This window comes from Bacteroidia bacterium, assembly GCA_016218155.1.
Taxonomy (GTDB): domain Bacteria; phylum Bacteroidota; class Bacteroidia; order Bacteroidales; family GWA2-32-17; genus GWA2-32-17.
Genome location: JACREQ010000042.1, coordinates 1 through 57,671 on the forward strand (window position 1 = coordinate 1; position 57,671 = coordinate 57,671).

The 57,671-nt window shown below is 32.3% G+C and carries 33 protein-coding genes (1 of these 33 running past the window's edge); 18 read left to right on the forward strand and 15 right to left on the reverse strand.

Annotated features, from left to right (window positions below; translation table 11 throughout):
• The coding region (locus tag HY951_07505) for a cupredoxin domain-containing protein (GenBank protein ID MBI5539886.1) at positions 1-264 on the forward strand (264 nt) is incomplete at its 5' end.
• Positions 265-286: 22 nt separating this feature from the next.
• The gene (locus HY951_07510; GenBank protein ID MBI5539887.1) at positions 287-883 is read left to right on the forward strand and encodes a T9SS type A sorting domain-containing protein; all 597 of its coding nucleotides are present in this window, start codon (positions 287-289) and stop codon (positions 881-883) included.
• Positions 884-916: 33 nt separating this feature from the next.
• Here HY951_07510 and recG read toward each other — a convergent pair whose 3' ends face one another.
• The gene (gene recG / locus HY951_07515; protein MBI5539888.1) at positions 917-3,019 is read right to left on the reverse strand and encodes an ATP-dependent DNA helicase RecG; all 2,103 of its coding nucleotides are present in this window, start codon (positions 3,017-3,019) and stop codon (positions 917-919) included.
• Between the two features lie 277 nt (positions 3,020-3,296).
• Between recG and HY951_07520 the strand changes: the two genes are divergently transcribed.
• The 5 genes from HY951_07520 to HY951_07540 all read left to right on the forward strand — a co-directional run bounded on the left by HY951_07520 (position 3,297) and on the right by HY951_07540 (position 16,745).
• Positions 3,297-8,252 carry a PKD domain-containing protein gene (locus HY951_07520; protein ID MBI5539889.1) on the forward strand — a complete coding sequence of 1,652 codons (4,956 nt, stop codon included), beginning with the start codon at positions 3,297-3,299 and terminating at the stop codon, positions 8,250-8,252.
• A gap of 4 nt (positions 8,253-8,256) precedes the next feature.
• Positions 8,257-9,918 carry a PD40 domain-containing protein gene (locus HY951_07525; GenBank protein MBI5539890.1) on the forward strand — a complete coding sequence of 554 codons (1,662 nt, stop codon included), beginning with the start codon at positions 8,257-8,259 and terminating at the stop codon, positions 9,916-9,918.
• Positions 9,918-10,925, forward strand: a complete 1,008-nt coding sequence (locus tag HY951_07530; GenBank protein MBI5539891.1) for a type IX secretion system membrane protein PorP/SprF — start codon at positions 9,918-9,920, stop codon at positions 10,923-10,925. The genes HY951_07525 and HY951_07530 overlap by 1 nt, the downstream gene beginning before the upstream one ends.
• A 76-nt stretch (positions 10,926-11,001) precedes the next feature.
• On the forward strand, positions 11,002-15,945 hold the full coding sequence (locus tag HY951_07535) for a hypothetical protein (GenBank protein MBI5539892.1): 4,944 nt from the start codon (positions 11,002-11,004) through the stop codon (positions 15,943-15,945).
• Positions 15,946-16,028: 83 nt separating this feature from the next.
• Positions 16,029-16,745, forward strand: coding sequence for a methyltransferase (locus HY951_07540; protein MBI5539893.1), 717 nt, complete (start codon positions 16,029-16,031; stop codon positions 16,743-16,745).
• Between the two features lie 121 nt (positions 16,746-16,866).
• Here HY951_07540 and HY951_07545 read toward each other — a convergent pair whose 3' ends face one another.
• Positions 16,867-20,865, reverse strand: coding sequence for a lamin tail domain-containing protein (locus tag HY951_07545; GenBank protein MBI5539894.1), 3,999 nt, complete (start codon positions 20,863-20,865; stop codon positions 16,867-16,869).
• A gap of 164 nt (positions 20,866-21,029) precedes the next feature.
• Here HY951_07545 and HY951_07550 point away from each other — a divergent pair, with 164 nt between their 5' ends.
• Positions 21,030-21,392 carry a DUF3127 domain-containing protein gene (locus HY951_07550; protein MBI5539895.1) on the forward strand — a complete coding sequence of 121 codons (363 nt, stop codon included), beginning with the start codon at positions 21,030-21,032 and terminating at the stop codon, positions 21,390-21,392.
• Positions 21,393-21,436: 44 nt separating this feature from the next.
• On the opposite strand, the gene HY951_07555 is transcribed toward HY951_07550, so the two are convergent.
• Together HY951_07555 and HY951_07560 are read right to left on the reverse strand one after the other, a co-directional pair.
• On the reverse strand, positions 21,437-22,018 hold the full coding sequence (locus HY951_07555; GenBank protein ID MBI5539896.1) for an NAD(P)H-dependent oxidoreductase: 582 nt from the start codon (positions 22,016-22,018) through the stop codon (positions 21,437-21,439).
• 64 nt (positions 22,019-22,082) lie between these two features.
• Positions 22,083-23,963 (reverse strand): PD40 domain-containing protein, encoded by a 1,881-nt coding sequence (locus tag HY951_07560; protein MBI5539897.1) that lies wholly within the window; start codon positions 23,961-23,963, stop codon positions 22,083-22,085.
• A gap of 180 nt (positions 23,964-24,143) precedes the next feature.
• Here HY951_07560 and HY951_07565 point away from each other — a divergent pair, with 180 nt between their 5' ends.
• From HY951_07565 to HY951_07575, 3 genes are all read left to right on the forward strand, one after another.
• Positions 24,144-25,037 (forward strand): hypothetical protein, encoded by an 894-nt coding sequence (locus HY951_07565; GenBank protein MBI5539898.1) that lies wholly within the window; start codon positions 24,144-24,146, stop codon positions 25,035-25,037.
• Between the two features lie 11 nt (positions 25,038-25,048).
• A complete protein-coding gene (locus tag HY951_07570; GenBank protein ID MBI5539899.1) occupies positions 25,049-25,651 on the forward strand; it encodes a hypothetical protein in 603 nt (200 codons plus the stop codon).
• Between the two features lie 65 nt (positions 25,652-25,716).
• On the forward strand, positions 25,717-26,262 hold the full coding sequence (locus tag HY951_07575; GenBank protein MBI5539900.1) for a hypothetical protein: 546 nt from the start codon (positions 25,717-25,719) through the stop codon (positions 26,260-26,262).
• Here HY951_07575 and HY951_07580 read toward each other — a convergent pair.
• From HY951_07580 to HY951_07595, 4 genes are all read right to left on the reverse strand, one after another.
• Positions 26,259-27,005 (reverse strand): SPOR domain-containing protein, encoded by a 747-nt coding sequence (locus HY951_07580; protein ID MBI5539901.1) that lies wholly within the window; start codon positions 27,003-27,005, stop codon positions 26,259-26,261. The two genes, HY951_07575 and HY951_07580, sit on opposite strands and share 4 nt — an antisense overlap.
• A gap of 78 nt (positions 27,006-27,083) precedes the next feature.
• Complete coding sequence (locus HY951_07585) at positions 27,084-28,289, reverse strand: tetratricopeptide repeat protein (protein MBI5539902.1); 1,206 nt, start codon at positions 28,287-28,289, stop codon at positions 27,084-27,086.
• Positions 28,289-30,904 (reverse strand): gliding motility-associated C-terminal domain-containing protein, encoded by a 2,616-nt coding sequence (locus HY951_07590; protein MBI5539903.1) that lies wholly within the window; start codon positions 30,902-30,904, stop codon positions 28,289-28,291. Before HY951_07590 ends, HY951_07585 begins: the two co-directional genes overlap by 1 nt.
• Positions 30,905-30,906: 2 nt before the next feature.
• Complete coding sequence (locus HY951_07595) at positions 30,907-31,413, reverse strand: hypothetical protein (GenBank protein MBI5539904.1); 507 nt, start codon at positions 31,411-31,413, stop codon at positions 30,907-30,909.
• Positions 31,414-31,476: 63 nt separating this feature from the next.
• On the opposite strand from HY951_07595, the gene HY951_07600 reads away from it, so the two are divergent.
• Both HY951_07600 and HY951_07605 read left to right on the forward strand, forming a co-directional pair.
• Complete coding sequence (locus HY951_07600; protein ID MBI5539905.1) at positions 31,477-32,070, forward strand: HupE/UreJ family protein; 594 nt, start codon at positions 31,477-31,479, stop codon at positions 32,068-32,070.
• A gap of 64 nt (positions 32,071-32,134) precedes the next feature.
• Entirely contained in the window at positions 32,135-32,686 is a 552-nt protein-coding gene (locus HY951_07605) for a hypothetical protein (protein ID MBI5539906.1), read from the forward strand.
• Positions 32,687-32,705: 19 nt separating this feature from the next.
• Here HY951_07605 and HY951_07610 read toward each other — a convergent pair whose 3' ends face one another.
• Positions 32,706-33,119 (reverse strand): 3-dehydroquinate dehydratase, encoded by a 414-nt coding sequence (locus tag HY951_07610; protein ID MBI5539907.1) that lies wholly within the window; start codon positions 33,117-33,119, stop codon positions 32,706-32,708.
• Between the two features lie 74 nt (positions 33,120-33,193).
• On the opposite strand from HY951_07610, the gene xerD reads away from it, so the two are divergent.
• Together xerD and HY951_07620 are read left to right on the forward strand one after the other, a co-directional pair.
• Entirely contained in the window at positions 33,194-34,093 is a 900-nt protein-coding gene (gene xerD / locus HY951_07615) for a site-specific tyrosine recombinase XerD (GenBank protein MBI5539908.1), read from the forward strand.
• A gap of 143 nt (positions 34,094-34,236) precedes the next feature.
• The gene (locus tag HY951_07620) at positions 34,237-36,999 is read left to right on the forward strand and encodes a pyruvate, phosphate dikinase (protein ID MBI5539909.1); all 2,763 of its coding nucleotides are present in this window, start codon (positions 34,237-34,239) and stop codon (positions 36,997-36,999) included.
• Between the two features lie 205 nt (positions 37,000-37,204).
• On the opposite strand, the gene HY951_07625 is transcribed toward HY951_07620, so the two are convergent.
• From HY951_07625 to HY951_07645, 5 genes are all read right to left on the reverse strand, one after another.
• Positions 37,205-42,775: a gliding motility-associated C-terminal domain-containing protein gene (locus tag HY951_07625; GenBank protein ID MBI5539910.1), complete on the reverse strand. Its 5,571-nt coding sequence runs from the start codon at positions 42,773-42,775 to the stop codon at positions 37,205-37,207.
• A gap of 228 nt (positions 42,776-43,003) precedes the next feature.
• Positions 43,004-46,711: a CotH kinase family protein gene (locus HY951_07630; GenBank protein ID MBI5539911.1), complete on the reverse strand. Its 3,708-nt coding sequence runs from the start codon at positions 46,709-46,711 to the stop codon at positions 43,004-43,006.
• A 69-nt stretch (positions 46,712-46,780) separates the two neighbouring features.
• Positions 46,781-50,773: a gliding motility-associated C-terminal domain-containing protein gene (locus HY951_07635; GenBank protein ID MBI5539912.1), complete on the reverse strand. Its 3,993-nt coding sequence runs from the start codon at positions 50,771-50,773 to the stop codon at positions 46,781-46,783.
• 6 nt (positions 50,774-50,779) lie between these two features.
• The gene (locus tag HY951_07640; protein ID MBI5539913.1) at positions 50,780-51,418 is read right to left on the reverse strand and encodes a hypothetical protein; all 639 of its coding nucleotides are present in this window, start codon (positions 51,416-51,418) and stop codon (positions 50,780-50,782) included.
• Positions 51,419-52,209: 791 nt separating this feature from the next.
• The gene (locus tag HY951_07645) at positions 52,210-52,371 is read right to left on the reverse strand and encodes a hypothetical protein (protein MBI5539914.1); all 162 of its coding nucleotides are present in this window, start codon (positions 52,369-52,371) and stop codon (positions 52,210-52,212) included.
• 14 nt (positions 52,372-52,385) lie between these two features.
• Here HY951_07645 and HY951_07650 point away from each other — a divergent pair, with 14 nt between their 5' ends.
• Positions 52,386-53,537: a hypothetical protein gene (locus tag HY951_07650; GenBank protein MBI5539915.1), complete on the forward strand. Its 1,152-nt coding sequence runs from the start codon at positions 52,386-52,388 to the stop codon at positions 53,535-53,537.
• A 6-nt stretch (positions 53,538-53,543) separates the two neighbouring features.
• Here the strand turns inward: HY951_07650 and HY951_07655 are convergent, their stop codons facing one another.
• Entirely contained in the window at positions 53,544-54,869 is a 1,326-nt protein-coding gene (locus HY951_07655; protein ID MBI5539916.1) for a hypothetical protein, read from the reverse strand.
• 116 nt (positions 54,870-54,985) lie between these two features.
• Between HY951_07655 and dnaB the strand changes: the two genes are divergently transcribed.
• Together dnaB and HY951_07665 are read left to right on the forward strand one after the other, a co-directional pair.
• Positions 54,986-56,500: a replicative DNA helicase gene (dnaB, locus tag HY951_07660; protein ID MBI5539917.1), complete on the forward strand. Its 1,515-nt coding sequence runs from the start codon at positions 54,986-54,988 to the stop codon at positions 56,498-56,500.
• Positions 56,501-56,601: 101 nt separating this feature from the next.
• Positions 56,602-57,671, forward strand: partial view of an asparagine synthetase B gene (locus HY951_07665; GenBank protein ID MBI5539918.1) — the 5' portion only. 199 nt of this gene lie beyond the right edge of the window; only the first 1,070 of its 1,269 coding nucleotides appear in the window; it begins with the start codon at positions 56,602-56,604; its stop codon lies off the right edge, out of view.

Here is a 57,671-nt window from a genome sequence, read left to right on the forward strand (position 1 = left end):
AAGGATGCTCCTGCAACTTCAAATGAAGTTTACATGTCAAATTCAGTATTTACACCTTCCACAATAACTGTTGAGTTAGGAACAACAGTTAAATGGACAAATAAAGAGTCTGTTTTGCACACTGTTACTAGCGATAGCTTAATTTTTAATAGCGGAAATCTAGATAAAAATAAAACTTTTTCGTTCACCTTTAATTCAAAAGGGACTTATCCATATCGTTGTATTCTTCATAACAATATGACAGGTACAGTAATTGTTCAATAATTTAAAATCCAAAAAAATTGATATGAAAAAAATAATATTCGTAGCATTTACACTTTATTCAGTTGTTGCATATAGTAATAAAGTGACAATAACTAATTCAGGTTTTGCTTTCTCACCTGATAGTATAAGCATTAATTTAGGCGACACTATCGTATTTCAACTAGGTGGAACGCATAATGCTGTTGAAGTAAACCAAACTACATGGAACTCAAATGGAACAACTGCACTTAGTGGAGGATTTAACACTCCATTTACAGGCGGGCAAATAACAGGACTCACTCCAGGGTATCATTATTATGTTTGTACTAACCATGCATTTATGGGAATGAAAGGGAAAATCTTTGTAGTTTCAAATTCTAATATTAATAATCTTGTTTATAAAAATAAAACAATTGATGTTTTTCCTAATCCAACCAGTGGAATATTAAAGTTGCAAACAAACTTTGAATTATCTAATCCAAATAACAGATTTTCAATTTACAATATTTCTGGCGAAAAGATTAATTCAAGTAAAGTGTTAAGTAACGAAATTGACATGTCTGGTTTTCCAAAAGGAATTTATTTTATAGAAATAATTGCAGATAAAAGAACTTATGTTAAGAAAATTACATTAGAATAATTTATATAATTTAATAAAACATTTAAAAATAGACTAACTGATTTTACTCCAGTTAATATCAGTTTTAGTAAGTTTCTTCAATTGAAAAGTGATTAACTGGTTTTGTGGGGATTTTAAAAATACATCCTCTTTTAAAATAAGTTCAGCTTCATGTCTTGCAGTTTGTAAAATTCTTCCATCTGTACCCAAATCTGCAATCTTTAATTGAAATGGAAGTCCACTTTGCTGAGTTCCTTCAATATCACCTGGACCTCTAATTTCCATATCCTTATCCGCTATTTCAAAACCATTATTGGTTTCCACCATTATTTCCAATCTTTTTCTAGCATCTGCTGAAAGTTTATCACCAGACATTAAAATGCAATATGACTGATCAGCTCCTCTACCTACCCTGCCTCTTAGCTGATGTAATTGAGAAAGACCAAACCGTTCAGCACTTTCAATTACCATAACAGAAGCATTAGGAACATCAACACCTACCTCAATTACAGTAGTAGAAATAAGAATATTGGCTTTTCCTTTAATAAAAAGATTCATTGCTATTTCTTTTTCGGCAGGTTTCATTTTTCCATGAACTACTGAAATAAGGTATTCTGGTGGAGAAAAATCACGGCTATAACCTGCATAACCATCTTCAAGATCTTTATAGTCGAGCTTTTCAGATTCTTTAATTAATGGGAAAACCACATAAACTTGCCGTCCCATTGCTATTTCCTTTCTTAAAAATCCAAAAACTTTCAGGGTTGAGTTTTCAAAAAAATGCACTGTTTTAATTGGCTTTCTTCCAGGAGGAAGTTCATCTATTACAGAAATATCAAGATCACCATACAAAGTCATTGCAAGCGTTCTGGGTATTGGAGTTGCTGTCATTACTAAAATATGGGGCTCAATAATATTTTTTTGCCATAACCTTGCACGTTGTGCAACTCCAAATCGGTGCTGTTCATCAATAACAACTAACCCTAAATTAGCAAACTTAACTTCATCCTCAATCAGAGCATGAGTACCAATAAGTAAATTAACAGTATTATTTTGCAATTTTTCATGCAATTCTTTTCGTTCCGCTTTCTTGGTTGAACCTGTTAAAAGCCTTACCGAAACACCTATTTCTCCACAAAACTTTGAGATTGTTTTAAAATGCTGAATTGCCAAAATCTCTGTAGGCGCCATTATGCAAGCTTGATATCCATTATCTACCGCCATTAGCATAGCTAACAAAGCAACTAAAGTTTTACCACTGCCTACATCACCTTGTAACAATCTATTCATTTGTTTGCCAGAAATAAAATCATTTCTAATTTCTCCCAGTACACGAATTTGAGCTGAAGTAAGATTAAATGGCAGATTTTTATATAAATGCTTTATTAAATTATCATTTTCTTTTTTAAAAACAAAACAATTTGACTTCCCTTTTCTATAGGCCTTCTGACTTAATAAATTAATCTGAATGTAAAAAAGTTCTTCAAACTTTAACCTGAACTGAGCATCTCGTAATTTTTCGGGAGACTGTGGAAAATGAGCCTGAAAAAGGGCTTCTTTTAGCGAAGCAAGCTTTAACTTATTTAAAATATAATCAGGTAAACTTTCATGTATCGAATTAACAAATTGCTTAAATATATTTTCCTGTATTAATCTTATCGTTTTCGAGCTAATAAAATGTGTTTTTAATTTTTCGGGTACACTATATTGTGGTTGCAAAGAAGTAGTAAGGCTCTTTTCAAATCTGACAGCTTCCTCAATCTCGGGATGTGTAATATTTATACTATTACCAAATAAATTTGGCTTACCAAAAATAACATATTCTACATTTGTTTTATAATTTTTAGTAATCCATGCTAACCCTTTAAACCAGACTAATTCAATAGCTCCTGTTTGGTCATAGAATCTTGCAGTAAGTCGTTTACCTTTTCCAGCTCCTACATTTTTAAATTCTAAAATCTTACCACGTATTTGAATATATGGTAAATCTGCATTAATCTCAGAAATTTTATAAATTTTAGTACGATCAATATATTTATAAGGAAAATAATAAATCATTTCCTCAATTGTACTTATTCCTAATTCAGCAGTTATTAATTCTGCCCTCTTTGGCCCAACTCCCGGAATAAATTGTATATTATCATTTAATGAAGCCACGTGAATAAATTATGCCTTAAAGGTAACTTATTTTAATAAAATTAAATTTCAATTTTATTAAATCAAAGCCATCGCTTAAAAAAACTATATTTAATAAAATAAAAAATAATTTAATCATCTAACTAAACAAAATTAAAGCATTGTCATTAATTATCATAATATTACAAAATCATATTTAATTCTTTATACTATTTAATTTTTGATTATTAATTCGTAAAATAAACAACTAACTTTAGCAGTTCGAAGTCGTATAATTATAAAAAAAATAAAACTTGGCATGAACAAGGTTTACAAACCAGTTTTTATTAAAAGTAAATCCAAAGCTTTTATTTTATTTTATTTATTTTTTATTTTTTCTGCTAATTTATTTTCACAAGATTGCAATATAGTATCAAAAGCAAATGATATTTTACCGGACAAACTTTGTGCACCGGTAACTGTTGTTTGGGAAGTAACTTACAGAGGTGTTAATAATAATGGAACACCTGTAAATATTCAATTTAATTGGGATGATGGAAATCCTGTACAAATAATTCCTGCAATAAATACAAACCCAAACCCTTTAATAAGAGAATGGAAAGCTACAATTACACATGTTTATCCACAAAATGGACCTTTATGTAATTATTTACCCGAAGCAACTTTAATGGTAAATGGAGTTTTGTGCACAAGTTCAGTTCAGCAACAAAATGTAACTGTATGGGATACTGACGATCATAACGGAGGACATTTAGAAATTAATCCTGTAATTTTCCCTATTTGTGTTGGAAACGATGGAACAGTTACTTTTCAGGATGTAAGTTTATGGAATTGTGTTCCCCCTGTAGAACTTGATAATCCTAACGATCCTACAAGATGGACTCAATGGATTTACGGAACAAATTACACAATAAATAATGTATTAGTTGGTGGTATGCTACATGCATATCCATTCTGGGGAGCAGTAGTGCCTGCAATAGGTCCGGTATTGGGACCACAACCACCAAATAACGTAAGCTTACCTGTTTATTCCCCAAATACAGCTTTAGTAAATCAATTTTTTGAAGTAACTCTTAGAAACTGGAACTATTGTAACCCATACGATGATCCAAATATTCCCGGACCACCTGTAGATTTAGTAAATGGAGATTATCCTCCAATTATCACAACAGCAATGGTTTTAATAGTACCTTATCCCGATGCTACCATTCAACCAGTTGGTCCCTTTTGCTCAAATGCGCCACCAGTAACTCTTACAGCAGCAACACCGGGAGGAACATGGTCTGGAACAGGAATCACAAACACAACTACCGGTCAATTCAGTCCTTCTGTTGCAGGTCCAGGCACACATACAATAACTTATACTGTTGTAAATGCAAATGGGTGTGCAGGAGTTGGAACAATAAACATTACGGTTTGGGCAAGACCAACTATTAATATATTACCAGGAACAAATTTACAGGTATGCCCCGGCGACACTTTATTTCTAGACGGAAATCCCACACCCGGTGATGGCACAATCATAACACATTTATGGACAGGAAATACAGGTCCATTAAGTTCTGTAAATATTCAGACACCATATTTTACAACTAACACACCAGGAACTTATAATTTAACATACAGGGTTACTGATTCTAATGGATGTAATCGTCAACAAAGTGTAGTAATTAATGTTACACAGGTAACTGCAAACATTACCCCTGACCCAGCTCAGGCATGTGCAGGTATTAATTTTCAATTAAACGGAAACCCTTCAGGCGGAACAGGGACATACATATCCCATTTATGGAGTGGAAATATAACATATATAAATTTTACAAATATTGTTAATCCTGTATTTAATTGTTCTGTTGCTGGAAGTTACAATCTTACATATATAGTATCTGATAATAACGGCTGCATAGGAACTGATAATATTACCATCACAGTTTCTCCGGTGCCCATTGCCAATGCAGGCTCAGATGACAGCATATGCGGTTCAAGTTACACACTAAATGCTATACCAAGTTTCGGAACAGGATTGTGGACGATGTTAAATGGACCCGGAACTTTAAATTTTTTAAATTCTGGTTCTTCATTAAGTAATGTTATTGCATCACAATTTGGAACATATGATTTAATATGGCAAGAAACTTTTGGACCCGGATGTACAGATCAGGATACAGTAAAAATTACTTTTATTCAACAACCCATAACAAATGCAGGTGTTGACGATACACTTTGTGGAATGTCAACAACATTAAATGCATTAGCATCTGTCGGAAATGGTTACTGGTCTCAAGTTTCCGGTCCCGGTACAACAACTTTTGGAAATACAACAAATCCCATAACAAATATTAATGTAAATGCATTCGGAATGTATTCATACAGGTGGTTTGAAAATAACAGTTTTGGGTGCATTGATGCCGATACCGTAAACATTAGTTTTGATGTAGTTCCAAACCCTAATTTCTCTCCTGTAGACACAAGTGGTTGCCCTCCTTTCTCGGTAACACATATTAACTCAACAATAGGCGGAAACTCTTATCAATGGTATTACAGTGACGGAAATCAATCCACAGCCATAAATCCAACTCATATATTCTCAAATTCCGGAACTATAGATATCATTTATTATATTAAAATGATTGCGACTTCAACATATGGATGTAAAGATTCTGTAACACATCAATTAACAGTTCACCCGCTTCCTGTTTCAAACTTTTTACATAATGGAATACCTTCATGCAGCCCAGTAACAGTAGGATTTACGAATATTTCTTCAGGTGCTACAAATTACATCTGGGATTTTGGAGATGGCACACCAACATTAACGTCTAATAACCCAACACATACTTTCTATAACAACACAACATTAATTCAATATTATGAAGTAAAACTAATTGCATATAATTCTTTTGGCTGCCCGGACACTTCTGTAAAATATGTTACGGTATACCCTGACCCTAATTACACTATTGACGTAATTCCCGACACAGCTTGCCATCCTGCCAATATTCAATTTATCACACAACCTGGTGCAAGTTCATATTTATGGGCATTTGGTGACGGAACAACCCAGTCAACTGGATTTACAACCACTCACCCTTATTCAAATACAGGTAGTACTGATCAGGCCTTTTTAATCCAACTTATAGGCACCTCATTTTTTGGTTGTGTTGACACTTCTTATGTACCTGTTCTAATAAGACCAAAACCCGCTGCAATTTTTACTATACAAAATTCCAGTGGTTGCTCACCTGTAACATTTAACTTTAACAATAATTCAACAGGGGCTACAATTAATAAATGGTACTGGGGTGATGGAACAAATGAAATACAAAACAATGCAAACATTAGTCACAATTATGTAAATACAACCAGTTTACCAATAACTATTTTCGTTAGTTTAGTAGTATACAACACTCAGGGTTGTTCAGATTCTACATCATTGCCTATTGTTATTTATCCTAATGTTCAATCAATTTTTGTAGCAGACACCAGCGGATGCTCTCCAATTTCAGTTCATTTCCAAAACCAATCCTATGGTGCAACTACATTTTATTGGGATTTTAATGATGGTACAACTTCCACTCAAACCAATCCAGATCATATTTTTGTAAACACAACATTAACTGCTATTAATTACAATATATCTCTTATTGCAACTTCTGTTTATAACTGTACTGATACTACAAATAAACTATTAACAGTTTACCCAAAGCCAACAGTTGATATTAACATTTTGCAATCAACAGGCTGTACACCATTTTCTGCACAGTTTAATAATACATCAACAGGAGCAACCACATTTAACTGGAATTTTGGTGATAACACAACTAGCACATCACCTAACACTACAATTAATCATACTTATACAAATATAACAAATAATCCTATCACCTACACTACCTCATTAATAATTTCAAATTCATATAACTGCAGCGACAGTTCCAGTTTATCCATTATTGTAAATCCTGAAGTAAATGCAATATTTATTGCAGATACTGCAAGTTGTTCGCCTTTAAATTCTCAGTTTACAAATTTATCAATGGGTGCTATTAATTACCAATGGAACTTTGGTGACGGCACAAGTTCAACTCTCTTTCAACCAACCCATGAATATATCAATCCTTCATCTGTTGATCAAACTTTCTCTGCTGTACTAACTGCTATTTCTGCCTATGGCTGTACAGATACTTATTCTGTAAACATTAATGTATGGGCAAAACCTAATGCTTCTTATACAGTTTCACCTTATGTACAGATATTTCCTAATTCGATTATAACAATAGACAATACAAGTACTCCAGGTCCATGGTCATACGCATGGAATTTTGGAGACGGAAATACATCTAATGTTATTGAACCTTTAAATCATTCTTATAGCAGCTATGGGAAATATATTATTTCGCTTTTGGTATATTCTGCACATTGCTCAGATACATATATTGATTCTGTTTCAATAAATGCACCATCACCTGTAGCATCTTTTTCAGTTAATGAATTTGGTTGCGAACCACTAACTATTCAATTTTCAAATCAAAGTTTATATTCTAATATTTTTACATGGGATTTTGGCGATGGAGGAATTTCACATGATGAGAACCCAACTTATACATATTACCATGCCGGTGATTACAGCGTTAAACTTTTTGCTTCAGGACCAGGTGGACAAGACTCTATAGGGGGTGGTACAGTTAAGGTCTACCCAAAACCAATAGCTTTATTTACTGTAACACCAACAGTTGTATTTATTCCTGATCAATCTATCGAATGTAATAACAATTCAGTAAATGCAGACATTTACACATGGAACTTTGGAGATGGAAATACTTCTAATTTAGAAAATCCGACTCATAAATATATACAGGAAGGAGAATATACTATTACGTTAATTGTTTCAACAATACACCAATGTTCAGATACTCTTTCATTATTCCGTGCTGTTGTTGCAAAATCAGCAGGTCAGATTGATTTCCCTAGTGCATTTTCCCCAAATCCATCAGGTTCAAATGGTGGACATTATAACCCAAATGATTTTAATAACGACATTTTTCATCCAGTATTTGTTGGAGTTGATACATACGAATTAACAATATATAACCGCTGGGGCGAATTAATTTTTGAAACAAAAGAACCCAATATTGGCTGGGATGGGTATTACAGAGATAAACTTTGCAAACAAGATGTTTATGTCTGGAAAGCAAAAGGAAAATTTATTGATGGTCAAACATTTTTTAAAGCAGGTGACGTAACACTAATAAGATAAAATTATGAATCTATTATGTTTTTCTAACAAAGAAATCTTGTCAAATAATATACCGATTAAAACCGGCAGTAAAAAGACAAATAGCACAATCGTTAATAGGATTGTTTTTTTCTCATTCTCTTTTATGTTATTGTTAATATCATTGGAAAGCAGTTCTCAAATATTTGGAAAAAATAAGCTTTTCAATAAAAAGCTAGAAACTGCAAATCTTGAATTTTCATATAATAACTTTCACTTAGCATTACCAATTTATAATGAATTACATGCTATGGATTCAGCTAACACTGAAGTATGTTATAAGCTGGCAGCCTGCCTTTTTAAAGTAAGAAGGCAAACCTTGGAGTCACTTCCGTTATTTGAAAAATCTAAAAATGATTATTCAGAAGCTCATTATTATCTTGGTCAGATTTACCATAGAAAAATGATGTTTGATAAGGCACTTGAGGAGTATATGGAATTTAAAAACAATGGAGAAAAACCAGAAATCTCACTTGATGAAGTTGATTATTTAATGCAGAAATCTGTAGTTGCAAAAGAAATGATATTAACAAAAGCTAATGCTAGTGTAACAAATTTCAATAATGGAATTAACACACCATATGCTGAATATGTACCATTACTTAATCCCGATGAAACAAAATTATTTTTCACAAGTCGAAGAAAAGGAAGTACAGGTGATTTACTTGATCCATATTATGAATATTTCGAAGATATTTATGTTTCAGAAAAATCCGGAACAACTTGGGACACCCCTGTTAATATAAGTACACCATTAAATTCAGAAACACATGATGCATGTGTAACATTATCCAAAGACGGTCAACAATTATATATATACAGAACAAGTAAAGATCAGGCCACAGGTCATATATACGTATCACAGAATAATGAAGGAAAATGGTCAGAGCCAAAATTTTTTGATGCACATATTAATTCAGAAAACAGTGCAGAATCAAGCATTAGTATTTCGCCTGATTTAGCAACAATTTACTTCTCAAGCAATCGCCCAGGAGGATATGGTGGTAAAGATATTTATAGAGTAACCAAAATGCCTGATAGTACATGGAGTCGCCCTTTAAACCTTGGACCAACAATTAACACACCATATGATGAAGATGCTCCGTTTATTCATCCTGATGGTATAAGTCTTTACTTTAGTTCTAAAGGACATAGGAATATGGGAGGCTATGACATTTTTAAAACTACTAAAAATGACAACGGACAGTGGTCAGCTGCCGAAAATCTAGGCTTTCCTGTGAACTCTGTTATGGATGACATTTATTTTATTGCAACCTTTGATGGAAGACAAGTATACTTTTCATCAAACCGTGATGAAGGTAAGGGTAATATGGACATTTACAAAGGTGAGATTATTGATCCTCAAACCAGCCAGATTATTTTAAAAGGAACCGTAACAACCAACGAACCTGAGTTTATGCCTGTAAGAGCGACTATTACAATCATAGACTTTGACACTAAAGCATTACAGGGAATTTACAGAACGAGTAAGAACGGAAAATATATTTTAGTTGTTCTGCCAAGAAAAAAATATAAAGTGTTAATTGAATCAGATGGTTATTATCCTTACTCTACTGAAATTGATATGACAACAAAATTATCACTTGACGATTTATTTAAAACAATTAGTTTGAAGAAAATAAATTAATGAAGATATTTCATAACATATTACTATTTTTTTTCATTCTTGTGAGCTTTGTTACAAATGCTCAGGATCCACAATTTTCACAATTTTATGCTTCACCACTATACCTGTCCCCTTCATTTGCGGGCTCAACAAATGGCAGTCGTGCAATTTTAAATTTTCGTGATCAATGGCCGTCTATTCCAGGATCTTTTATTACAACTGCTTTTTCATTTGACCATTTTGTACCACAACTCAGCAGTGGGTTTGGGTTACTTGTTATGCAGGACAGAGCAGGTGTAGGCCATTTAAGAAGCACTAATATAGGATTTCAATATGCATATCAGTTTAAAGTAGGAAAAAAACTACAATTCAGACCTGGAATGCATTTTTACAGAAGCACAAGAAGTATTGATTTTAATAAACTTGTATTTAACGACCAGATATCACTTTCAGGAACTAATCCAAGTTCTATAGAAGTACCACCATTAAAAAAAGTAAGCTATACAGACTTTGCAGCATCGCTACTTGTATATTCTGAGAAATACTGGGGAGGATTTGTTATTGACCATATGACTACTCCAAATCAATCAATAATAGATGGCGTAAGTTTAGTACCAGTTAAATATACTATTCACGGAGGCTATAAATTCTATCTGAATGGAAAAACAAGTTCTTATAACGAAGAAAGTATAACAACTGCTTTTAACTTTCGCTCACAAGGAAAATTTGACCAATTGGATTTTGGCTTATACTGGACTAAATTACCTATTGTTCTTGGAGCCTGGTATCGTGGCATTCCTCTTTTTAAAGCATATAAGAAAGGATATATGAATAATGATGCTATAATTGTTCTTGTTGGTTATCAGTGGAAAAACATAAAAGTAGGTTATACCTATGATATTACTATTTCACGATTAATCGCAAACACATTAGGTTCTCATGAAATTTCGTTAATTTTTGAATTTAACCAAGACCAGAAACTTCGCAAGAAAACAAAAAAAGTAATCATCCCTTGTCCAAAGTATTGATTATGTATAAATGATGTTATACAATTTATAAATTATCATAAAATAATTTTGTAACTTGCAACATCAATTGAATAAAATGAAAAAGTTTTTATTTTTTATCTTCATACTGTTTTGTTCAACAGTAATATTCGCACAACAATATGGTAACGAGTGGATTAACTTTAGTCAAGAATATTATAAAATCCCAATAACAAAAGAAGGGATTCATAGAATTTCAAGAACCGCATTAGTAAATGCTGATTATCCTATAAATAGCAGAGACCCAAGAAATATTCAGATTTTTTATAGAGGACAAGAACAATATATTTATATTCAAGGTGAAGATGATGGAATTTTTCACTCACAGGATTATATAGAATTTTATGCAAAGGGAAATGACGGCTGGTTAGACTCTGCCTTATTTGAACCCGGTTCATACATCACAAATCCTTATTACAGCATGTATACCGATACTGCATATTATTTTCTGACTTATAATAATTCATTAACTAATCGAAGAGCAACATTTGAAACTGATGTTAATTTCAACAATTATTTGCCACAACTTGCAAACCATTGCTTAGTAGATGTACTTTATCAGAATCCAGAATACTATTATAATGCCGAAAACGGACCACGTTATCTAAAAGGTGAAGGTTGGTTCGAGTCTTATTTTGGGATAGACAACTTACATAATTCTACATTACCTTCCACAACAAAACTATTAAACACTTCTGGGCATTTAACAGGAATAACACCATCCACTTTATGTATTTCTGTAGCTTCAAACTCTCATTCTGGTCACCACTTAAGGGTAAATATGGAAAATACAAGTTTTTTTGACACAACATTCCAAGGTTTAACATCAGTAAAAAAAACATATTTAACAACATCTAGCCTTAATCCAACAACAAGTATCACTTTTAATTGCATTAATGACTTAAATGTAACTACTGACTATATTGAAGTTGCCTACATTACTCTTACATATGCCAGAAATTTTGCATTTAATGGCTTATATCGAAAAAAATTCAGAATACCTGACAGTAACGGAAGCAAAACTTTATTACAAATAAGTCAGTTTGGAACTTCAAATACTGTTTTGTGGGATGTTACAAATCATAAAAAAATTACAACTTCTCTGGAAGGAGGTTTTCTAAAAGCAATAGTACCTAATGGTGGAGGTTATAAAACTTGTTATATTGCAGATACAGTATTTCAGGCAAGTGTTTTAGCAAAAAAAACATACACAAATTATTTAACATCAGGATTTAATTCTGATTACATAATAATTACTCACCCTTTATTAATTTCAGGGGCAAATAGTTATAAAGCATATCGCAATTCAACAGGCTTTAATGCATATTGCTACGACATAGAACAATTATATGACCAGTTTGCATATGGAGTAAAAAAACACCCCCTCGCAATTAAAAACTTTTTAAAGTTTATAACCACTCAATATGACACATTACCAAAATATGTTTTTTTAATAGGAAAAAGCATCCATTCCGGAACCTGGTCTTATAATGAGAGCTTCAGAAAAAACACTGCAAATTTCACTAATTGTCTTGTACCATCATATGGTAGTCCATCTTCCGACAATTTATTAACTACAAAAATATTAACAAATAACGAAACACAAGACATTCCAATTGGAAGAATTGCCGCAACAAATAACAATGAAGTAAATATTTACTTAACAAAAGTAATGGAACATGAAAATGCACAACCTGCAGAATGGATGAAAAGAGTTGTACATTTTGGAGGCGGCACAGATGCAAGCCAGCAAACACAATTTGCAGGATTTTTAAATAATTTTGGAGAAATAATATCTGATACACTTTTCGGTGGAAATGTTAGTACATTCCTCAAAAATACCAGTTTACCTATACAAATTACGGTATCCGATTCAGTCAGGCACTTAATTGATAACGGAACTTCTTTAATTACATTTTTTGGTCATGGTTATACAGATGGTTTTGACCAGAATATTGAAGAACCTGAAAATTATTTTAATCACAGTCGCTACCCTTTACTAATAGCCAATTCATGTTTAACCGGCGACATTCATTTGCCAGCACCAAGAAGATTAAGTGAAAGATGGATATTTTCTCAACAGAAAGGTGCAATTGGATTCCTTGCAACTGTTGACTTAGGAGAAGCATGGTATTTGAATTTATATACTACTGAAATTTATAAGCAATTTGCGTATAAGAACTATATGCAATCTATTGGTAATTGTATAAAAGATGGAAACTATACAATTAATAACGACTATGGCAGCTTTATGCTAAAAACTTGCCATGAGTTTACTCTACACGGTGATCCTGCAGTTAAATTAAAAACATTTACAAAACCTGATTTAACAATATACCCAAGCTCAATTAGCTTTGTTACTCAAACATTAGATTCATTTGATGTGAAAATTATTATAACAAATATTGGTAAAGCAATAAATGACACTTTTGCAATAAATCTTACACGAACACTACCAAATGGCTCTGTTTTAACATATACTGGTTTTGCATATGGATGCCATTATAAAGACACTGTTTACATAAGAGTTCCTATAGATTTTGTTAATGGACCCGGAATAAACCACTTCTGTGTTAATGTTGACTCGGAGGATTGGATTGAAGAATTAAGCGAAATAAATAATTCTGCCTGTACCGATTACACAATTCGCTCAAGCGACCTAACCCCAATATTTCCATATGAATTTGCAATACATCCTAATAATTCAGTTTCTTTAAAAGCTTCTACTGGATATCCTTTTATTGGGATTCAATCTTATATATTCGAAATTGACACCACAGATCTTTTTAATACTCCACTTGAATCCGGAACAGTTACTCAAGCAGGAGGAATAGTTTCATGGACACCAAGCTTAATACTTGAAGACAATAAAGTTTATTTCTGGAGAGTTAGCCCTGTACCACAAGGAACAGCTGATTATAACTGGAAAGAAAGTTCATTTACATACATTCCCGGAAAAACAGGCTGGTCGCAGGCTCATTTCTTTCAGTTTAAAAGAGACGGATATTCTGCAATAAATTATAACAGATTAAACAATAACAGAAGATTTGATTTTGTTAGTGCTCCAAAAGAATTAAGATGCCATAACAAAGGACTACCTTCTCCTTCAGATTACTTTAGCATTAGGTACTATTTAGATGCTATAACAGATTACTCATCATGTGGTCCTACCGGTGCTATTTTAGTTGTTGTAATAGATCCAGTAACTTTTCTACCATGGGAAAGTGAATTTTCAAAAAGTTATGGTCAGGTAAACTGGCCAAATATTCCTGGAAACTCTTCTTGTCCTGGCAGAACAAGGCTTGACAAGTATTTTGTATATTATGCTCAACAACCTTACTTGGATAGTCTTAGTTCGTTTTTATCACAAATACCTGATAGTTTCCATATTTTAACCTACAGTTTTAATTATGGTTCATTCCAGACATGGCCAGAAACAACATACCAGACTTTTGAATCACTTGGTGCAACAAAAACCAGAACTTTAGAAAATGATATACCTTATATATTTTATGCACAAAAAGGAAATGTAAATACTGCTCAAGAAAAATGGGGAATCACAAATCATGATGCAATTGATTTATATGTACAAATTCCGACAAATTATAATTCAGGAAAAATTAATTCAACAATAATTGGTCCATCAACATACTGGAAAACTTTACACTGGAATCAGAATTCATTAGAGAATCCTACAAAAGACCAGGTTCATTTAGAAGCCATGGCTTACAAACACAATAATGACAGTGTACTTATAATTCCATCGTTAACTACAGCCAATTATGATGTTAATGATTTATATAATTATGCAGACGCAGCAATTTTCCCATATTTAAGATTAACTATGAATACTAAGGATGATTCTTTAGAAACACCATCGCAAATTAACAAATGGCAGATTACTTATGATGGAGCACCTGAAACTGCAATTAACCCTACAAAAGGGATGCACATCTTTTATAAAGATACACTAGAAGAAGGTGATATTATGAAATTTGCTGTAGCAACTGAAAACATAAGTCAGTACAATATGGATAGTCTTACAGTCAGATATTGGCTTCAGGATAAGAATAACCAACTAATTGATTTGGGATATAAAAAATTAAGACCTCATCCGGCCGGTGACATTCTAACTGATAGCATTACATTAAATACAAACGGTTATACCGGCTTAAATCATATTTGGTATGAAGTAAATCCATTAGATACAAATACAGGAACTTATGATCAGATAGAACAATATCATTTTAATAATTTTGCAGAAAAAGCATTTATGGTATTAAATGACAAAATTAATCCTTTGCTCGATGTTACATTTGATGGAGTTCATATTATGAATGGAGATATTGTTTCTGCAAAACCATATATATTAATTAATTTAAAAGATGAAAATAAATTCTTAGCTCTTGACGACACTTTGCTTTTTGGTATATATCTTACAACAAAATCTACAGGTATAGAGAAAAGAATATATTTTAACAATGGTGAAATTCAGTGGACTCCTGCACATTTACCAAACAATAGCTGTATTATAGAATACCGACCGATACTTGAAGATGGCAAATATCAACTTAGGGTTCAGGCAAAGGATACTTCTAATAATGAAAGTGGAAACAATGACTACAAAATTAATTTTGAAGTCATTAACAAATCTACTATAACAAATGTTTATAACTACCCCAACCCTTTCAGTACCTCAACAAGGTTTGTATTTACATTAACTGGCTCAGAAATTCCCGACGACTTTAGAATTCAGATAATAACAGTTACAGGAAAATTTGTTAGAGAAATAGGATTAAATGAAATGGGGTTAATTCATATTGGAAATAACATTACACAATTTGAATGGGACGGTACTGATATGTATGGAGACAAATTAGCCAATGGGGTTTACTTTTTCAAAGTAATTGCTAAGCTAAATAGCGAAACTATAGAACACCGTGCAACTGATGCCGACAAATTCTTTAAAGAAGGATTCGGAAAAATGTATATTTTGAGATAATTTTTTAGGTGAATCAGTGATCAGTATGACAGTAATCAGTAAGGTATAATCTATTTTCTCAAAATATAAATCTTAATTATAAAATGCCTAACAATTGGTTTCAATTTAAACAATTTAAAGTAGAGCAGGATCAATGTGCGATGAAAATTGGAACAGATTCCATTTTACTTGGTGCATGGGCAAATTGTTTGGAATCCAGATTTGCATTAGATATTGGAACAGGAACAGGTATCTTAGCACTAATGATTGCACAGAAAAGTATTGCAGAAATAATTGCAATAGATATTGACGAGAAAACAATAATTCAGGCTCAGGAAAATATCACAAATTCAAGCTGGAATAATAGAATAAAGCTATTAAATACTTCTTTGCAAGAGTTTAAATCGCCAATTGAAAAATATGACTTTATTATTTCAAACCCACCATTTTTTCAGAATTCATTAAAAGCACCTGACGAATCACGCACTATTGCAAGGCATTCGGACAAATTAAGTCACGAAGACATTATTGGTTTTTGTATAAAACATCTTTCAGATGTTGGAATACTTGCAATTATTTTTCCTGTTGAACAAGGAAAATATTTTTTAAAACTAGCTATAGAGAATCAATTATTTTGCAAAAGGCTTTGTGAAGTAAAACCAAATACTTCAAAGCAAGCACATCGTTTATTAATGGAATTTTCATTAAATAAACAATCTACAGAATATTCAGAAATAATTATTGAAACCGGCACACGTCATCACTATACCGAAGAATACAAAGAACTTACAAAAGATTTTTACTTACATTTTAAATATTAAATTTGTCATACTGTACGCCGCGGCGGAGAAATAAAGCACCGAGTCTTAAATACAGTTACAATTAGATTACTCTTGAATGTAGTAAGAAGATATTATTTGCTCTGAATGACAATATAACATTTTACAATTTACTTGCAACAACACAAGCCTTCTTAAAGTGCTTAGTATTACCATTCAAATTAAACACCTCAACAAATACTACATAAACTCCTAAAGCGACTTTCTGGTTTGCATCATTAAGACCATCCCAAGTAAAATAACCTTCTATTGCTAATAATTCATTTGACACTAATAATTTCACTTTTCTACCCCTAGCATCAAAAATTGTAACATTAGCTACATAACCTGGTTCCTCAAATTTATAACGAATATTAAGTAAATCATTATAGCCATCATTATCGGGCGAGAATACCTCAGGCTCAACAGTAATAGATGCATCTAACTGTTCGAATTGCGAAAACTGAGAATTTTTATAACCCGGAGTTCCAAAGCCTGCACTCTCAGCTGCAGAATGCCAATTTTTAGCGTCCTGTGTTGGTATGTCCGGGTGAATTCGCTCTAAAGAAACACCCTGAAAAGAGTTAAGCAACTGAAAATGCATACTTTCAGTATAACTAAAATCATCTATTACCTGAAACGATTTATTAATAATACTTACTCTTCCATCAGAATTGTTATAAGATGGCATAGACTGCATTTTTACAAATGCTTTTTTATTTGGACATGAATAAAAAGGAAAAACTTTTGTTGGGTCAGTTGTTAAAACAGCATAATACCCCGGGAACATGTAAAAACCTTCAGGAGCGATATCATCAATAACAGAAGGTTGACCTGTAATATCGAGAACAGCTAACTTTAAATCCTTTAAATCAAAAACATTTTTAGTATTGTTATAAAGTTCAACATAATCTACTCCACCAGTATTAGGATTAAATAAAACTTCATTTATAACAAGGCAGCCTGGTATAATTGTATCAGGAATTGCAAACAATGCTTTATTTGAAGTTGTGATTAAATTCCCTGCACAATCCTTCAATTGACCTATTACAGAAATCTCATATACAGTATCATTCAAAAAAGTCTGACTAAAAATCAATTTTGCTTTTTTCTTTGTTATATCAGTAAAAACAGCAGTTACAGGTGAACCTATTCCGTGGTTAACTGAAAAATCAGATACATTTAATGTGTCATTTGCAAAAATGGTTTCACCAAATGTTAGTAACAACGTATCTGGCAAAGTTAAAACAGCTCTTAAAAGTTCTGGTGCAATTAAATCTGAATTTGTTGCAAATACAGAATTTCTTCTTCCAGGGGTTCCACCAGAAGGATCTACTGAAGCAATCCAGTTTGTATTTTCACCACATGGATTCATCGGATCAATTTGTTCTATACTCCATCCACCGTTAACTTTAAATGTACTTCTGTACCAACTATCAGAATACTGAACAAAAGAAATTGTCTGATCTTCTTTATCTTTTAAAACTATTGAGTTTCCCGTGTTTGTTAATGCAGAGGATGATGAAATAATTCCTAATGTATTTCCATAAGCCTGCAATGCTGTCTGAGCTGTTGATGTACATATAATCAAATATCCATCAGCCAGAATTTTTGATGAGGGAATAACAACTGTTGAAGTTCCAATAGTCAATGACCAGTTACTAATATCAATGTCATAAATTGAACGGTTATGAAGCTCCAAATACTCAAATTCAGGCAACCCAATTACTGGACTTGGGTCTGCCATTATTTCGTTAATTTGAATATCAAAAGGCAATGCCTTATACCACATGAATGTTTCAACAACTGGCACAGCAATAGAATTATTAGAAAAATCTTTTAAATTTGAAGCTGTTAATGTATACGTTGTTCCGGAAATAAACGGAGTCGAAAATGTAAGATGAATTACCTTATAATCCAATGCATCTCTAATTGCAGATATAGGATTTCCTATTCCACTATTAACAGCGAAATTTAAAACAGCTTGTGCAGTACTTAATGAAATACCCTCTGAAAAATGTAAATCCAAATGAAGTGAATCAATAACAGAAAGATCTGTAAATGTTGGAGCAATTGTGTCAACTTGAACAGGTCCACAATAAAAATCGTCAAAAGTAAATTTGCCTGAAGCATTTGTACTAGTATATCGATTAAATACTCCGGTATAAAAACCATTCGACAAAAAAGAAGTTTCGCTTCCCTGTGCCTGCAACTCAAAACTAGAGCCTCCTGTTGGATCAACATACAACCTCCATAATCCAGCATTTGTTCTAATAACTTTTACTCTAACACTTGGAGAACTTGCAATTTGTCCATCAATAGCACGACAAACAGAAGTAATTGTTGAACCCGATTGATAAAAAAGCTGAACAGCATCATTAGTTCCGTTTTCACCAAATTTTAAAAAATATCCGTTTAATGAACTTTTAAGATTTTCATTATCACTCATAAGATAATAACGTGTAAAATTATTATCAGATGGATCAAAACCAAGCTTAATGTAGACCTGCCACTCAATACTATCCAATGACAGCCACAATGGAGTAACCAGATACGAAGTATCAGTAGTTGTAGTGGTAGTAAATAATTGAAGTTGTAATTCAGGAGTAATTATCATGTCACCGGTTTCACCAGTCCATGATGGACTATTTGTAAAATCACCATCATTAAATGATTCATTTAAAATCTGACCTGTAGGAATACAATTAATTAAACCAGTTGTTGCCTGAGATAATGTTGAACTTTGTTCATTTATTAAAAGTGAAAAATAACCTGGACTATCATATTTTACGTCAATCCAGTTATAAACTCCACTTGAAAGTGTTTGAGTTAATCCAGTAACAGATGACAAAACTCCACCTCCAATATTTTTCTGTAAAACAATTTGATTATTTGCAGATAAATCAAGATTATTATTAATATCAGTTGCTTCAACTGAAATATTAAAATTCTGATTTGCCCATACCGATGTTGGAACTGAAGTAAATTGAAGTTTTGAACCTACAACATCAATGGTAAAAACTGCTGATGTAACATCAGACACAAATACGGGAAGAAAACCGGAACCACTCATATCTGAACCCCAACCATGAACTAAATGATTAACAAAAAACTGAAATTGGGTACCATCAATTAAACCACTCTGATTAAGATAAACTTCAAATGTTAAATCAGCTGAACCTGCATTTGGAATGACCAAATCACCAGAATTAATAGTTAGAACTATAGCATTAGCTGAAATAACAACTTGCTGAACATTTACAGTATTTATTCCATTTAATAATTTAATCCCCTGAATTGCAGTTTGCCAGTCGGCACTATTAACAGGATTTGCATTTTTTAAAGTAATTTGTGTAATATTTGTTGGTAACCCATCACTTGTACCTGCATCATTAACTGAAACTTTAAAAACAGGAACTGCCTGAGCTAAAGTTGTAACTAATGAAGAAATATTTGCTGCTCCAATTTGAGTTACCGGATTTTGAATATAAGAATCGTTGTTATTCGGATTAGCAACTGTTATTGAACCTCCAATAGCTAAGCCATTAGTACCAGGTGATGCACCTGACAAAAACCCCCAACCACCTGTTGTTGTTTGTCCACTTGCATAATATCTTATTGTAACGGTTGTACCTGAATTAACATTCTGCAATGCAGAAATTGAAGTTAAATCAATCTGAGCCATTGTTAAATTTGTTGTCTGGTCAGGTAATCCGATTAAAGTAAAATTTGTTCCATCCAAACTGTATGCAAACTGTGATGTTACTCCGGGAGCTGCATAATATGATGCGGTTCCACCAAATTTTGCATCAATAGTGCTTAGAGATAAATTATAGCCAATAGCAGGTGAAATAGTTATTTGAAAATAATCAGTATTAGCAGTTGAGATTCCCTCATTTTTAAAACCTGTTGTTCTAAATGAATTTACTGCAGAACTTGCAGTAGCACCGGCTCCTCTGGTTATTAGATTTGATGAACTTAAATTTGCATCAAAAGTAGTTGCAGCAAAAGTTGGTATCGCTGTAGTTACACCTGAAAAATCCCAAGCAGCAATTTGCCCAAAACTTACAGAGATATTCCCTAAGAATAAAATCGTCAATATCAGAAGCTTATCAATTTTCATAAATATATAGATATAGTTCTAAAAGTATATAAAATTAGGCTTAATTCAAAATTTATAAAATCTCTTTAACATTGCTGTTAGTTTTATTAACAAAAAAGTATTTTGGATTTATTTATTTTAATTTTGCAAAAGATTTTAAACTGAAACAATTTAATTTATACCATATGAACATTATCGGAGAACTAATTCAGATGCTACCTCTTCAAACAGGAACCGGAAAAAATGGAGAATGGAAAAAACAAGACATTATTATTGAAACAAAAGGACAATATCCCAAAAAAGTATGCATTGCAATTTGGGGCGATAAGATTAATACAAGTGTTTTAAAAATAGGAAATGAGTTAGATGTTTCATGCGATGTTGAAAGTCGCGAATTTAATGGCAAATGGTATACTGATGTAAAAGCCTGGAAAGTGGAACTAACATCTGCAACCACCGGCGCAACAAATTCCGGTCAGGATCTTCCTATGCCTGATATTACTGAGATTCCTGATTTTAATGATTCAACAGGAGATTTACCGTTTTAAATATAAATTAAAATGCAATAAGGTCGAAAGACCATGACTGCATTTTATCTCTGACTTACACCAAGATTTTCAACAATTGACAACCATTTTTTTCTGGTTTCTTCTTTTGAATTTCTAACCATTGTAAATGCTGTAACTTTAACAGGTTTAATTCCACAAAATTCTAAAGTCATCTTTTTTAGTTGTTTAATTGCAGGTCGACCATTTACAAACCTGTAATACCAATAAGGCTGATCCATAGTGCAAAATATTCTTGCAGACTTTCCAGTTAAAAGTTTATCCCACATAACAGAATTTTCACGATACCTGAATGCCATTCCCGGCAGAAATACTCTATCAATAAAACCTTTCATTATTGCAGGAATACCACCCCACCATAAGGGATGAATAAAAACCAGATGCTCTGCCCATGAAATTTTTTCCCATGCAGCAAGTAAATCAGGCTCAAGGGTAGTTCTTTTTCTATATCCGGATTCAAGATTTGGATTAAATTTTAAATCAGCAATATTTATTTGCTCCACAATGGCTCCTGATTTTAATGCCCCAATTTTATAACTCTCTGCAATATTGTAATTAAAACTATTTTTATCGGGGTGTCCATTTATTATTAAAATTTTCTTCGCCATAACAAATTACATTTAATTATACTAATGCTTCAGGTAGAAATACCATTACTGCATTAATAAAATATCATTCAACAATTTTCAATTCTGTTCGTCGATTTAATGCTCTGCCTTCTTCAGTGTCATTTGTTGAAAGAGGAACAGTATCTCCAAATCCTTTATATTTTAGTCGAGTTGCCACTATACCCTTTTTTATTAGAAAATCATAAACCGCTTTTGCACGTTTTTGCGACAAATCCAAATTATATGCAGATTTTCCTTTATTATCAGTATGTCCACCTATTTCAATTTTTATTGAGACATTTGAATTCATAAATGCAATTAGTTTAGATAATTCAGATTCTGAATTATTTTTTATCCTGAAAGAATCAGTATCAAAAAATATATTTTTTAAAATAATTTTACTGCCCTTTTTTATTTGTTCAATTGGAATATCAATCTCAAAAGGTTTTTGCAAACTTGAAATAGTTGTAAGGTTTATATTCTCAGAATAAAACATATGACCTTCTGATGAAACAAATAATCCATAATCTTTGCCAGGTGTTAAACAAATCATAAAACTTCCGTCAGATTCATCACTAAAAGATTTTGTAACACTCTGCCCAGTTGCTAAATCTTTTAATTCAAACTCTGCTTTTAATGCTTTCTTTGTTTCTTTATCAAAAACCTTTCCCTTAATATATGTTACCGATTCTGGTCTGGCTTCTTTATATAATTCAAAGAAATATAAATCCTGAAGCCCTGTTCCTCCATCACGTGAAGACGTAATGTATGCTTTATTTCCCTGAGCATTAACAACAAGCCCAATCTCATCCTTAGGTGTATTTATAGGATACCCAAGATCCTTTGGCTCTGACCATTTTCCTTCATTATTAATTTTTGAAAAATAAATATCAAATCCACCTACACCCAGATGCCCATTTGAACAATAATACAAAGTTTTACCATCCTGGTGAATAAATGGGGAAGTTTCTGCTTCTTTGGTGTTAATAACATTACCCAGATTAACAGGTTTTGTCCATTTATTAAATTCATTCATTGTTGTTTTCCATATATCAGATTGCCCTAATCCACCCGGTCGTTCACTTGAAAAATATATTGTTCTACCATCAGATGACAAGCTTGGTTGCGACTCCCAATATGCAGTATTAACAACGTTCCCCATATTTTTAGAAGCTGACCATTTTCCATTTACTTTTTTAGAATAATACAGATCACATTGACCCATACCATCATCTCTGTTACATGCTGCAAAAACCATTAATTGTCCATCACCTGAAATGGTTTGAGCACCTTCATTATTTGATGTATTTACATTTCCAGGAATTGGTATTGCCTTTGACCATGATCCATTATTAAAATTACTAATGTAAAAATCTTCCTGTGTATTTTCCGAAGCTGGATCGGCACCAGAGAATCTCGGAATTTTTCTGGTAAAAACCATTGTTAATTCATCAGGTGATAAGTTTGGATAATATTCATCACAATTCGAATTAACTAAATTACCTAAATTTTGAGGATTAAACGGAACAGGTTTAGACATTAAATCTAAAGAAAAATCGCATTTCTTTAATTCACCTTCAGCCATAGCCTTAATTTCTGGTTTTATTCCTTTAATTTTAACAAATGTTTCATAATTTGTTTTAGCCTTTTGTATTTCTCCAAGATACATTAAGCTATTTCCTAACAAAATATAAATATTAGGATAAGTTTTAGAGCAATTTTTTGCACATTTTTCGTAAACCGGAATCATTCCTTTATAATCTTCAGCATTAAAAAACAATTCAGCCAATAACAAATATGGTTGAGCATAAGTACTATCATCGGCGATTAACTCATTTAATGCTTTGTTGCCATTTTCCATATCGCCCCTTTGCAAAAGCTTTTTTGCATTTTCATATTTTTCAGTTGATTTTTTATTTTTTTGAGCAAAATTTTGAAAAGGCAATATCGCGCATATAAATAATATCAAATAGAATTGTAATTTAAATTTCATGAATTTTATTAATTTTTAATTTACGAATATAATAAAAACGGCATTGGCTTTTAATTATTTCAGAAAATTAAGCTTAGTATTTGTATGTTTTTAAAAAAATCGGTAGGTTTGCTAAATTTTAATAGTTTAACTATGAAAACTATCAAACACATTTCATTTTTTATGATGGTTTCTACAGCCTTGTTTTTTACGGCATGTAACTCCAATTCAAGTAGTTCAGAAGAAAACGCAACAGATAGTCTTGAAACTGATTCGGTACTTGTTGAAGAACAAATGCCAGATGTTGTTTTTCAGGTTCCATCTCCAGACGAGTTGTTTGCTCTTATTAAAAATTCAGGTTGCAAATTCAGAGATGACTTAATGAATTCTGAAAAATCAGTTTATGAATCAAAAACTGCACAAGAAATAAATCTTGGAATCTATGCTGCTGATTTGGCTTACCTTGCAGCCTTTGAAAAATTCCAACCATCATTAAAGTATTTTGGAAAAGTAAAAACAATGAGCGAGCAAATTGGTCTTGCAACTGCTATTGGAAGCGACACATATAGTCGTTTAGAAAAGAACATTGCAAATGCAGATTCATTACTTGACATTACCAATAACTCATATTATAGTGTAATTCAGAAACTTGAAGAAAATGGAAACGGAAATACACTTGCATTAATTATGTCTGGTGGATGGATTGAAAGTATGTATATTGCAACAAATCTGATTGGAAAATATTCAGAAAAGGATCCTAATATTCAAAGAATTGCCAGCCAGAAAGCTACATTTAATAATTTGATTCAAAATCTCGAAAAATATAAAGATCAACCTGAGGTTGCTGACCAACTTGCAAAATTTGAAAAAGTAAAAGCTATTTATGATCAGGTAACAAAAGAAGTAATAGATGAAAAAACAGTTGCAAAAGCTGATTCTTCAGTAGTTATTGGTCAAAAGAGCAAATATATTTTCACAAAAGAGATGTTTGAATCTTTCTGCAAAGAAATAAATAATCTCAGAAGCCTTATTATAAAAATGTCTTAACACCAAGGGTTATGAAAAATAAAATTTTATTAATAATATTAATAGCTCTCCCATTTGCAGTAATTTCACAAAACTGCGTTGAACACCTTAACATTCAAAAATCAGGTGTAAGGTATCCATGGAAATATGATGCACAAAGCAAGTCAGGTTTATTTATTGGCGGTAAAACATCTCAAATTAACGTTGTTTGCAATGAGGGAAAAGATTATAATATTTCTTTTCTTACCTCAACAGCATTATTGAAATATGCAAACATTAAAGTAACTGACGAAAACGGAAAAGAATATTTTACAATAGGTGTTGACAACAATAAGAAAAAGGACTTAGAATCTAAAAGACAATTAATGATTTCCTTAGAGAATCAAAAAATTAAAATTAAAACCGGCAAAAAGAAAATTGAGATTGATGCAAATATTAATAGTCTAAAACTTGAAATTGAAAAATCTCAACAGGAAATTGATAAAAACACGTATCAACCAAAAACAAATTTTTCATTTACACCTGCTGAAACTATGAACCTAATAATTTCAATTTCTATAAGTGAAGAATGTACTAGTAAAGGCTGTGTTGGAGCACTTATAATAAATAAAAAAGCCGAGAAATCAGGATTTTAGTTTTTTGATTTATAACTTTTTACTATTTTTTTCGTTTTAGTATTTACTTTACTAAAATTAATATTATGAAAACACTCATTATTTCATTATGCCTAATATGCATATATTCATTCACTTCACAAGCACAGGAAAAGGAAAAAGAAATTAATACTCACGAAAAAAAATACAGTAAGGCAATTGGATTGGGTGCAGGTTTCACAACCGGAGTGGGCTTATCATACCGGTACTTCCCAAAAAGATACGGAGTTCAGGTAACTGTTGCACCATATTACAGGGACTATGGTAAAGAAGCTTTTATTAGCGGTGGCTTAACTTTACTTTTAAGTTTGGAAGAAGCTAAATCTTACAATGTTTATGCATATTTTGGGAATCATTATTTTTACTCAAAATTAAACAGTACATATAGTACATACGACCCTATTCTTGGTTACAATAATTATTCTACAAAAACAGTAACAAAGAATACAATAAACTCAGGAATTGGTATAGGAGGTGAAATCCATGCACAAAAACGTATAACATTAAACCTAATGGTTGGATATGCACAATATAATTCCTTTGAGGATTTATTTTTTACTGCAGAAGCTGCAATATTTTACAGATTTAATTAGTTTTGCTTAACTCTTTGTCCGTTCTCATAAGTCAGAACAAAAGCACCACTAACACCGCAGCTTAAGCGAAAAATATCTGCATCTTCCTTATTAGCAAAATCACCAACTGTATATTTGTACCAGCTATCAATATTTTCTTCTTTGATCGCTGTTGTAACACTATACAATTCCTGTAAAATCTCTTTTGTAATTCTCCTCTTACTAGCAGCAATCTGAACTCTATATATAGTTTTCTGATTATTAATTTTCTCTGGTAAGACCTTTTTATTTATTTTTATTTCTGAAGTCAGATCAACATTAGGTTTAATATTTTCATTTAAAATATTTAATGGTACTACAGCAATCGGATATTTTTTTCTTTCCTTATTTAACAAATAATGAAAATTTCCATAGATTTCTTTATATCCATATATTCTACTATCAACGATAATTGAAACTACAATATTAAATTTATTTTTTTCAGGTAGTTCGACCCAGATAAATTTCAATAACTGACCTTGATTAATTACTGTTGAACCGGCAGTCTCATTAACATTAGATTTAAATCCAACCGGTAAATATAACTCCAACTTTGCAAATCCATTAACATTAGTTTTCTGAATTTCAACATTTATGTTAAATTCAGTTCCTGCATTTACATTCTCGGGAATAGCTATATTGATATTTATTGAATTCTGAGCAACTAAAATTGTTGTACTTTTTAGAATAAAAAAAATAAATAATTTATAATATTTAATATTCATTCTTTTTATTTATTTAAATTAATATACGAGAATAACAGGCAATAGTTATTTAATAACTGAAACAATAAATTAACTATACTATTTAATATCGCTGCAAAATCTTAATAAATATTCTTCTGCTTTTGGATAATCCAGACTTTTTGCTTTTTCCCAATCATGACAAGCACCCAACTTGTTTTTTAATCCAAAATATGCCAAACCACGGTAACAAAAATATTCACCATTATTTGGCTTTAAATCAACCGCCATACATAGATCGGAAAAAGCTAAATCATATTTTAACTGATCAATATAACAACGTCCACGCTCAAAATAAGAATCTGAATTAAAATCATTAAGCTTAACAGCTTTAGAAAATATTTCAATTGCCTGATTTAAATTCTCATTTAAAAACGCAGCATGACCGGCATAATAAAGTGCAACACCATCCTCGGAATCATATGAACTACATTTCATCAAATCGTTAATGGCACCATTATAATCTGTAGCTTCTATTTTAGAAATGCCTCTTTCTTTCAAGCATTTAATATTCCATGGTTGCAATGTTAGAACAGAAGAATAATCAATAATTGCTTTTTTACTCTTTCCGTCTTTTCTCAATAAATTTGCTCTATAAAGTAGTAGGTCTATTCTGGTTGGATTAATTTTAAGCGCTTTATCTACACTTGACATTTCTTCCTTTGGATTATTACCAAATTTAAATGCTTTTGCTCTCCAAAACCATAACTCATCTTTATTTGGAAAATATTTTAAAGCACTGTCTACAACATCAAAAATTTCAGAATTTAAACCTTTAGAACTTAAATAATAAATATCAGTTATATAATTTTCGTAATCAGAATACCAGTTAATATCCCATAAATTCTTCCAATTTACAGTTAACTTAAATTTTGAAAAAACAGTATCCGATTTTACTAGAATTGCCGGAATTTTATTTTCAGTTTTTAAATATTTTCTAAGCCATATTTCTGCTTCATCCCATTTTTTATTAATCGCATAACAACTTGCAATTTTATATTTCACATCAGAATCAATGCTATCATTTACCTGTAAAAAATCTATTAATGCTTTATTAACATTTTTTGAATTATAAAATAATTGAGCACGATGCTTAAAATATAATTGAGATGGATTTACCGCAATTGCTTCGGAAATAAGAGATATTGAAGTATCAATCTGACCTTTTTCTTCGAAAATTTTTGATTTTATAAAATAGTCTATATCAGACTGAGCAATAGCATTAAAAAAACTTATTGTAACAAATAAAAAAATAATAAATTTCATTACTCAGTTCCAGATTTTTTAGTTAGCCTGACCTCAATAAAACCTGTTAAAGTTCTTGATTCGATGCCAGAAAGTCGCCTCTCATATACATCACAAATATAATAGTATACTCCTGGAGAAACTATTTTTTTAGAGTCTACATCACGACCATCCCACTTAATATCCGGATCACTAGTTTGATATACAAGTTTACCCCATCTGTTAAATATTTTCATATCAACCTTTTCAACATACTTATATGGTCCCGGAATAAATAAATCATTCTGACCATTTTCATCGGGAGTAAAAATATTTGGTAGCTCATAATAAGTACATTCATCAACACACATTCTTTCTATTAATCTACTTTCATTTAAAAAAGAATCAACAGCTGTCACTATATAACATCCTGCCAGAGTAAGTGAGTCTATCCTATTATCTTCAAAAGTTGTATCGTTGGGATTATTCTTTGTAGCAATTAATAACATATTGCCAGTTAATGTTGAAGAGTAATAAATATTATATCCTGTGACATCATCAGTACAAAAATGATTTGGATTAGTCCAAACCAAATGGTTCATAAACAAATTACAATCAGAATGAGCATTTAGACCTGGAGAGCATGGAGGTGTAGTATCAATTGGTAAAGCACAAACTTCCTGAGAATAATTTATTATTGGAGAAACATAATTCCCGGTAGAGTAGTCACCTACAGTCTTTACTTTATAACAATACTCCATACCATTGACTAGTCCAGAATCAACATACTGCAAACTAGTAGTATTTCCTATTGAATCAAAATTTAAAGTAACTTGATTTAGTCTGTACACATTATATATAAAATTCTGCCAAGGCACATTTTTATTAATATTTATAATAACTCTATTATCATCAGGTATTGCAATAATTAATGGCGAAGATGCAATATTTGGAGTACCTATTAAAAATCTATTTCCAGGTGCATCGTTATAAAACTCAACTCTATATGAATACGGATTTAAAACAGTATTTTCTAAAGAATCAACAAAAATTGTGTCATTAATACTACTTAATGAATCAATAAGTTGCAAAGATTGTCCCCAAAAATCTGGTGAACGATATATTAAATATTTATATGGTCCGGCAGCCACTATTGTATCAAACTCAGTAGGTTTTGACCATTCAACATAAATTTTTCCAATATTTATATCCGTTTTACTAATGCTTACGTGAGTTATTACAGGTATTCCTTTTACAAGTTCTGTACATGCTTCATTAGAGGCATAACTTTCAGCTTCATCAGAAAAAACAGCATCTACTCTATAACAAAATTCATAACCTAGTGGTAAACCTAAACCATCATTATTATCTAGAAATGTAGTATTATTTACTCCTGTAACACTTCCAATTTTAATAAAACCAGTATATGCAGGGACTCCTGTTTCGCAGGAATCTGGATTCCATCCAGAAGGACCGTTTCTTCTGTAAATATCATAACGAACTGCTTCAGAACACCTACAAGAATCCCAATCTAAAAAAACAGAATTTGTAGTTGGTGTTAATGTTAAATTTTGTGGTGCAGGGCTTATAATTTTTATATATACCTTTTTCTGATCTACCAGAAACAATTGACTATTGTTATCTTTTGCTCTGAATACAACTAAGTATGGAAATTTTTTTACATGTATGCATTCTGTATGCCAATAAAAATTATTTGAGGGGTTATGTCCATATACAGTATCAAAAATTGCAACACTACCAGGTACCTGAAACGGGCCACCATATGCATTTAGCGTAATGTTATCACCATTAATATCTGAAGCAGATACCGGAAAATTTATTATAGTACCGGCTTCTACACATAAATCCTTAAGTGGCGACAATAATGGAGGAATATTAGTTGACTCTACAACTTCCACTTGAATGTCTCTAAGAATTTCTCCAATTTTAATATAAGTATGATTTAAAGAATTCAAACGCCATTCTTCAATTAACATTGCAACATTATATATACCTGTTTGTTGTGGCGAATCCCAAATTAAATCTCCTGTAATGGGATCAACTGTTAAATTATTATCTGCATAAGGAATAGTATATCCGGGAATTGGTTGTGCATTATCACCCAAACAGACTGTAAGTTTATACGAAAGGCTGTCACCATCGGGATCCCATGCTCCAGGATTATGAATAAAAACATTGTATAATTTTGCTTTATCAATTGGAGGATAAGTTAAAATTGGGGTTGAGTTACTTCCAACTGCTGAACTAATATTTAATGTTGTTCTTATTGTAAATGGTACGTTTACTGAATTTGGAATATTCTGAACTCCAAAATTCCTATTTTCATCCATCATTACAATTATATAAATACCAGGTCCAGCATATGTATGGGTTCCCATATAAGTATTCTTATAATAATAATCATTTGGTAACTCAATTTTAGATATACGACCAACAATTGTTGAACTTCCATCTCCCCAGTCGACAGTAAGTTCTGGTCTATCAGCCTGTGAAAGAGTATATGTATATGTAACCATTGTTATTTCGTATGTATTGCCGGAAATATGTCTATAACGGATTTCGCCTGCACGGTTGTGAGTTGCAAAAACTCCTGATACAGTTAAAATTCCAAATATAAACAATAAACAATATTTCATAATTAAGATGATATTTTAAAGCTTGTATTGCTTTTATTTAATGTATAACCACTTTCAAGTTCATTATATTTTATAATAACTAGATTAGTCATATCAGGATAATAATCATTTAAAAGATTATTTTCAACTTTAATTGATTCAATTTTACCTGAAAGTCTATAAGTAAAATAAAGCCATAATGCTCCTTCTTTAATTTCTTTACTAACAAATTTTAGTTTCTTTTGTGAAGACTTATTGTCATTTAAAGTAATTTTAAGATTATCGCTTACATACTCTTTGATAAAATCATCTGCATTAACAATTGATATTTGTTTTTCTAGGTTTAAATCAACCTTTGATTTTTTTAAAATTGCTCCCTGAAAATCATCTAAAAAAAGCTTCATTGATATATCAAAAACTTTTTGTTTGGAATTAAAGTCAATATTTGTGACAGTTACATGAATGGGATGCATAGCATTACCCATTAAAATAAAGGCAATTACAGCAATATATAAACTTTTTAACCTCATGATTAAATTAATTAATAAAGTTACAACATTTTTCTATTTTAGATAAATTAAAAAGCGTTAAAAATGAGCATCTTTCAGATGTATTTAAATCTTGGCATTCAGCATATTGCCGATTACATGAGTTTTGATCACATACTTTTTATTACATGCTTATGCGCTGTTTACATTTTTAAACAGTGGAAACAAATATTAGTTTTAATCACTGCCTTTACAATTGGACATACTACCTCACTTTTACTTTCAACTTTTAATATCATATCAATTTCTACAAGTTTAATTGAGTTTCTTATTCCTTTAACTATTTTCATTACTGCATTCTGGAACTTATTTTTGAAACAAGATGGAGTTAATATCAAAACACATTGGTTTAAATATATTACTGCATTATTTTTTGGTTTAATTCATGGTATGGGGTTTTCAAATTATTTACAAACGCTTTTGGGAATTGAAAAATCTATATTAATGCCATTATTCTCATTTAATTTGGGAATAGAGATCGGACAAATCATTATTGTAAGTATAATTTTAATATTAAGTTATATCATTACATCATGGTTTAAAGTTGCACGTAGGGATTGGGTTCTTATTTTTTCAGGTGCAGGTTTGGGTGTGTCATTAACATTAATGATTGAAAGATTTCCATCTCAATATTTTTAAAATTTCAATAAAAATTGTATATTAACAGGTTCTTTATAAATTTACACCGAATTAAAAGTCTACTATGAAAATCAAAATTCTATTTCTTTTTTTTATTACAATAGCAATATTTAGTTGTAAAAAAACAGATAATTATGAAGACATAACTGATGAATATAAAAGCTATTTTTTATTCAGACAAGGAAGTTCGTGGTTATATTATAACAGAATTACAAATTCTGACGACAGTATAGTCCTAAGAGCTATTAATAGAGAGGCAACAAAGCCTGATAATATTTGTGACAAATACAGATATGAGTATGATTTACAATTTACAAATGTTACAACAGGAAGATTATTTCATTCCGGATCAACATGTGTTGGCAATGCAAGCATTTCTGATGGTTTAACAAGTGGTGTATTTACTGTTCCACCTTCATTGCCTACATTCTTAGATACCGTTATTGTTGATACAACAATATATTATAATGCTCTTGTGTATTTTAACTTTAATGACACAATGCAGGAATTTTCTGCTTACGCTAAAAATATTGGTCGTATTAAGACTTATAAGGTAGTGAACGGTGTTACAACAATTGACTACGAATTAAAAAGGTATCACGTATTACCTTTTTAGAACTTTATTTAACAACCAATTACAATAAAGCTTTTACTGCTAAAGCATAAGAGTTTAAACCAAACCCAGAAATTGAACCTTTGCATTTACTTCCAACAATAGAATTATGTCGGTATGTTTCCCTTGCAAAAATATTGGATAAGTGGACTTCAATGACAGGGCACGAAACCGCAGAAACTGCATCAGCAATTGCAATTGATGTATGAGAATAACCTCCTGCATTTAAAATTATGCCATCCACCAAAAAGCCTTCGTTCTGGATTGTATTTATTAAAATGCCTTCAACATTTGACTGAAAAAAACTAAACTGAACTTCGGGAAACATTTTAATAAGTTCTTTAGAAAAATCTTCGAAAGACTTTTTTCCATAAATTTCGGGTTCCCTCCTGCCTATCAGGTTTAAATTCGGACCGTTGATAACTGCTATTTTCATTTTTGTAAATGTTTAGTCAAATTACGTGATTTTTTCTGAAATTGCGTAAATTTAAATTATCAAAATATAAAGATGTGAATTGGGAAATTACAATAAAAGAATTTAAATCATATTTAAAGCTCGAAAAATCACTTTCGCAAAATTCTATTGATGCTTATTTACATGATATAATTCAATTCACAAATTTCTTAAATTACAATAAAATTGAAATTAAACCTGATGAAGTTGACTTACTCTTACTCGAAAAATTTATTGGATGGGTTAATGAAATTGGTATTCATGCAAGATCTCAGGCAAGAATGATTTCAGGAATCAAAGCATTTTACAAATTTTTAATTTTAAGTGAGTACTTAGATGTTGACCCAACTGCACTTCTGGAAGCACCAAGATTAGGAAGAAAACTTCCTGTCTTTTTAAATGTTGAAGAAATTGATTCATTGCTTGGTGCTATAGACCTTAGCACTAAAGAAGGGCATAGGAATAAAGCAATGCTTGAAACTTTGTACAGTTGTGGATTACGAGTTACCGAACTGGTAGAATTAAAAATCTCAAATCTTTATTTCGACGAAAATTTTATTAAAGTAATTGGAAAAGGTGACAAAGAAAGACTTGTTCCTGTAAGTAAAAAAGCTATGCATGAAATAAAAAAATATTTCGATAAAACCAGAAATCACCAGAAAATTCAGAAAGGAAATGAAAACTATGTTTTTTTAAATCATTATGGGAAAAAACTTACCAGAGTAATGATTTTTACAATTATTAAAAGATTAGCAAAAGCAATAGATTTAAATAAAAACATTAGCCCGCATACTTTCAGGCATTCTTTTGCAACTCATCTTGTAGAAGGTGGTGCTGATCTCAGAGCTGTTCAGGAGATGCTTGGTCATGAATCAATAATTACAACTGAAATTTATACGCATTTAGACAGAGAATATTTAAGAGATACAATTATCAGATTCCATCCAAGGGCATAATGTTATAAAAATTAATATAATGAAATCAAATTATGTTTAGTGACATAAAAAGTTTTTATAATAAAATCGATGATTTTTTTAAAAAAATTCGCACTTTTGAAAGGTTATTTATATATTGAATTATTCACTTGAATTAAAATAAAATGGCAAAAACAAATTCAAAACCAACTACAAAAAAGCAAGCTAAAAAGTATGTTTATTACTTTGGTGGCAAAAAAGCTGAAGGCAAAGCTGACATGAAAAACCTATTGGGTGGCAAAGGTGCTAACCTTGCTGAGATGGTAAATCTTGGACTTCCAGTTCCTGCAGGTCTGTCAATAACTACAGAATGTTGTACCGATTATTATGCAAATAACTGTGAACTTCCAAAATCACTTTATGATGAAGTTTGGGCTGGAATGAAGAAAGCCGAAGCAGAAATGGGCATGAAATACGGTGATCCAAAAAATCCTTTATTATTATCATGTCGTTCTGGTGCAAGAAGCTCTATGCCTGGAATGATGGATACTGTGTTAAATGTTGGTTTATGTACAGCTACAATTCCTGGATTAATAAAGAAAACTAATAATCCACGCTTTGTATGGGATTCATATCGTCGTTTAATTATGATGTATGCAGACGTTGTTATGGATAAAGCTGAAGGCTTGGATAAGAATATACGCAAGCAGTTAGACGACATGCTTGATGCATACAAAAAAACAAAAAAAGTAAAAGAAGATACTCAACTTTCTGCTGATGATTTAAAAGTTTTAGCAGAGGAGTTTAAGAAAAAAGTTAAAAAAGAATTAGGTACTGCTTTCCCCGACGATGCAAAAGAACAATTGTTCGGTGGAATTAAAGCTGTTTTCAAAAGCTGGAATGGTAAAAAAGCTGTTTCTTATCGCCGTATCGAAGGTATTCCAGATGATTGGGGTACTGCTGTAAATGTTCAGGCAATGGTGTTTGGAAATATGGGCGACTCATCAGCTACTGGTGTTGCATTTACACGTAACCCTGCAACCGGCGAGAATTTATTCTATGGCGAATGGTTAGTTAATGCTCAGGGCGAAGATGTTGTTGCTGGTATCCGTACTCCAAGTCCTTTAAATGATGACACAAAGAATGAGCAAAACAAGCACTTGCACAGTATGCAGGAGGCTATGCCAAAAACCTATAAAGAACTATGTAAAATCCGTGAGATTCTTGAAAAGAACTTTACAGATATGTTAGATATCGAGTTCACAATTCAGGAAGGAAAATTATACATGCTTCAGTGTCGTGCCGGTAAACGTACTGGAACAGCAGCTTTGAACATGGCTATGGACATGCTTAAAGAAAAACTGATAACTGAAAAAGTTGCAGTTATGCGCGTTGAACCTGCGCAATTAGATGAATTGCTTCACCCAATTTGTGATCCAAAAGAAGAAAAGAAAGTTGAAGTTCTTGTAAAAGGATTACCTGCTGGTCCTGGTGCTGCTGTTGGTCAATTAGTTTTTACTGCAGAAGATGCAGTTGCATGGGAACGTAAAGGTAAAAAAGTAATTCTTCTTCGTGAAGAAACAAATCCTGAAGACGTTGAAGGAATGCGCGCTGCAGTTGGTATTCTTACTGCTCGTGGTGGTATGACTTCACACGCTGCGCTTGTTGCACGTGGATGGGGAAAATGTTGTATCGTTGGAGCAGGAAAACTACATGTTGATGCTGCTTCAAAAACTGCTAAAGTTGAAGGATCTAAAGTTGTATTAAAAGAAGGTGACTTCGTAACATTAAACGGAACAAAAGGTCATGTTTATCAAACAGCCTTAAAATTAATGGATGCAACAGAAAATCCACGATTCAAACAGTTTATGGCTATTGTTGATAAATTCCGTACAATGGGAGTTCGCACAAATGCAGAAACACCAGAGGATGCAAAAATAGCTCGCGATTACGGTGCTGAAGGAATCGGACTTTTCCGTACTGAACATATGTTTTATGGTAAAGGCTCTGAAAAACCTTTGTTGGCACTTCGTAAAATGATTTTAAGTAATACTTTAGCCGAAAGAGTTAAAGCTCTTAATGAATTATATCCTTTTGTTAAGAAAGATATCAAAGCTACATTATTAGCTATGGATAACCTTCCTGTAACATTCCGCTTATTAGATCCACCTTTACACGAATTCGTTCCACAAAGTCCGGATAAACAAGCTGAACTTGCAAAAGAATTAAAAATAAAAGTTGCCGACATTGTAAAACGTGGTGAAGCATTGCACGAAAATAACCCAATGATGGGACATCGTGGTGTTAGATTAAGCATTACTTATCCTGAAGTTTCTGAAATGCAGTTCCGCGCAATTTTCGAATCAACCTTAGAATTATTAAAAGAAGGAAAACATCCAAAACCAGAAATCATGGTTCCTGTTACTTCAGAGGTTGCTGAATTAGATTCTACAAAGAAAATTGCTGATAAAATTTATGATGAAGTTTGTAAAAAATTCAAAGTAAAATCTATTAGTTATTTATATGGTACAATGATAGAAATTCCACGCGCTTGTTTACTTGGCGACAAAATGGCAAAAACTGCTCAGTTCTTCTCATTTGGAACAAACGATTTAACACAGATGACATTTGGTTTTAGCCGTGATGACATTGGTGGTTTCATGAATGATTATTTAGACCAGAAAATCTTAGCTGCTGATCCATTCCAGACTATTGATCAGGATGGCGTTGGACAATTAATTGAAATGGCTGTAACAAAAGGTCGTGCTACCAGAAAAGATTTAAAAGTTGGTATATGTGGCGAACAAGGTGGCGACCCTGCATCAGTTGAATTCTGTTACAAAACCGGATTATCTTATGTAAGTTGTTCTCCATTCAGAGTTCCAATAGCAAGATTAGCTGCTGCTCAGGCTGCTGTTAAATTTGGCGCTAAAACAACAAAGAAATAGGCTTCACTATTATTAATAAATAAAAAAGAGGTTGAATTTTATTCAACCTCTTTTTTATTTATTATTTAATCCAAAATATATATTATTTTCTTTATTTAATAACAACTAATAGAAAATCTAAAAGTAAACAAGACTTCATTCTATACAAAAAAGGTTGAACAATTTGCTCAACCCTTTTTATTTGTTATAATAAAGCATTCTATAATTAACGTACTACATTAACAACACCACTCCTGTCATGTTCAATATGGTCTCCATCATAATACTTTACCAACCATGTATAACTTCCTATAGGAACAATTGCATGACCATTAGCAGTTCCATCCCATCCATATTTTTCTGGTTGAGTAGGATCGTATTTATCTGTTTCATAAATTATCTCTCCCCATCTGTCGAAAATATAAAGATGAAAATCTTCAGGGCTAATTCCATTACCTAATACATAGAAGACATCATTTAACTCATCATAATCAGGAGATATATAAGTTGGAGCATAGAATGTATATTCATCTCTAATATAAATAGAACTAAAAACAGTATCTGTACAACCTAAATCAGTAATTGCAACAAGATATACATGATAAGATCCAAGTGAAGAATACCAATGCCAAGGATTTTCTATGCTGGAAGAATCGCCATCACCAAAAGACCATATGTAACTATCAGCTCCTTCTGAAAGATTAATAAAATGAATTTGTGGTTTAACAATACTTGCATAAATCGGATCTGTAATAAAACTTGCATCAGGATTTGGATAAACATTAATCATATCATCATGTGTATACGTTGTTGAACAACCAGAAGCATTTGTAACAGTCAACGTCACATCAAAAATTCCATCTTGCGAAAACTGATGAACAGGATTAATGTCATATGAAATTGCATTATAACTTAAATCACCAAAATTCCATAAATAAGTCTGACCAGGCAAAGGATTCATAGGAGTAAAACTTACCGTTAATGGCTCACAACCATTAACCGTATCGCTTACAAAACTAGCAAGTGGTGAAGAATTAACTGTAATATAAACTGAATCGTGTGAGATAGAACCACAACCATCTTTAACATACAAATACTGGAATCCGGAAACTGTAGGACTTATACTTATAGGTGGAATAACAATTTGCCCAGAACTTGTAAATATAGTAAATGGAGGAACCCCGCCCTGATTAATACTTACATTTAAAACAGTAGATTCATTAGGACAGATAGAAGTAGGAGAAGCCATAACATCTACCTGCAATGGTGGAGTAACGTTTACTATTACAGAAACTATGTTACTAACACAGCCATTAACATCAACCACATAAGCCTGATATGTTGTTGAAGCTATAGGTTGAACGCCAATTGAAGCAGGACTTATAACATTATTCCAGTAATATGTAAAAGGTGCAGAACCTCCCGAGGCAGTTGCTGTAAGATATGCCCATTCACCATTACAAATATTATGCAAAGGGACAGCAGATAATAATACTCCGTTTGTTTCATTTACAGTCACACTTGAAGTACCTGTACATCCAAAAACATTAGATACAGTTACTGTATAAACTCCTGATGAACCAACAGCAATTGATTGTGTATTATTAGCAGATGACCATGCATAAGTTGAGAAACCTGATCCGGCATCAAGATAAGTTGTATCACCAGAACACATGCTCAAATTACCGGTAATTAAAGGTGTTGGATTTGGATTAACAACTAATGTTGCACTTGCAACTCCTGAACACCCACTTGCATCGCTTACAGTTACGCTATAATTACCTACAGTACTTACCGTAATGGTTGGTGTTAACATACCATTTGACCAAAGATATCCTGCATAACCATTTCCAGCATTTAACACAGTTGAAGAACCACTGCATATTTGAAGACTACCGGTTATTGTTGGATTTAACCCACTACTTAATGTTACAACTACAAGACTAGTTCCTGTGCAACCATTATTATCAGTAACAGTTACACTATAGCTACCTGGTGTATTCACAGAAACTGTTGGAGTAACAGCTGTTGTTGACCAGAAATATGAAGCATAACCAGCCCCTGCATTTAAAGTTGTTGAAAATCCTGCACAAATAGATAAATTTCCAGTAATTGAAGGTGTAGGGTTTGCATTCTGATTGATAACAATTTGTCCAGTACCACTACATCCTGTAGCATTTGTTACAGTAACATAATAAGTATTTACTGCAAATACTGATATAGTCTGAGTTGTAGCTCCTGTTGACCAAAGATAAGTTGAGTATCCACTACCGGCATCAAGAGTTGAGCCATTGCCTGCACAGAAATTATTCCCTGTAACAACAGGTGATAAACTCGAATTTACAGCTACAACAACAGAAGCTATTCCAGTGCATCCACTGGCATTTGCTACGGTCACTGAATATGTACCAGCAGTAGTAACTGTAATTGTTTGCGACAAAGATCCATTTGACCATAAATAACCGGCATAACCAGTTCCTGCATCTAATACTGTAGAACCAGCAGTACAGAAAGAAGTAGCACCGGATATTGTTGGCGTTAATGACGGATTAACAGTAACTGTAACTTGAGTTGAGCCTATACATCCATTAGCATCTGTTACCGATACCGAATAATTTCCTGCTGCTGAAACTGAAATTGTTTGGGTAACATCAGAAGTTGACCAATTATAAAATAAATAACCAGCTCCTGCATCAAGAATACTTGTTGCACCACTGCAGAATGTTAAGTTTCCTGTAATTGTTGGTGTAGGTAAAGCATTTGCAGAAACAGTTAACTGACCGGTTCCTGAACAACCACTTGCGTTAGTAACCGTAACAATATAATTTCCTGAAGTATTAACTGAAATTGTTTGTGTATTTCCACCTGTTGACCATAAATATGTAACATAACCGCTACCTGCATCAAGAGTAGTATTAGAACCAACACAAAAGTTATTGCCGGTAACAGTAGGGCTTAAACTTGTATTAACTGTTACTGAAACTGAGGCTACACCTGTACAACCTGCCCCATCGGTAACTGTTACAGAATATGTATTAGCAGTTGTAACATTAATTGTTTGATTTGTTGCTCCTGTTGACCACAAATAGTTTGTATAACCCGCACCAGCATCTAAAGTAGTTGAACCACCTGTACAAAATGATGTTGCTCCAGTTATTGAAGGCGTTATTCCACCTGTAGCTGTAATTGTCACTGTTACCGAACCTGTACATCCATTATTATCAGTAACCATTAAGGTATAGATATCAGCCGAAAGCCCTGTAAAGCTTTGCGAACCCGCTATGTTATTAAAACTTGCAACCACATTACTTGAACCATCAAATAAAACATAATCATAAGGTGAACCACCTACTGTAGTTGTTACAGAAAAGCTTCCATTTGCATTTCCACAAGTAGCATTAACTATATTTGCAGGTGTTATAACAAGTGTAGGACATGAAGAACACATAGGAAGAGAAGCCAGAGAAGTAATAGTTAAACTAGTACCAACTGCATCTGTCACTCGAATGGGCCAGTTTCCATCAGGAGTTTCTGTTGCACTATTTCCACCAAAAACCCCCCATACAGGTGCTCCAGCTGCAGTAAATATTCCACAATAATTTCCTAACCCTGTAATACAAGGAATTGTCTGACTCTCCCATGTATAAGGAGTAATTCCACTTGAAACAGTAATATTTCCATTTAATTCCTGACAAGCAGTAATAGAAACGCATGGACTAACAACAATTGATATAGAATCTGATCCACATGCAAGACTATAATAAACTGTGTGTACTCCTACCCCAGCAACTGAAGGATTAAATGTACCATTTGCTGCATTTGTGATTCCAATCCCAGACCATACTCCACCGGGAGATGAAGGTGTTAAATTTATTGCCGGATCATTTAAACAAAAAGTATCAGGTATACAAATATTAGCATCGCAACAAACAAGCGCAAATTGTGCACAGGCACTTAAATTTACAGACTGTATTTTACCATTTCTGGTTGCTGCCTGATTATCTGACTGTGCTCCAACTGCAACTACTTCACCATTAGAATTTACGCTAACATCATACACAGTAAAAGGTAATAAAGCTTCAGAAATAAAATTAAGATCTGCATCAAATTTAACAACCCTGTCACCAGATCCAGCATAAACATTTCCACAATCATCAACATCTAAACCACTATTAAGAACAACCTTTCCACCTACAAATGGAACCGTAGTTGAATTTCCTCCATTTAAATTTACCGATGTAACTAATGAACCATTACCCAATAACCTTTTATGTATCTGATTTCCGCTATGAGTATAAAAAAATTGATCGTTAGCAATTAATGCTTTTAAGCCACCTCCATTTTGAGTAGCAGGCAAATAATTTTCACATTTATATCCTAAATGATGCCCATTGTCAAGTTTATATACAGGTCCAGCTTGTGGACATGCACCAAAGTTATCAATAATAGCACCCACATGATGGTGAGTTAAAAATATATATTTTGCATCCTTAGAAGATGAAATTGATCTAACTTCAATAGGAAATCCGCCAGCCATCCCTGAGTTAACATTTACTGGAATAATAACATTACCATTATTAACATCCATTTCATAAATTACTGATTTTGGCGAAAGTACTGAACCTCCAGTTCCGCCAACAATTAACTTTGTTTTATCGCAATTAAAGGTTATACTCCACCACTCAGTTAAACTAAAAAGTGCGAAAGATGCATTATGCCATACCATACCACCAGCATTATTAATTCTTTCAATTTCTGGCGAAGTTCCGGATGTAATATAACTAACTCCAGTATTATCAGTAGCTAAAGTACCTAACCAAACACTTGCAGTATCCCATGGGGTTGTATATGTCCATTGAATAGTACCAGCACTATTATATTTTTTTAATTGCATAGGGGTTTCACCACCAATAACATAAACATTACCTACAGCATCAGTTTCTACTTCCCAAACCGCAGTAGAAGTACTAAAAGCGGGTGACTGAACCCATGGATCAATTACAACTTCTTTGGATTTATTGTATTCTTCCAAATTAAATGATAAAATATTGTTTTCGAATTTGAAACTCGACTTAATTTCTTGCTTTGATTTTTTATAAAATGTAAATGGTTTATGCTCGACAATTTCAGAAAGGGATGTTTTTATTTGAATTTCTCCATTTTCATCTAAATTACATTCGATATTTTCATTAGCAATACTGGTATGACCAGTATAATATTTCATTTTAATCTGTGATACATCTGCTCCGGGATGTAAAATAATTGAATATTTTATTCCTGATTCAGGTTGAATAACATAAACAACATCAACTTTATCGTATAAATTTTTGTATGTGATTTTCTTATATCCATTTATTTGATTCTCATTTCTAACTTCTTTTGTAGTTAAATTTTTAATTGCATATGAGAAATAATCACTTGATAAATTTTCTGCTACAATTTCCGGATTTTGATTTGCACCAATCCAATTAACATGAATTAGTTCACTAATATTAGTTCTTTTAGGATTACTATCATCTATTTCTCCTTTTTTTCGATTTGGATTTCTTATAATCTTATCAAAACGATAAGTAAGCCCCTTTTTGGTGAAAAAAATAAATGCTTTATTATAATCAACACCGTATTCAATTTTAGTATCCTTTTGCCAATTACGACCATCAAACTGACCTTTATTTTGAATAAATGATTTTGGACCTTCATAATCTACCTGCCATGATCCATTTCCAGTCTGAGAAAAAGAGAAACCGCCTGATGATATCAGTAAAAAAATGAAAAATAATCTTTTAAACGAGTTCATAATGTATTTTTTTAAAGACTATTAGATATATCTATTTATCCTTCACATATTAGCAAAATAATATAATTATATTAATTGCTCTCAATATTATATTATTAGTAAATCATTTTATAGAGTGCCAGCCCTCCTATTCTTAAAACTCAGATTACATTTAAATAGCTGCATTTACTTTTCACACTATTTAAAATATTTCAATAACAAATAAAAAAACACTCATATAATAACAACTTACCTAATAACATTTACTACCCCAGATCTGTCATGTTGAATACCATCGCCATCATAGTATTTAACAATCCAGGAATAACTACCAATTGCAGCTATACTTCCATTTTTTAATCTTCCATCCCATCCAAATTTAGACGGTTGATTATTTTCATATTTATCTGTCTCGAAAATAACTCCTCCCCATCTGTCCAAAACATATAAGTGAAAATCCTTTGCACTAATTGCATTACCGAGAACATAAAACACATCATTATTACCATCAGAATCGGGAGAAATAGCATTTGGTGCATAAAATGTATATTCATCACGAATAACAACAGAACCAAAAACTGTATCTTTACACCCTTTATCTGAAGTTGCAATTAGACTGATATTATATTCCCCTACACTTGAATACAAATGCATAGGATTCAAATTACTTGAAGAATCGCCATCTCCAAATGACCAAAGATATGAGTATGCAAATTCAGATAAATTTAAAAAAAACACCTGTGGTTTAACAATACTTACAACTAATGGATTAGAAATAAAACGAGCATCAGGTGCATTAAAAACATTAATCATATTATCAAAATGCATAGTGCTATCACAGCCAAAGGAAGAAGTTACAGTTAATGAGACATCATAAATTCCATCATTTGTAAAATCATGTATTGGGTTAATACTATTTGATACGGAGCTATTTATTATATCTCCAAAATTCCAGCTATAAAGTTGTCCTGAAATAACACTTATAGGATTAAAAGTAACTGACAATGGTTCACATCCTTCATTCTTATCACTTAAAAAAGCAGGATTAGGATTTTGATAAACATTTATAAAAACTGAATCTTGTGCAACAGATCCACAACCATCCTGAACAAATAAAGTTTGAAATCCAGAACCTAAAGGTGTAATAGTTATCGGAGGTGTAACAATATTTCCTGATGAATTATAAATCATATATGGTGGACCTCCACCGTTAGTCATATTTACAGATAGTTGTACAGATTCATTAGGACAAATGTTATATTTATTTGCAACAACATTTAAAATAACACCGGAACTAACTTTAACACGAACAGAATCGATAATAGAGGGACAGCCATTACTTCCTGAGACTGTTACAATATAAGTATAATCGGATGTAGGACTTATTGTAAAACCAGAAGTATTATTTCCACTATTCCACTGATAATAATAAGGCGGAGTATCACCAGTTGGATAAGCATTAATAGTAGCACTAGCCCCAACACAAATCTGCAAATCATTTGACATAGACAAACCAATTTGAGAAGGTTGTGTTATAACATATGACTGAACAGTGACACCGGCAGAATCGTCGGTAACAGTTACAGTATAATTTCCGGGAACCAGATAATAAATATCCTGTGTAGTAGCACCGTTTGACCACTGATAATGATATGTGCCACTACTTGTAGTTCCACCTGATACAGTAAGATCAATAGATCCAACATTATCCCCGAAACAAGGAGAATTTGTTGGAACTCCAGATACAATTATTGGTGGAACTGTAGTTTTGAAATGTGCTATAACTGTCTGACTTCCGGTAAAAGTAGTATTTACTGAGTCTGTTGTTACATTTGGAATTACTGCATCAACAAGTTCCCAAAAATCAAAAGTATATCCCGGCGCAGTAGCAACAGCATTTAAAATTGTTTCAATATTACCATAATAAACAGCATTCCACGGATACGTTGGAACCCAAATAGAATTAACTTTAATTTTTCCTGTATTTGGTGGATCCACTTGAAAATTTATATTATATGGTCCGGTAAGAGTATAACAATCTATCATTCCCTGAGACATAGCAGCACATCTGTCATCAATGAAATTTTTAAGAGTCAGAACATTTGCCTGCCATGCAGCAACAGTTCCTCCCCAACGCGCAATTTGTGCTGGCATTTCAGGTGCAGAAAGTGCAATCAGGCTATCTAAAACAAATTGCATATTAGCACATGAAAAAACAGTATTGGACAAATCTGCATATCTTGAAACATAATACTGTCTGAAAGTTGCATTGTTTATAAGAGCATTAAGAATTGGCACATGTCCCTGCCCACCCATATCACCTATTTGTTCAGGATTGCAAGGATCAGCCTGGGCTGACTGATCAGGTATTCCTGTATAATTAATATAATGTCCAAATGTAGCATCCTCATCCCATAAACAATAGCGCCATTTTTTCTTATTGGCATTAGGATTTATTCCACGCCACCATTCTGTATTCCAATTAAGCCAGTCGGAACATACTACATAAGAATTTAAAATAAAATAATCAACAAGGCTTTTAGTATTATATAAACTGTCAACATAATTATAATTGGATTGAACAGCCATATTATTTGAAAGAATATAATTCATCAAATTATCCCAATCAGTTTGCGCTTGCACCCCACCATACTCACTCCATGTACCACCCCATGTTTTTAACATTTGAACACCTTTTTCATCAGAGTTATAATAATAATCAGTAAAATCAGCGTCATCAACCTTTTCTCGCATATCATATAACCCCCAATATTGTCCATTAACATATAACACACAAGGCTCGTAAGTTCTTGCATCTAAATACAAATCACCTCTTTGCGTAATAGTACTTACATAGGGATCTCGAATATGTGCACCACCATTTTCGAAAGGATAATTATCATTTGCAAGTGCCTTAATAATTATTCGTTGAAATTCATTTCTGTTTTTATAGTTAAACAGCTTCCATCTTAAAGCATAATCGTACCCATACTGGTCTTTTGTTACGAAATCAATTCCGCGCTGGTTATATGCCCAAGAATCGTTACCATGTTTATTTGCAATTCCGGTAGCCTCTACTCTAAACTGATTGTTTTTATCAAAATACTCAATTGCTGCATCAGGCTGAGAAGTAGTTCCGCCAAACAAAGTATTAACATTATCACCATAAACAGACAATACTGCTAAATTATGGCTTGCATTAACAAAGTATGTATTACTTTGAATAAAGCTTGGTGGAACTCCAGGCAAGCTACTAAAAGCTTTTGTTCTAACAACTGTTGTTGATGTAATATTTAAAGCACCACTATATATTGTAGAAGTTGCAGTTGGCTCAGTTCCATCAAGTGTATATCTAATTGTTGAACCAGCAGTTGCACATGTTATTGTTAAAGATACTGGAGCTGTATTAAAACCAGCCTGCTGGCTAAAAACAGGAGTTGAAACATATTCCTGTACAGACCCTGAATTAGCTGATCCAAATGTTGGGGTTAAAAACAAAGACCATGTAGTAGAGCCATCAGACTGTCTACCCCTTGAATGATTTTTCTGTGTAGGCAAAAGTACAATATTCTCAAGTATAGTTGCTGACGCATTAGAAAACACAATACTTTCAGGTTTTGTTTGAGTTAATTTAAAATTTGTATGAATACTGGCACCAACAACAATATCATTTCCAGAACAAAATACAACCAACCTTCCATTTGCAGCTATAGAAACACCAGACGGAAACTGCCATTTTGTTGGATTTGTAGCTTTATCGCTTAAATAGTAGCCTGCAAGATTAACTGCAGTTGCGCTTGAATTATATAATTCTATCCAATCCTCATAGTTTCCATAATTATCTGGAAAACCGGAAACATTAGAACATGAATACTCATTTATAACAACTTGCGAATTACACAATATTGTTATAGAAAAGAAAAATAACAATAATATTTTCTTATAAAAGCAAAACATTAATCCCAAAACTTTTAAAAACAATTAATACTACTAAGAAAGGCTAGTTAAAACTAGCCTTTCTTAATTTTATCTTATAACATTTACTACTCCACTCCTATCATGTTCAATTCGATCGCCATCATAGTATTTTACTAACCATGTATAGCTACCAACAGGAACAATTGCACCACCATTAGCACTTCCATCCCATCCATATTTTGCAGGCTGTTCTGGGTCATACATATCTGTTTCATAAATTACAGAACCCCACCTGTCAAAAATATAAAGATGAAAATCCTTTGTACTGATTCCATTTCCCAATACATAAAAGACATCATTAATCTCATCAAAATCTGGAGATATTGCTGAAGGCGCATAGAAAGTATATTCATCACGAATGAGAATAACACTACTCACAGTATCTGAACATCCTTTATCTGTAGTTGCAACAAGGTGCACTAAATAATTTCCTAAATCTGGATACCAGTGCATTGGATTTTCTATACTAGAAGAATCACCATCTCCAAAAGACCATATATATGTACTTGCAAATTCAGATAAGTTTGTAAAGAATATTTGTGGTTTAATTATACTAGCAACAGCTGGGGTTGCAACAAAACGTGCATCTGGTGCAGGCCATACACTTATCATTTGTTCGTTAATTAATGTAGTACTACAACCCTGGGGAGAAGTTACTGTTAAAGAAACATCAAATGTACCATCTTGTGTAAATTCGTGAACTGGATTCATATCATATGAAATTGCATTATAGCTTGCATCACCGAAATTCCATAAATAAACCTGACCCGGTTGAACTGATCCAGGCACAAAAGCAACGGTTAAAGGCTCACAACCGGACACAGTATCACTAACAAAACTCACAATAGGACTTGGGTTAACTGTAATAAAAACTGAATCATGTGCTATAGAACCACAACCATCTTTTACATACAAATATTGCAAACCTGATGTAGCAGGTGATATCATAACCGGAGGAATAAGAATATCTCCCTGAGTATTATACACCATATATGGAGGACCACCACCATTAGTCATACTTACACTTAGTTGAGCCGTATCGCCAGGACAAATTGAAGTTGGAGATGCAATTACATCTACAACAAGAGGCAAAGAAACTAGTACACTAACAATAACAGAATTACTTGTACATCCTCTGGCATCTGTAACAGAAACAGTGTAATTTGTTGTAGTTACCGGATTAACTCCTATTGAAGGTGGAGATGCAATACCATTCCAATAATAAATATATGCAGGAGTTCCACCACTTGCATTTGCAGATAAATATGCCCATTCACCAGGACAAATTGAGTGAGTTGTTATAGCAGAAACTACAAGCTGAGCGGGTTGAGTTATAGTTGATGCGCTTACAGTAGAGCAGCCATGTAAGTCGGTAACTGTTACATTATATAATCCTGCAGATAAATTGCCAAAATTTCCAATAGTGTCTGTTTGTGAGCCTATAGAATAAGTATAATAACCTATACCACCAATAATATTAATATCAATACTTCCATCATTCATTCCATAACAAGAAGCATTAATTTTCGAAATTCCTGTTATTGTTAACTGACTTGGTTGAGAAATAAAAGCTGCTGTGGAAGCAGTACAATAATTAGCATCCGTTACAGTAACGAAATGAGTTCCTGCGCATAAAGTATTATTAACTTGGGCATTTTGTGTACCTGCAGCCCAATTGTATGTATATGGAGGCGTACCACCTGATCCTGTTATAGTAGCAGAACCATCACAACTTCCATAACAGTTTGTTGCAATAAAATTATTTGCAGTTGCAATCAATTGTGCAGGCTGAACAATAGTTGTAGTAGTTGTTGTTGAACAACCATTGGCATCTGAAGCTGTTACTGTATAATTACCGGGGCAAAGATTATTAGCAACATTTAGTCCTGATCCACTTGACCAATTATAGGCATAAGGTCCTGTACCATTAATTGCAGTAACAGTTGCGCTTCCACTACAAACCCCAAAGCATTGAGGATTAATTACATTTGAAATTGAAGCTGTAATTGATAAAGGTTGGGTTATAACAACTGTATTAGTTGCAGTACATAAATTTGCGTCAATGGCCGTAACAGTGTAATTTCCTGCACATAAACTTGTTGCAGATGGCAAAACTGCTGAATTTGACCACACATAATTATATCCTGGAGTTCCACCATTTGCAGATACTGTAGCCATTCCATTACATATACCAGAACAAGTTGCATTAGTTGTAGATACTATAGCAACATTTACTTGAGTAGGTTGAGTAATAACAAACGGATTTGTTACCTGACAACTATTTGCATCTAATATCGTAACAGTATAATTACCAGCAGACAAGCCAGATGCTACATCTATTGAACTAACTCCACCAGTCCAGTTATAAATATAAGGAGAAGTTCCACCACTAACTGTTACACTTGCAGTTCCAGTATTATTTCCAAAACAGTTTAAATTAGTTTGGTTAGGTACAACTACAATTGGGTTTGGAGCAGTGATGGTAAAAGGATATGTTGAAGTACATAAATTAGCATCTGTTACAGTTACGCCATAATTTCCTGCAGGAAATGGAGCACCGGTACCATTTGACCATGTATATGTATATGCAGGAGTACCACCTGTTGTAGTAACATTCGCAGTTCCATTAGAACCTGTTGCACATGTAACCGGAGATGTTGAAACGTTTACATTTAACTGAGGTGGATTATTAACCTGAACTGTCGTAAGTGGACTAAGGCAATGATTATCACTAACCTGTAATGTTATTGACTGTAATCCTGCAGTACCCCAATTAACTGTATATGGTCCCGAACCTGTTCCAGAAACTACCGTACCACCTCCAAATGTCCAACCAAAACTTGATGTTGGAGCTGCAGTACCAGTAAAAGTAATTGTTGAATTTTGACCGAAACAACTTATAGAAGTCGCTGTAAATGTTGAAGTAGGATTTTCAGTAAATGTAATAGCAACTACATCAGAACAAGTTAATCCTGTAGAATTTGTTATTGTCCATGTTAAATTATATGTTCCGGAAGCTGTTGCTGTTACCAAAGCAGTTGCAGAATTATTAGGAGTAAAAGAAACTCCGGCAGGTCCCGACCAGGTAAGATTGTAATCACCCGCTGCAGCTACTGCAGCTAAATTAGTACTTAGTCCACAGACAGAAGCATCGGGTCCAGCATTAGCAGAACAGGCACTACATGGACCAGGAGCAGTATATGTAGTAGTATAATCACAAAATGCATCTGCAGAAAAAATAAATGTTACAGTATGTACAGAACCATCACTATTTAATCCGGTTAAATTGTAGTTTAATGGGCTTGTAAATGGCGCATTAATAGTTTGAGTTGCACCTGCATTATCAGAAATAGTCATTGTACCTGTTAAAGGTGCATCATGAAATGAAACAGAACCAGAGACACTATATTCATTAGTTCCCGGAGTACATGCTGAAGGGTTTGCAGTGGCGGTTGTAAAACCACAAGGTGTAACAATTGAGCAATCTGTACTTCCCGCTCCACTTGCACCAAAATTAGATTGCGAAAAAACTATATCACCTGCAGCATTAGAATAATTTGTTATACACAATAAATAATACTGACCAGTTACAGCATTTGATATATGAATATTTTCTACCGGGGCAGGGTCATAGCTACAATCAATAGTTGTACCACCTGCACTTCCAGGGTAAAAACTTGGATCAGTAGTATTATTTGGGCAGCTACTGCAGGTAGCAGTTAATTGTGAACATATTCCTGTCATTGAATTAAATGGACCCCATGCTGTAAAATCAATATCATTACCAGTTGGAGATGACATGTTAATGGTAATATTACCTGATTGATCTATTAAAAGATAATACCAAACAGGATTAGGTTGTGTATACAAACAACTGTAATTAGGTCCGGATTCTGCAGTGTTATTTGTATTCATTGGAAAACCATAAGTAACACCAGAACAAAAAGGATCTGCAATATTACAACTTGTTCCCTGTGAAAAAGCTTGACTACTTGCAGAAAAAAGAAAAAGGAATAATGAATAAAATAGAAACTTATTCATAATATTTTATTTGTTATTTTTTTTAAACTCTTCACGACGAATAATTGCTCTATCCAACTGTTCAGTAAACTTTGTTACTGTTCCATCAAATAAATATTTCGCATATCCGCTACTCCACATATGCTGAATCTTTGTTTCAAAATAATACACTTGAAAATCATAATAATCAATTAAAGAAGAATCATTACAATTTGTATTAAATGTAAAATCTTTAAATTTAAAATCCATTGCTTTTTTTAAAGCCTCATCATTATTTAAAAAAGTTTTTGTTAATATTCTTACATCGCCAACATAAAACTCAGAAATTTTGAAGCTTTCAATTAATTTTCTTATATCGCTAAAACTATTTGGAATATTTAAAACAAGTTCACCATTTTGAATGTTGGAATTCTCAATTTCAGTAATAGTCAATTCCTTTACAAATTTATGTTCTAAAACAGAATTTTTCCACTTATTTTTTACCTCAGAACTTAGGTTTTCCACTGTAAAATCTAATTTTTCTATATTAGTAATATCTTTAGTTATTACTTTTTTTGTACCTAATATAAATTTCAAAGTTGGACTATGAGTTTCTTGAGCAAAAAGATTAAACGAGATTAAGCTCACTAACAGTACAATAGCTGAAATGTTAAATAAATTTCTCATGGTTTTTTATTTTTAAAGACGAAAAAAAAAGCAGATGGTTGTCTATTTAAATAGAGAATAGTGGTAAATATAAAAAAAATATTTTTAATCTTGCATCTAAGTTTAAGTTTAGTAAATGTCAAAAAAAGACGAAAAAATCAATCGAGTTTCATTTTTTGAAAATTTCAAGAAATGGCCACTTTTTATTTACCTTTTAGTTTTTGCAATATATGGCAATACTATTTTTAATAAATATGCACTTGATGATGAATTTGTAATTAAAAATAATGAACAAGTACAAAAAGGGATAAAAGCAATTCCAGAAATCTTTGTAACTCAATATTTTCAGAATAGCAATGCCAATTTCGGATATAGACCATTTACTAAAGCTGTGTTTGCAATTGAATATGAAATATTTGGCGAAAATCCTCACGTAAGTCATTTTATAAATGTTTTGCTATTTGCTTTAACATGTACATTATTATTAAAATTATTAATTAAAATTATTTTACCTAGAACAGGGCCAATATTCATATTTATAACAATGTTAATATGGATATGTCACCCTATACATACTGAAGTTGTTGCCAGTTTAAAAAACAGAGAAGAATTACTTTATTTAATCTTTTGTTTACTATCTCTTAAACACTTTATCAATTTTATTGAAAAACAAAAATGGTATTATCTTGTATTTGCTATTAGTTTTTATATTTTTTCATTTTTAACTAAACAAAGTGCAATTTCATTTGCTTTAATTATCCCAATGGTTTTATGGTTTTTATTTATTAAAACAGAACCTATAACTTTAATGATTAAGAATAATTTAAGATTAATTTCCTCTGTTTTAATATTATTTGTGGTTGCCTATATTTTGTATAAAATACCAAATTGGGTTTTCCCATCTGACAAATTAGAACTTCTTTCTTTTGAAAATCCTTTAAGATTTGAGCATTCAAAATTAGCCAGAATTTCACTTTCTGCTTATGCTATGCTAATTAATATTAAACTACTTTTCATACCTCATCCTCTAGTTTTCTATTATGGTCAGTTTACCATTCCGGAGGTTAAGATTACTGATTTCTGGGTTTTATTTTCATTATTACTTCATGCCATTATTTTATTTTTTACAGTTAAACACTTAAAAAAGAAATCTGTTTTATTATTTGGCACATTGTTTTATTTTCTTGGAATTTTGCCATTCTCAAACTATTTTATGGAAATTAACGGTATAGTAGCCGAACGCTTTCTATACGCTCCGTCAATTGGCTTTGTAATAGCATTAACATTTATAATATTTAAACTAACAAAAACAGCATTTGATGCAAAATCACTTAAATTTACCAACCAGGCTTTAAAGTACATTGTTATAATTATTGTTATAATTTTTTCAATTAAAACCGTAGCAAGAAATACCAGTTGGAAAGATGGTATGACTCTATATAGAAATGACATTAAATATCTTGAAAATTCAGTTAAAGCAAATGATATTCTTGCTCAGGAAATGATGGATAAAATAATCAGAGAAATAAATATTAAAAAACCTTTTGCTGAATTAAAACCCAGCCTTGACAGTATAATATTTTTATATAACCGGACATTGTCACTTTTTCCGAATAACCCTAAGGCTCTTAACAACGTTGCAAATGCATATATCAATTTTTACAATAAACCTGAAATAGCACTAGAATATATTCAAAAAGCATATACATTTAAGCAAAATAGTTTTGAGGTAACATTTAATCTTGGACAATGTTACGAGATGTTAAAAAATGACAGTGACGCATTAACATACTACAAATTAGCATCAAATATTGATCCTGGCTATCCGAAAACATGGCATAAAATTATTACGCTTTATTATAAATTTAATTTACCGGATAGCGCAAAGTACACCTGCGAAAGGATGTTGAAAATTGATACTACAACAGAAATACCATATGTAGGTTTAGGCTATTATTACATATTAAATAAAGACACTGCCAAAGCAGTAAGTTATTGGGAAAAAGCATTTACAAGAAACCCTCAGAATTATGAAAGAACTTATAGTTTATTTCAGTATTTCAGGGTTCACAAAGATACAATCAAAGCACAATTCTATTACGAAAAAGCATTAGAAGCAAAGAAATATCAACAAAAATAATTGTACTTATTTGTTATAATAATAATCAATAAATACAATTTTTTCATTAAAATTATAATTATTAAGAACTGTTGAATTCGGATAATTTAATACCGATATATTATTACTGTCAACAAGATATAAATATTTAGAAATATCTTCAAATTTCATGAAATCTGCTTTATTACCCGAAGCATAAATAGTTGAGTTTCCATAAAATTTTTCAACTAATCTTAACTCATTTCCAACAGATAATAAATATTGATTATCCCAAGTTTCTATTGCGTAATTATACAATCCTACAATTTGATTGCCAAAAGTTTGCAAATTGTTAATTTCTGTATAATAAGTGTACATCTGAATATTATTTAAACTTTTACCCCACACGATCACAGAATTGGCATCGTGTGATAAAATGTTATATGGTAAAAAATTAATCATATATTTTGAAATAAGACCTCCATTGGGATATAATAATTGAATTGAATAATTACTTGATAAATTCTCCTCAACAAAAGCAAATAAATTATTATCACAGAAATTAAAAAAAATCGGAGCACCACTTGTAATTGAATTCATCTTTTTCACATTTCCCATATTATCATAACCATAGATATAACCGTTTGCATCTGTTACATAAGTATAATTCTCATAAACCTTTGCTTCTCCTTTAAAAACATGACCAGGAGCTGTTAATCCTGTCTTTTGCCATACTTCCTGAAAATCGGGTAATGAGTAGGAAATCAAATTACCATCATCTGATAAAAATGATATTTGCTCTGAATAACTATTTACACATGAACTGATAATATTTTTTGAAATATAACCAACCTGATTAAAACCAGCCGAATTATCGATACAATAAATTTTCAAACCTGATAAATCTCTTACTCCAACATAAACAGATTTTAATGCTCTTTGAATTCCAATAATATTTACCTTAATAAATTTATTTACAATATTCTCACCATCATCAGCGTGAATTACTAAATAATAAATTCCGGTTTCAAAATACTTATTATTGAAAAAATAAAATTCGTCTATGTTTATTTCACTTCCCGAAAAAGTTTTTACCATAGAAGTTGTAAATACCTGCAATTGTTCATTTACAATATAAACAGAAACAGTTAATGGTCCATAATCATCTGCTATATTAACCTTTACCCTTACACTATCTATAGCATTTAAAGTAATATTGGCCTGAGGATACAAAGAATTAATTACAGGAGCCTCATTCTTTTTTTCTTTTTTACAGGCTAAAGTCAGAAACAATGAAGTAATTAACAACAGAGTACAAATAAATCTCATATTAGGAACATTGTTATTTATTTTGATACTCTTATTTGATTGCATGCCATAAAGTTCAGAATTTTTCAACAAAATACAAACATTTGGTGTTAAAAAAACAAATATTAATTATTGCACTGCATCATTAATCAATTCCTAAATTTGAATCCGAAATAACAAATATGGAAAAGAAAGACTACAAAAAGAAGCAAGTTGTTCAGAATGAATCAAATTTAGGGAAAATTCCTCCACAGGCATTAGAGTTGGAAGAGGCAGTTTTAGGTGCTATTATGATTGATAAAGATGCTGCCAACACAGTTCTTGAGATATTAAAGCCCGAAAGTTTTTATAGCGATATAAACAAAAAAGTTTTTGAAGCAATAACTGCATTATCAAAAGAAATGCAGCCTATAGACATTTTAACTGTTAAAGACGAACTAGTTAAACGTAAACAATTAAATGAAATCGGTGGTGCATTATATTTAACCAAACTTACAGGAAGAGTGGCTTCTGCTGCCCATTGTGAGTTTCATGCACGTATTATTGCTCAAAAGTATATTCAAAGAGAACTTATCCGGATTGCTACCGATATTGAAAGAAAAGCTTTCGATGATGAAGAAGATATTGACGATTTGCTTGATTACAGCCAGGACCAGATTTTTGGTCTTTCAGAAGGAACAATAAAACGCGAAACTCAACCTATAGATGAAGTTCTGAAAAAAGCAATTGAACAAATAAGGATTGCCGGTGAACGTAAAGATGGATTAAGTGGTGTTCCATCAGGGTTTTCAGACATTGACAGAGTAACCTCAGGATGGCAAAATTCAGATTTAATTATAGTTGCAGCCCGTCCAAGTATGGGTAAAACTGCATTCGTACTTTCAATGGCAAGAAATATTGCAGTAAACCACAAGCAGGCAGTTGGCTTTTTCAGTCTTGAAATGTCATCTGTTCAGTTGGTAAATCGTCTTGTTGTTGCCGAAACCGAACTAAAGGCTGAAACAATTCGTACCGGAAAACTTAGTCCTCAGGAATGGGGCATTTTAGAAACCAGAATAAAAACACTAGAAAATTGCAATATTTATATTGACGATACCCCAGCAATCACAATTTTTGAACTTCGCTCAAAAGCAAGAAGATTAGTTTCGCAAAAAGACGTAAAACTTATTATTATTGACTATTTGCAATTAATGAGTTCACCTAGCGACAATAAGGGAAATCGCGAACAAGAAGTAAGTACAATTTCACGTTCTCTTAAAGCTTTGGCAAAAGATTTAAACGTTCCAATTATAGCTCTTTCGCAGTTAAACCGTTCTGTCGAAACAAGATCAGGTTCAAAACGACCACAACTTTCCGACCTTCGTGAATCTGGAGCTATTGAACAGGATGCTGATATTGTAATGTTTATTCACCGACCTGAGAAATACGGTCTGGATAGTGGCGAAGAAGGTGAATCAACTAAAGGACTGGCACAAATCATCATTGCAAAACACAGAAACGGTGCAGTAACCGATGTTGATCTTAAATTTATTGAAAACTTTGCAAAATTTACAGATTGGGACGAATTCGGTATTGGAAACATTACCGACAGCCAATCCCCAACTGTTGTGATGCCTTCAAAAATGAATACCTCTACAGACATTTCAAAACTTGATATTGGTCGTTCATTTGATGACGATAATGTTGCACCTTATTAAAAATTATTAAAATTTTTGTTTAACCTATAATATTTTTATTTTAAAAGGTTAAATCAATTAACTTTACAAAATATTATTCTTAAATAAGAACACAACTATATATGTTCAGGTTTCAAAACATATTAATATTATTTGTTATAATATTATGCCTTACATCAAGGGTAAATGCTTCATATGTTTTGATTCCAATGGACGAAAGCCAGAAAAATCATTTGAAAGCATATGGAATAACTTACTGGATGCTACAAAACGGAATGGAAGTTCAGTGGTTATTAAATTACAGAGGGGGAAGTTTTTTAGTTGTAAATCATAAGGAAATACAGGATGAATGTACTATCAGAGGAGTAACAATTGAAGTTATTGCTGATGGTCAGGCAGGAAATATTCTTGCAGAGATTTCTACACCTGAAGTAAATATGGATGTGATAAAACTTGAGAAAGCACCCAAAATTGCAGTTTACGCCCCTCCTAACAAATTACCATGGGACGATGCAGTAATGCTAGTTCTAACATATGCCGAAATACCATATGATATTGTTTATGATGAAGAAATTATTCGAGGCGATTTAAGTAAATACGATTGGCTTCATTTACACCACGAAGATTTTACCGGACAATACGGAAAATTCTGGGGAGCTTACCAAAATGCACAATGGTATAAAGATGATGTTGCCAGAAATGAGGAGAATGCAAAGAAATTCGGTTTTACAAAAGTTTCTGAATTAAAACTATTTGTTGATAAAACAATAAAACAATATGTAAATAACGGGGGATTTCTTTTTGCCATGTGTTCGGCAACTGACTCGTACGATATTGCTTTAGCAGCTGAAGGTACAGATATTTGCGACTCTCCATTTGATGGTGATCCTATGGATGCAAATGCACAAAATAAATTAGATTACGAAAGATCTTTAGCTTTTAAAGATTTTACTATCAGCAAAAATCCATACGAATACGAATTCTCAAATATAGATGTATCTACTACCAGAAAAGTAGCTAAAGACGATGACTATTTTACACTTTTTGAATTCTCTGCAAAATGGGATCCTGTACCTTCTATGCTTTGCCAGAATCATGAAAATATGATTAAAGGTTTTATGGGACAAACAACCGCATTTAATAAAGATGTTATAAAGTCAAGTGTTTTAATAATGGGCGAAAATAAATCTGC

Coding starts and splice junctions, on each gene's coding strand:
- HY951_07535 (MBI5539892.1), top strand. CDS start 11,002: ATGAAAAAGTTTTTATTTTTTATCTTCATACTGTTTTGTTCAACAGTA.
- HY951_07525 (MBI5539890.1), top strand. CDS start 8,257: ATGAATCTATTATGTTTTTCTAACAAAGAAATCTTGTCAAATAATATA.
- HY951_07585 (MBI5539902.1), bottom strand. CDS start 28,289: ATGAAATTTATTATTTTTTTATTTGTTACAATAAGTTTTTTTAATGCT.
- dnaB (MBI5539917.1), top strand. CDS start 54,986: ATGGAAAAGAAAGACTACAAAAAGAAGCAAGTTGTTCAGAATGAATCA.
- HY951_07625 (MBI5539910.1), bottom strand. CDS start 42,775: ATGAACTCGTTTAAAAGATTATTTTTCATTTTTTTACTGATATCATCA.
- HY951_07640 (MBI5539913.1), bottom strand. CDS start 51,418: ATGAGAAATTTATTTAACATTTCAGCTATTGTACTGTTAGTGAGCTTA.
- HY951_07620 (MBI5539909.1), top strand. CDS start 34,237: ATGGCAAAAACAAATTCAAAACCAACTACAAAAAAGCAAGCTAAAAAG.
- HY951_07550 (MBI5539895.1), top strand. CDS start 21,030: ATGAACATTATCGGAGAACTAATTCAGATGCTACCTCTTCAAACAGGA.
- HY951_07580 (MBI5539901.1), bottom strand. CDS start 27,005: ATGAATATTAAATATTATAAATTATTTATTTTTTTTATTCTAAAAAGT.
- HY951_07595 (MBI5539904.1), bottom strand. CDS start 31,413: ATGAGGTTAAAAAGTTTATATATTGCTGTAATTGCCTTTATTTTAATG.
- HY951_07590 (MBI5539903.1), bottom strand. CDS start 30,904: ATGAAATATTGTTTATTGTTTATATTTGGAATTTTAACTGTATCAGGA.
- HY951_07635 (MBI5539912.1), bottom strand. CDS start 50,773: ATGAATAAGTTTCTATTTTATTCATTATTCCTTTTTCTTTTTTCTGCA.
- HY951_07540 (MBI5539893.1), top strand. CDS start 16,029: ATGCCTAACAATTGGTTTCAATTTAAACAATTTAAAGTAGAGCAGGAT.
- HY951_07655 (MBI5539916.1), bottom strand. CDS start 54,869: ATGCAATCAAATAAGAGTATCAAAATAAATAACAATGTTCCTAATATG.
- HY951_07545 (MBI5539894.1), bottom strand. CDS start 20,865: ATGAAAATTGATAAGCTTCTGATATTGACGATTTTATTCTTAGGGAAT.
- HY951_07570 (MBI5539899.1), top strand. CDS start 25,049: ATGAAAAATAAAATTTTATTAATAATATTAATAGCTCTCCCATTTGCA.
- HY951_07555 (MBI5539896.1), bottom strand. CDS start 22,018: ATGGCGAAGAAAATTTTAATAATAAATGGACACCCCGATAAAAATAGT.
- HY951_07605 (MBI5539906.1), top strand. CDS start 32,135: ATGAAAATCAAAATTCTATTTCTTTTTTTTATTACAATAGCAATATTT.
- HY951_07600 (MBI5539905.1), top strand. CDS start 31,477: ATGAGCATCTTTCAGATGTATTTAAATCTTGGCATTCAGCATATTGCC.
- HY951_07530 (MBI5539891.1), top strand. CDS start 9,918: ATGAAGATATTTCATAACATATTACTATTTTTTTTCATTCTTGTGAGC.
- HY951_07510 (MBI5539887.1), top strand. CDS start 287: ATGAAAAAAATAATATTCGTAGCATTTACACTTTATTCAGTTGTTGCA.
- HY951_07630 (MBI5539911.1), bottom strand. CDS start 46,711: ATGTTTTGCTTTTATAAGAAAATATTATTGTTATTTTTCTTTTCTATA.
- HY951_07565 (MBI5539898.1), top strand. CDS start 24,144: ATGAAAACTATCAAACACATTTCATTTTTTATGATGGTTTCTACAGCC.
- HY951_07650 (MBI5539915.1), top strand. CDS start 52,386: ATGCTAATTAATATTAAACTACTTTTCATACCTCATCCTCTAGTTTTC.
- HY951_07520 (MBI5539889.1), top strand. CDS start 3,297: ATGAACAAGGTTTACAAACCAGTTTTTATTAAAAGTAAATCCAAAGCT.
- HY951_07610 (MBI5539907.1), bottom strand. CDS start 33,119: ATGAAAATAGCAGTTATCAACGGTCCGAATTTAAACCTGATAGGCAGG.
- HY951_07575 (MBI5539900.1), top strand. CDS start 25,717: ATGAAAACACTCATTATTTCATTATGCCTAATATGCATATATTCATTC.